The 57,671-nt window shown below is 57.7% G+C and carries 43 protein-coding genes, 3 tRNA genes and 2 pseudogenes (2 of these 48 running past the window's edge); 21 read left to right on the top strand and 27 right to left on the bottom strand.

Annotated elements, in window-relative coordinates:
- Window positions 1–1,961, bottom strand: partial view of an ATP-dependent Clp protease ATP-binding subunit ClpA gene (gene clpA / locus CWI75_RS09685; protein WP_101521291.1) — the 5' portion only. 319 nt of this gene lie to the left of the window's left edge; only the first 1,961 of its 2,280 coding nucleotides appear in the window; it begins with the start codon at window positions 1,959–1,961; the stop codon falls past the left edge of the window.
- Between the two features lie 34 nt (window positions 1,962–1,995).
- On the bottom strand, window positions 1,996–2,325 hold the full coding sequence (gene clpS / locus CWI75_RS09680; protein ID WP_241521159.1) for an ATP-dependent Clp protease adapter ClpS: 330 nt from the start codon (window positions 2,323–2,325) through the stop codon (window positions 1,996–1,998).
- A gap of 538 nt (window positions 2,326–2,863) precedes the next feature.
- Here clpS and CWI75_RS09675 point away from each other — a divergent pair.
- Both CWI75_RS09675 and CWI75_RS09670 read left to right on the top strand, forming a co-directional pair.
- The gene (locus tag CWI75_RS09675) at window positions 2,864–4,102 is read left to right on the top strand and encodes a Fic family protein (protein ID WP_206604689.1); all 1,239 of its coding nucleotides are present in this window, start codon (window positions 2,864–2,866) and stop codon (window positions 4,100–4,102) included.
- 183 nt (window positions 4,103–4,285) lie between these two features.
- Window positions 4,286–4,591 (top strand): hypothetical protein, encoded by a 306-nt coding sequence (locus tag CWI75_RS09670; RefSeq protein WP_101521288.1) that lies wholly within the window; start codon window positions 4,286–4,288, stop codon window positions 4,589–4,591.
- 72 nt (window positions 4,592–4,663) lie between these two features.
- On the opposite strand, the gene CWI75_RS09665 is transcribed toward CWI75_RS09670, so the two are convergent.
- The 6 genes and pseudogenes from CWI75_RS09665 to CWI75_RS19010 all read right to left on the bottom strand — a co-directional run.
- Window positions 4,664–5,506 (bottom strand): efflux RND transporter periplasmic adaptor subunit, encoded by an 843-nt coding sequence (locus CWI75_RS09665; protein WP_162300040.1) that lies wholly within the window; start codon window positions 5,504–5,506, stop codon window positions 4,664–4,666.
- A 4-nt stretch (window positions 5,507–5,510) separates the two neighbouring features.
- The gene (locus tag CWI75_RS09660; protein WP_206604688.1) at window positions 5,511–7,508 is read right to left on the bottom strand and encodes a preprotein translocase subunit SecA; all 1,998 of its coding nucleotides are present in this window, start codon (window positions 7,506–7,508) and stop codon (window positions 5,511–5,513) included.
- A 40-nt stretch (window positions 7,509–7,548) separates the two neighbouring features.
- Window positions 7,549–9,588, bottom strand: coding sequence for a peptidase M50 (locus CWI75_RS09655; protein WP_101521285.1), 2,040 nt, complete (start codon window positions 9,586–9,588; stop codon window positions 7,549–7,551).
- 123 nt (window positions 9,589–9,711) lie between these two features.
- Entirely contained in the window at window positions 9,712–11,511 is a 1,800-nt protein-coding gene (locus CWI75_RS09650; RefSeq protein ID WP_101521284.1) for a GAF domain-containing protein, read from the bottom strand.
- A 192-nt stretch (window positions 11,512–11,703) separates the two neighbouring features.
- Window positions 11,704–21,930, bottom strand: coding sequence for an LEPR-XLL domain-containing protein (locus CWI75_RS09645; RefSeq protein WP_101521283.1), 10,227 nt, complete (start codon window positions 21,928–21,930; stop codon window positions 11,704–11,706).
- A gap of 342 nt (window positions 21,931–22,272) precedes the next feature.
- A pseudogene (locus tag CWI75_RS19010) lies at window positions 22,273–22,380 on the bottom strand (integrase core domain-containing protein); the annotation flags it as partial.
- Window positions 22,381–22,552: 172 nt separating this feature from the next.
- Here CWI75_RS19010 and CWI75_RS09640 point away from each other — a divergent pair.
- Window positions 22,553–23,910, top strand: a pseudogene (locus tag CWI75_RS09640) (IS1182 family transposase).
- 339 nt (window positions 23,911–24,249) lie between these two features.
- Window positions 24,250–24,882 carry a transposase gene (locus CWI75_RS09635; protein ID WP_101521282.1) on the top strand — a complete coding sequence of 211 codons (633 nt, stop codon included), beginning with the start codon at window positions 24,250–24,252 and terminating at the stop codon, window positions 24,880–24,882.
- A 124-nt stretch (window positions 24,883–25,006) separates the two neighbouring features.
- Here the strand turns inward: CWI75_RS09635 and CWI75_RS09630 are convergent.
- Window positions 25,007–25,083, bottom strand: a tRNA-Asp gene (locus CWI75_RS09630).
- Between the two features lie 22 nt (window positions 25,084–25,105).
- Window positions 25,106–25,181 (bottom strand) — tRNA-Val (locus CWI75_RS09625).
- Window positions 25,182–25,351: 170 nt separating this feature from the next.
- Here CWI75_RS09625 and queD point away from each other — a divergent pair.
- Together queD and CWI75_RS09615 are read left to right on the top strand one after the other, a co-directional pair.
- Window positions 25,352–25,711 carry a 6-carboxytetrahydropterin synthase QueD gene (gene queD, locus CWI75_RS09620; RefSeq protein ID WP_101521281.1) on the top strand — a complete coding sequence of 120 codons (360 nt, stop codon included), beginning with the start codon at window positions 25,352–25,354 and terminating at the stop codon, window positions 25,709–25,711.
- Window positions 25,712–26,129: 418 nt separating this feature from the next.
- On the top strand, window positions 26,130–26,783 hold the full coding sequence (locus tag CWI75_RS09615) for a LysE family translocator (protein ID WP_101521280.1): 654 nt from the start codon (window positions 26,130–26,132) through the stop codon (window positions 26,781–26,783).
- Between the two features lie 4 nt (window positions 26,784–26,787).
- Here the strand turns inward: CWI75_RS09615 and CWI75_RS09610 are convergent, their stop codons facing one another.
- On the bottom strand, window positions 26,788–27,114 hold the full coding sequence (locus CWI75_RS09610) for a DUF3301 domain-containing protein (RefSeq protein ID WP_101521279.1): 327 nt from the start codon (window positions 27,112–27,114) through the stop codon (window positions 26,788–26,790).
- A gap of 30 nt (window positions 27,115–27,144) precedes the next feature.
- A complete protein-coding gene (locus CWI75_RS09605; RefSeq protein ID WP_101521278.1) occupies window positions 27,145–27,915 on the bottom strand; it encodes an alpha/beta fold hydrolase in 771 nt (256 codons plus the stop codon).
- A 63-nt stretch (window positions 27,916–27,978) separates the two neighbouring features.
- Between CWI75_RS09605 and CWI75_RS09600 the strand changes: the two genes are divergently transcribed.
- Window positions 27,979–28,767 carry a hypothetical protein gene (locus CWI75_RS09600; protein ID WP_101521277.1) on the top strand — a complete coding sequence of 263 codons (789 nt, stop codon included), beginning with the start codon at window positions 27,979–27,981 and terminating at the stop codon, window positions 28,765–28,767.
- A 53-nt stretch (window positions 28,768–28,820) separates the two neighbouring features.
- On the opposite strand, the gene CWI75_RS09595 is transcribed toward CWI75_RS09600, so the two are convergent.
- Together CWI75_RS09595 and CWI75_RS09590 are read right to left on the bottom strand one after the other, a co-directional pair.
- Window positions 28,821–29,636, bottom strand: a complete 816-nt coding sequence (locus tag CWI75_RS09595) for a crotonase/enoyl-CoA hydratase family protein (RefSeq protein ID WP_241521154.1) — start codon at window positions 29,634–29,636, stop codon at window positions 28,821–28,823.
- A 56-nt stretch (window positions 29,637–29,692) separates the two neighbouring features.
- Window positions 29,693–30,274 carry a nitroreductase family protein gene (locus CWI75_RS09590; protein WP_241521153.1) on the bottom strand — a complete coding sequence of 194 codons (582 nt, stop codon included), beginning with the start codon at window positions 30,272–30,274 and terminating at the stop codon, window positions 29,693–29,695.
- Between the two features lie 322 nt (window positions 30,275–30,596).
- Here CWI75_RS09590 and CWI75_RS09585 point away from each other — a divergent pair, with 322 nt between their 5' ends.
- Window positions 30,597–32,918: a TonB-dependent receptor gene (locus CWI75_RS09585; RefSeq protein ID WP_101521276.1), complete on the top strand. Its 2,322-nt coding sequence runs from the start codon at window positions 30,597–30,599 to the stop codon at window positions 32,916–32,918.
- An 81-nt stretch (window positions 32,919–32,999) separates the two neighbouring features.
- Here the strand turns inward: CWI75_RS09585 and CWI75_RS09580 are convergent, their stop codons facing one another.
- Window positions 33,000–34,862 (bottom strand): beta-ketoacyl synthase, encoded by a 1,863-nt coding sequence (locus CWI75_RS09580; protein WP_101521275.1) that lies wholly within the window; start codon window positions 34,860–34,862, stop codon window positions 33,000–33,002.
- A 145-nt stretch (window positions 34,863–35,007) separates the two neighbouring features.
- On the opposite strand from CWI75_RS09580, the gene CWI75_RS09575 reads away from it, so the two are divergent.
- From CWI75_RS09575 to ribB, 3 genes are all read left to right on the top strand, one after another.
- Window positions 35,008–36,063, top strand: a complete 1,056-nt coding sequence (locus CWI75_RS09575) for a GlxA family transcriptional regulator (RefSeq protein ID WP_101521274.1) — start codon at window positions 35,008–35,010, stop codon at window positions 36,061–36,063.
- Window positions 36,064–36,166: 103 nt separating this feature from the next.
- The gene (locus CWI75_RS09570; protein ID WP_101521273.1) at window positions 36,167–37,348 is read left to right on the top strand and encodes an acetyl-CoA C-acyltransferase; all 1,182 of its coding nucleotides are present in this window, start codon (window positions 36,167–36,169) and stop codon (window positions 37,346–37,348) included.
- Window positions 37,349–37,400: 52 nt separating this feature from the next.
- Window positions 37,401–38,513 carry a 3,4-dihydroxy-2-butanone-4-phosphate synthase gene (gene ribB / locus CWI75_RS09565; RefSeq protein ID WP_101521272.1) on the top strand — a complete coding sequence of 371 codons (1,113 nt, stop codon included), beginning with the start codon at window positions 37,401–37,403 and terminating at the stop codon, window positions 38,511–38,513.
- Window positions 38,514–38,561: 48 nt separating this feature from the next.
- Here the strand turns inward: ribB and CWI75_RS09560 are convergent, their stop codons facing one another.
- From CWI75_RS09560 to CWI75_RS18525, 8 genes are read right to left on the bottom strand one after another with little or no spacing between them, the layout of a single operon-like run.
- Window positions 38,562–39,344: an enoyl-CoA hydratase/isomerase family protein gene (locus tag CWI75_RS09560; protein WP_101521271.1), complete on the bottom strand. Its 783-nt coding sequence runs from the start codon at window positions 39,342–39,344 to the stop codon at window positions 38,562–38,564.
- Between the two features lie 12 nt (window positions 39,345–39,356).
- Window positions 39,357–40,031: a nitroreductase gene (locus CWI75_RS09555; RefSeq protein WP_101521270.1), complete on the bottom strand. Its 675-nt coding sequence runs from the start codon at window positions 40,029–40,031 to the stop codon at window positions 39,357–39,359.
- A gap of 26 nt (window positions 40,032–40,057) precedes the next feature.
- A complete protein-coding gene (locus CWI75_RS09550) occupies window positions 40,058–40,876 on the bottom strand; it encodes a crotonase/enoyl-CoA hydratase family protein (protein ID WP_101521269.1) in 819 nt (272 codons plus the stop codon).
- A gap of 19 nt (window positions 40,877–40,895) precedes the next feature.
- Window positions 40,896–42,524 (bottom strand): acyl-CoA synthetase, encoded by a 1,629-nt coding sequence (locus tag CWI75_RS09545; protein ID WP_101521268.1) that lies wholly within the window; start codon window positions 42,522–42,524, stop codon window positions 40,896–40,898.
- A gap of 34 nt (window positions 42,525–42,558) precedes the next feature.
- Window positions 42,559–43,719 carry a thiolase domain-containing protein gene (locus CWI75_RS09540; RefSeq protein WP_101521267.1) on the bottom strand — a complete coding sequence of 387 codons (1,161 nt, stop codon included), beginning with the start codon at window positions 43,717–43,719 and terminating at the stop codon, window positions 42,559–42,561.
- Window positions 43,719–44,777, bottom strand: coding sequence for a lipid-transfer protein (locus CWI75_RS09535; RefSeq protein ID WP_101521266.1), 1,059 nt, complete (start codon window positions 44,775–44,777; stop codon window positions 43,719–43,721). Before CWI75_RS09535 ends, CWI75_RS09540 begins: the two co-directional genes overlap by 1 nt.
- A gap of 3 nt (window positions 44,778–44,780) precedes the next feature.
- Window positions 44,781–45,296 (bottom strand): Zn-ribbon domain-containing OB-fold protein, encoded by a 516-nt coding sequence (locus CWI75_RS18530; RefSeq protein WP_101521265.1) that lies wholly within the window; start codon window positions 45,294–45,296, stop codon window positions 44,781–44,783.
- A 2-nt stretch (window positions 45,297–45,298) separates the two neighbouring features.
- On the bottom strand, window positions 45,299–45,748 hold the full coding sequence (locus CWI75_RS18525; protein WP_101521264.1) for a Zn-ribbon domain-containing OB-fold protein: 450 nt from the start codon (window positions 45,746–45,748) through the stop codon (window positions 45,299–45,301).
- A 272-nt stretch (window positions 45,749–46,020) separates the two neighbouring features.
- Here CWI75_RS18525 and CWI75_RS09520 point away from each other — a divergent pair, with 272 nt between their 5' ends.
- Window positions 46,021–46,929: a VOC family protein gene (locus CWI75_RS09520; RefSeq protein ID WP_101521263.1), complete on the top strand. Its 909-nt coding sequence runs from the start codon at window positions 46,021–46,023 to the stop codon at window positions 46,927–46,929.
- Window positions 46,930–46,947: 18 nt separating this feature from the next.
- Here CWI75_RS09520 and CWI75_RS09515 read toward each other — a convergent pair whose 3' ends face one another.
- The gene (locus tag CWI75_RS09515) at window positions 46,948–47,814 is read right to left on the bottom strand and encodes a PA4780 family RIO1-like protein kinase (protein ID WP_101521262.1); all 867 of its coding nucleotides are present in this window, start codon (window positions 47,812–47,814) and stop codon (window positions 46,948–46,950) included.
- A 149-nt stretch (window positions 47,815–47,963) separates the two neighbouring features.
- Here CWI75_RS09515 and CWI75_RS09510 point away from each other — a divergent pair, with 149 nt between their 5' ends.
- The 9 genes from CWI75_RS09510 to CWI75_RS09470 are packed head-to-tail and all read left to right on the top strand — an operon-like array spanning window position 47,964 to window position 55,320.
- Window positions 47,964–48,443: a Na+/H+ antiporter subunit E gene (locus CWI75_RS09510; protein WP_101521261.1), complete on the top strand. Its 480-nt coding sequence runs from the start codon at window positions 47,964–47,966 to the stop codon at window positions 48,441–48,443.
- Window positions 48,443–48,754, top strand: coding sequence for an MrpF/PhaF family protein (locus tag CWI75_RS09505; RefSeq protein ID WP_101521260.1), 312 nt, complete (start codon window positions 48,443–48,445; stop codon window positions 48,752–48,754). Before CWI75_RS09510 ends, CWI75_RS09505 begins: the two co-directional genes overlap by 1 nt.
- On the top strand, window positions 48,751–49,101 hold the full coding sequence (gene mnhG / locus CWI75_RS09500; protein WP_101521259.1) for a monovalent cation/H(+) antiporter subunit G: 351 nt from the start codon (window positions 48,751–48,753) through the stop codon (window positions 49,099–49,101). The genes CWI75_RS09505 and mnhG overlap by 4 nt, the downstream gene beginning before the upstream one ends.
- On the top strand, window positions 49,098–50,075 hold the full coding sequence (locus tag CWI75_RS09495; protein WP_206604687.1) for a DUF4040 domain-containing protein: 978 nt from the start codon (window positions 49,098–49,100) through the stop codon (window positions 50,073–50,075). Before mnhG ends, CWI75_RS09495 begins: the two co-directional genes overlap by 4 nt.
- A gap of 6 nt (window positions 50,076–50,081) precedes the next feature.
- The gene (locus CWI75_RS09490) at window positions 50,082–50,441 is read left to right on the top strand and encodes a cation:proton antiporter subunit C (RefSeq protein WP_101521258.1); all 360 of its coding nucleotides are present in this window, start codon (window positions 50,082–50,084) and stop codon (window positions 50,439–50,441) included.
- Window positions 50,441–51,928: a monovalent cation/H+ antiporter subunit D family protein gene (locus tag CWI75_RS09485; RefSeq protein ID WP_241521158.1), complete on the top strand. Its 1,488-nt coding sequence runs from the start codon at window positions 50,441–50,443 to the stop codon at window positions 51,926–51,928. The genes CWI75_RS09490 and CWI75_RS09485 overlap by 1 nt, the downstream gene beginning before the upstream one ends.
- Window positions 51,928–53,394 (top strand): monovalent cation/H+ antiporter subunit D family protein, encoded by a 1,467-nt coding sequence (locus CWI75_RS09480; protein WP_206604686.1) that lies wholly within the window; start codon window positions 51,928–51,930, stop codon window positions 53,392–53,394. Before CWI75_RS09485 ends, CWI75_RS09480 begins: the two co-directional genes overlap by 1 nt.
- Window positions 53,391–53,639, top strand: coding sequence for a hypothetical protein (locus CWI75_RS09475; protein ID WP_101521255.1), 249 nt, complete (start codon window positions 53,391–53,393; stop codon window positions 53,637–53,639). Before CWI75_RS09480 ends, CWI75_RS09475 begins: the two co-directional genes overlap by 4 nt.
- Complete coding sequence (locus tag CWI75_RS09470; protein ID WP_101521254.1) at window positions 53,632–55,320, top strand: Na(+)/H(+) antiporter subunit D; 1,689 nt, start codon at window positions 53,632–53,634, stop codon at window positions 55,318–55,320. The genes CWI75_RS09475 and CWI75_RS09470 overlap by 8 nt, the downstream gene beginning before the upstream one ends.
- Window positions 55,321–55,649: 329 nt before the next feature.
- Here the strand turns inward: CWI75_RS09470 and CWI75_RS09465 are convergent.
- The 3 genes from CWI75_RS09465 to gltX form a co-directional block, all read right to left on the bottom strand.
- A tRNA-Ala gene (locus CWI75_RS09465) sits at window positions 55,650–55,725 on the bottom strand.
- Between the two features lie 79 nt (window positions 55,726–55,804).
- Window positions 55,805–57,208 carry an L-serine ammonia-lyase gene (locus tag CWI75_RS09460; RefSeq protein WP_101521253.1) on the bottom strand — a complete coding sequence of 468 codons (1,404 nt, stop codon included), beginning with the start codon at window positions 57,206–57,208 and terminating at the stop codon, window positions 55,805–55,807.
- Window positions 57,209–57,671, bottom strand: partial view of a glutamate--tRNA ligase gene (gene gltX, locus CWI75_RS09455; protein ID WP_101521252.1) — the final stretch only. 1,043 nt of this gene lie beyond the right edge of the window; the window shows 463 of its 1,506 coding nt (coding positions 1,044–1,506); its start codon lies off the right edge, out of view; it ends in the stop codon at window positions 57,209–57,211.

Here is a 57,671-nt window from a genome sequence, read left to right as displayed (position 1 = left end):
GGCTCGAACTGCACGACGCTGTCCAGACGGTTGCGGAATTCAGGCGTGAACATCTTGTTGATCGCCTCCATGCCGTCGGTGCTGTGATCCTGGGTAGTAAAGCCTATCGTGCGGCGACTGATACTCTCCGCACCGGCGTTGGTTGTCATTACCAGAATCACATTGCGGAAGTCAGCCTTGCGACCATTGTTGTCGGTAAGGGCGCCGTGATCCATGACCTGCAACAAGAGGTTAAATACCTCCGGGTGTGCTTTTTCTATTTCATCCAGCAACACCACGGCATGGGGGTGCTTGGTTACCGCCTCGGTCAGCAGGCCGCCCTGGTCAAAACCCACATAACCCGGAGGCGCACCGATCAGGCGCGACACCGTGTGGCGCTCCATGTACTCGGACATGTCAAAGCGAATCAGTTCCAGGCCGAGAATGCCCGCAAGCTGGCGGGTCACTTCGGTCTTGCCCACACCGGTGGGCCCCGCCAGCAGGAACGAGCCGATAGGCTTGTCCCCGGAGCGAAGGCCCGCTCGCGCCAGCTTGATGGACGTGGCGAGGCTGCTGATAGCGCGGTTCTGCCCGAACACCACCATTTGCAGGTTCTGTTCGAGTTTCTGCAGGGTTTCGCGGTCATCCGAGCTGACGGACTTGGGAGGGATACGGGCGATCTTGGCGATTACCGCCTCAATATCGGCCACCCCAATCACTTTCTTGCGCTTGGAAGGTGACTGCAGCTGCTGGTAGGCACCCGCTTCGTCGATTACGTCAATGGCCTTGTCCGGGAGAAACCGATCGGTGATGTAACGCGCGGACAAGTCGGTTGCCACCCGCAGCGCCTTGTTGGTGTAGCGCAGCTGGTGATGCTCCTCAAACCGCGATTTCAAGCCCTTGAGGATCTTGTAGGCATCGTCCGGCGTGGGTTCCATGACATCGATTTTCTGGAAGCGCCGACTGAGCGCCTTGTCCTTGTCAAAAATACCACGGTATTCCTGGAAGGTCGTGGAACCGATGCAGCGCATCTGGCCCGAGGTCAGCAGGGGCTTGAGCAGGTTGCTGGCATCCATCACGCCACCCGAGGCGGCCCCGGCACCGATAATGGTATGGATCTCGTCGATGAAAAGGATCGCGCCCTCGCGTTTTTTCAGGTTCGCCAGCAGCCCCTTGAATCGTTTCTCGAAGTCGCCCCGGTACTTGGTGCCCGCCAGCAGGGCGCCCAGGTCCAGGGAGTAGACAACACTGTCCTTGAGTATGTCGGGGACACCCCCGTCCACGATCATCTTCGCCAGGCCCTCGGCGATGGCTGTCTTGCCAACGCCGGATTCACCCACCAGCAAAGGGTTGTTCTTGCGCCGACGTGCCAGGATTTGCGCGACGCGCTCGACTTCCGGAATACGGCCGATCAGTGGGTCAATACGCCCCGCAGCGGCTTCCTCGTTGAGGTTGGTAGTGAAATTGTCCAGCGGGTTGCCTTCGCCCTCCTCTGTGGTTTCAGCCTCGGCGGCCTGGCCGGGCTCGATACCCTCGCTGTCATCGGCAACCTTGGAAATACCGTGGGTAATGAAATTAACCACATCGAGGCGGGCAATGCTCTGGCTCTTGAGAAAGTAGACCGCCTGGCTTTCCTGCTCGCTGAAAATAGCCACCAGCACGTTGGCACCGGTCACTTCGCTGCGACCGGATGACTGCACGTGAAAAACGGCGCGCTGCAGCACCCGCTGGAACCCCAGGGTGGGCTGCGTCTCGCGCTGATCGTCATCATCGGGAATGAGCGGCGTGGTGGCGTCGACAAACTCGACCAGGTCGCCTCGCAGCGCTCCAATGTCAGCCGCACAGGCCTTGAGCACGTGAATGGCATCATTGTTGTCCAGTAATGCCAGCAGCAGGTGCTCCACTGTCATGAATTCGTGGCGCTTGGCCCGGGCCTCGCGAAAGGCTTCGTTAAGGGTCAGTTCCAGATCTTTACTCAGCATACGTTACCACTCCTAAGGGAAGACCAGCGTGGCGCTAGTCTTCCGATGCCTCGATTTCGCACAGCAGCGGGTGCTGGTTATCCCGCGCGTACTGATTCACCTGGGCAGCCCTGGTTTCGGCAATATCCCGGGTGTAAACGCCGCACACAGCCTTTCCCTTGGTATGTACGGTTAGCATTACGTGTGTCGCCTGTTCACGGTTCATCTGGAAGAACACTTCCAGTACTTCCACCACGAACTCCATCGGCGTGTAATCATCGTTCAATAGAACGACTTTGAACCGCGGTGCCTTTTTAAGTTCAGGACGCGACTCCTGCAGGGTCGCCCCGCCATCGCTTTCACGGGGCTTATTACCGGCGGACAAGCGCCACTCACTGGCCAGAAAAACGTCACTCACGCAATAATTCTCACTTTCTCTACTGTTTGATCATAATGACTTTACTGTCAGATGATAGTGGATATGGGAGCATTATAAGTCAATTCAAGAGGACAAAACGGCAGGCGCAGCAAAGCAGCCGAATAAAATCAGCTGGCCGAACGTCGTTTGGGGCAGGAAGTGCTGCTGGTGTGGCGGGGCAGACCGGTTGCGCGAGCGGGCGCGCCCCGGTTAGAACCGCGGAAGATAAATTTCGGAGCTAATGCAAAAAGGAACGAAACAAGCCTGTCCCCACGAAGACCTGCGCAAAGGAAAAAGATGCCGTGATGTCTGGCCGCAGGAGGAAGCAGCCGAGAACTGGAGAAAAAGCTGTTAGTGATCAGGGCCTTATCTCCCTCTCGCCTCGCTCAGGCGGATCGTATATACGGCTAAATGAGAATGCTGATGCAAAGGGATGCCTATCCGGACACAGAACCGGACATGAATCCGCTTTGCATTATCGTAACTCTCTGATACTTTTGTATTTATGAGACAAGAAGAAGCGGACAAAAAAGCGGCATCCGGCGAGATAATTGATCGCGGCGAGCCTATTGGCTCAATGGAGCCCGTAAAGCTCTCGGACGGGGCCCGGCAGCGGGGCGAGCTCGCCGACTTGGCGATGGATCTCGCGCAGGCATCCGCCGCCTTTCGGCACAGCCTGCCGGACCAGATCGTCAGATCGCTTGCGGATCTGGTCCGCGCAATGAACTGCTATTACAGCAATCTAATCGAGGGCCACGACACCCACCCGGTAGATATCGAGCGGGCTCTGAAGAATGACTATAGCGAAGATGCGAACAAGCGGAATCTTCAACTCGAAGCCAGGGCACATATCGCCGTCCAGACCTGGATCGACGAAGGCGGACTGGACGGAGGTCTCGCATTCACAGTCGATGGAGCCTGTGAAACACACAGGCGGTTCTGCGAACTGCTTCCGCCCGAACTATTAATCATCACAGATCCCGATACTGGTGAGGAGCTCGACATTGTTCCGGGCAAGATCAGAATCCGAGACGTAAAGGTAGGCCGGCATACGCCGGTAAGCCCGGCGGCTGTGCCGCGCTTTCTGCAACGATTCGAAGAGGTATTCACCGGCCTTGGCAAAGCTGAGATGGTGATTGCCACCGGCGCAATCCATCACCGTTTCGCCTGGATACACCCGTTCCTTGATGGCAACGGCAGGGTCACTCGGCTGATGTCCCACGCGATCCTGCGCGAAACGCTTGATACCGGATCGATCTGGTCAGTTTCGCGCGGCCTTGCGCGCACAGTAAGCGAGTACAAACAGAAACTGTCGAACTGCGACCTTCCGCGCCGGAATGATCTGGATGGACGCGGCACCCTCAGTGAAGAAGCGCTGGCAGATTTCACCAAGTACTTCCTGGAAACCTGCCTGGATCAGGTCAGGTTCATGGAAAAGCTGGTGGCGCCAGGGCGGCTGCGAGAGCGCATTTTACAATGGACGGCGAATGAGACCCAGGCCGGCCGGTTACTGGACAGATCAATAAAAATAATAGAGGCCTTGCTCTATCGGGGCGAACTACCGCGAAGCGAACTACCCGGATTGCTCGGCGTCACCGATCGCCAGGCGCGAAGGGTCGTATCGGCATTGATGGACCGGGGAGTCATCGTGTCCGAGACCACAAAGACTCCGTTACGCCTCGCTTTTCCTGCAACTCTTGCGCATGAATGGATGCCAGGACTGTTTCCAGAGAAGACCGAGTAATTTTCAGCTACAGTGGAAGAATAGGCTCCGCGTTGGCAAACATCTCACCCTCCCTCATATATTTGAGGATCAGTTCAGCGAACGCAGGCTCGTAACGACAACCCTCATCTACAGGGTCGAAATAACAATGGAAAGCGCGCTTCGCGGACAATCCCCTGCGCTCGGATCTGGAGATGCTCACGCATGGCAGATGAAGCGGCCTACCGGCAATGGCGCGAGAGTGCCAAGGCTGTGAACGCGATTGCCGCCGACAACAGCCTGGCGTTGTGGGAAAAAGCCCGCAAGGTCAACCAGGCATATGCGGGGCTCGCGTTGGAAGGACTGCAATCCAAGCACCGCCACAAGGTGTTGGCGGCGTTCGGCAAAGTGAACTCGGTATTTGCCAAGTACACGATCAATAGCTTTGATGACTATAAACAAATGAGTGACGGTGACCTGCGAGAAATCGTCACCGCCGTCCGTGCGTTGGTACCGCCAAAGGCAAAATAGTCAGGCTGGCAACAACGTCCTCGAATGACCGCTTACAATAAAACGCGTTAAAATGAGCGGTTGCCATTGGGGTTAGCGCGCCAATGTGCCCGAAAAATTAACGTCACAACCTAATCCGGCAGGTAGTCGATGCTCTGGGTTCGGAAGTTCAATGCGGACCCCAAAAGTTCCGCTCGCAGCATCAATCACACTATCGACGATGTCTACGCGACCTTCATATTCGCCGCCAGTGAGCTGCGCCGGGAAAATAGTAGCGGAACTATCAACTAACACTTTCCCAAACTCAGAGGCCGGTAAAATCACCTCCACATAAAGAGGGTCGAGGCTGGCAAGACGCATGATCGGCTCGTCTTCATTTACCAGTTCTCCCGGCGAAATCAAGCGCTCTACGACCACCCCCGTTATAGGACTAGTAATGGTGCGCATGGCGAGAATTTGCCGGGCTTCCTGCAATTCCAGCTCAGCCAGTATTTGATTTTCCTGTGCCTCATGCCATTCACTTTCGCTGATTGCCGCCTGGCTCTGCGATTCTTCGAGTTGCTGTTGCGAAATATTATTGTTTTCGTACAGCCCTTCCAGCCGCTTCAACAAGCGCCTCGCGAGTTTCATACTTTCCTCTCTTGAAGTCAGCGCCGCGGTGTTTTCGCTTCTGACCTTCGCAAGATCTACCGTTGCGCGCTGTACCCGCGAGTCAAGCTGCAACAGTACGTCACCCTTATTGACCTCGTCGCCTCGCTCGACCTTGATCTCGTCAGCAATCCCCCGGATCGCACTTCCAAGTTCAACGGATTTACTTGGCTCAATCAGACAGTCATAAGCCACAGAATCCCGTATCTGTGCCGCTGCACTACCTGTCCCCAGAAGTAAAACGGCTATCAGCGCCGCCTGAGAGTTCAAGAATATTCTTTCTTTCATGGCCTTACTCTCCTCTTCCACTGAATGCCAACATGTCGCCAAGATTCTCATCCATAGTCATCATCTCACCGCGAATGCGTCGATGGTGGGCTTCCGCGCGGTATTGAACCAGTCTCCTTAACAGCTCAGACAGCCAGCGCGGTACTGTGCCACGGGCAGAGCCCAGTCGCCTGACGCTGGCCAGCAACGGGCCGCCCAGGAAGTGAGTAAAGACCTCATCTTCCAGAGACACGATGGCCTGAAAAGTCCCCGGGTCGCCCTGACGACCGCTACGACCAAACAACTGCCGATCAATGCGTCGTGCTTCATGGTAGCAGGTCGCGATCACATGCAGGCCTCCATGCTTTGTCGCTATAGCATCGAGCTTGATATCCGTCCCCCTTCCAGCCATGTTCGTGGCAACAGTAATATTACCTGCACGGCCAGCGTCAGCAATGATGCTAGCCTCACCGACATCCTCCCGCGCATTCAGCACAACGTGCGGCAACTGCTGGTCGCTAAGTAAGTTTGCCAGATGCTCGGATTCTGCGACTGTTCGCGTGCCAAGCAATACGGGACGGCCTTGAGCGTACATATCAACGACCACCTCTAGTACCGACTGCCACTTGTCATACTCCCTTATAAAAACCTTATCCTTGAGAGCATGCCGCCGCAGAGGACGGTGACTGGGAATACGTTTCACACCGATGTGATAGGTCGACCAAAGTTCCGCTGTCACTTCCGCAGCGGTGCCAGTCATACCGGACAATCGAAGATAGCGACGAAAAAAGCGCTGATAGCTGATCCGTGCGAGGGTTTCCTGTCGGCCGGTCAAAGCGCACCCTTCCTTTGTTTGAATCATCTGGTGCAAGCCCTGCTCCCAAGCGCGATCTTCCATCACTCGACCCGTGTATTCATCGATAATCAGAACCTTGTCATCGCGGATGAGGTAATGCACATCAATAAAGTAAAGATAACGAGCCACTAAAGCCTGGGTAACCATTTCTCGGGATCGTTTGCTGCCCGACCATATGCCGCCTAAACCGCGAGTGAGTTCTAGCAGACGCCTCGCCCCCAGAGCGGTGAGCTCGACTTGCTTCTCTTTCTTACGTAAAACAAAGTCAGTCTCTGACTGTAGCGCATCCGCGATATCCAGTGCCTGCTGGTAAAGTACAGGCTCACCATCCGACTTACCGGGAGCCGATATAACCAATGGTGTACGCGCCTCATCAATGAGCACGCTGTCCGCCTCATCGATAATGGCGAAGCACAAACCACGCATCAGCAGTCGCTCTGTTCGCGGATACTCGCGGTAAAGTCCCTCGAGCTGTAAATGTAAGGAGCGACTTTCCTGCTCAAGCAGAAGCGAGTCTTTCAAATAATCGAAGGCGACCTGCTTGTTCGTACAATAAGTAATGTCGGCACGGTAGGCTGCTCGACGACTTTCGATATCCATACCTTCGCAAATAACACCCACCGACAACCCCATGGCCGCATACGCCGGCGCAAGGGTTTGTGCATCGCGAGCAACCAGAAAATCATTTACTGTAATGATATGCACCGGAACACCGGCAAAGGCTGCGGTACAAGCCGGCAGGAGGGCTGTGAGGGTCTTCCCCTCACCGGTTTCCATCTCGGCAATCTTGCCCTGCAACATCGCAAAGCCACCACTGATCTGCACGTCATGGTGACGCAAGCCGAGATTGCGGCGGGATGTTTCTCGGACCAGGGAAAAACTCTCAGCCACTGTCGTAAGATCGAAGCCTAGTCCGTAAAGGCGTGGGCGAAGCGCGGCGATACGACCTTTTAATTGATCATCAGATATATCAAGCAAGCCCTCCTCAAGGGCGTTAACCCAGCTCACGAAGGCCGGGGACGTATCAGATCTTCCTCCCAATTGCTGACGTAAAGCACCGGTTAATCGCGCAGCTTGTCTATCTAACCACCCAAATCGCAGGTCGGGCCTTTGCGGATACTGCCCCGTCACGACGCCCGGTCTGAGCATGCTTACCTGCGCTGTCAACGTCGGAAACTCCCGAACATGCTAGTGCTGGAATTAGCACTCATACGCTGAAGCGCGCGAGGAATAGCCGACGCAGGGCGCGATAAAGCTGCTGGGCAACCGGCAAGGAACCATGATCAAAGCGAACGTACATGCGTTGTCCGATAAATTCCGGCTGCGCTGCCAGGGGAAGAGCAACATCCACTTCAAAGACACGCTCCAGAGTGGTCAAGCCATCGTTGCTCCTGGGGTCCACCAAAATCGTGCCGCCTCCGGTAGTACCAAGTGCCGTGCTGGGTAAGCGAGTGGTGCCGCCGGGAACCTGGCGCCGAATTTGACCCTCCCACACCGATGGGTCCCAAGAGCTGGATCTCACGAGAACCGACCGAGTAGATTCAGCGATAAGCGCGACCTCGTCATCTGAAACAACGACCCGTACAGTCAGTAAATCTTCCGGCTCAATGACGTAGGCCAGGCGCTCCCCTTTACGAATAAACTGGCCCACGGCATCCGTTTCGTCAGGGATGATGACGCGTCCTGATCGACTGCTATGCACCAGCAGCGCTTCGACCCGCTCCTTCGCCCGAGCCAGTTCTGCACTTTCACTGGCGAGCTCCTCCCGGATCAAGGCAACCTGCACGCGATCAGTGGCTCGAGCCAACGTCAGTTGACTATTGAGCTCCCGAACACTCCCTTCGAGAACTTTAAGCCGCATCTCAAGAAAGGGGTCGCGCATGCGCAGAAGTGGCTGATCAGGCTCTACGAAATCACCACTGCTCACCAGCAGCTTGGCAACAAAACCATCGGCTCCAGCTCTGATATAGGAGCGCTCGCTTGGCCAGACTACGCCATCGGCCAACGTCCAGAACGGTGCCGGAAGCAGGGTCGTTGTGACTACAATACCTGTTAATACAGCGGCTGCCAGGCCGATGCTTCGACCTCGGTGCCGATGCAGTCGCGAATCGTTAAAAAGAAACAGCACACTTTTGCTAATTGGGACCAGAATCTGTGTAGTGACGGCCCATAAAGCTAGCAGAACACCAATGGCAAAGAACTTTCCACCGACATACAAAATGATTATAAACATAATCAAAAGCCGATAGATAAAAGCGGCGATGCCATAAATAAAGCACCAAACACGTTCGCCCGGGGTGTTTGCCGGAGATGATGCGGATTCCAACCTGAACAGGTAACGTTGCACCAGATAGCTCAGATACTGGGTGGATCGAGTACCCAGATTAGGAATTTCCAAGGCATCTGAAAGGACGTAATAGCCATCGAATTTCAGCAAGGGATTGCCATTAAACAAGAGCGTCGACACTCCGCAAATGAGCATCACGTTGTAAGCAATGCCGTGGATCATACCGTCTTCAATATGCAGCCAGACAGCAAGCGCAAGAGAGCCGATCAGCAGTTCAACTAAAATACCCGCAGCACCAATGAGCATGCGTCGCCCCTTATCCCGCACACCCCAGGCGGCGGTGGCATCCACATAAGGCACCGGGATGAACACCAGCAACATGACCCCGATCTCATGTACTTCTCCACCCGCATGCTTTACCGCATAGCCATGGCCCAACTCGTGAAACGCTTTCACCACCGGATACACGAGCCAAAGAATCAAAAGATTCGTCGGCGTCAACGCGCGATCCACCACGTCCTCAGTAAGGTCGACCCAGTGGATACCCGCAAATACAGCCCCCACCGCAATGACGCTGAAAAAAATAAAAGCGCCCCAACGAGAAAATAGAGGAGCGATAAGTGGATAGGTTCGCTCCAGAAAACGCTCAGGGTCGATGAGCGGCAAGCGCACCGCCAGTGGAGACCAAAGACGCTGTTTAAACTTCATTCGGTCGTGTTTGCTGAAGCGCCGAAACAACTCCTCGCTGTCTGGTATGGCATCGCAGATCAAAGCATCAACAGCGTGCAACTGACCCAAAAGGCGGATCACTTCATCCTGCGTTGGGGCCTCATCACCAGCGTCCGTACTCACCGATTGCCAGAGCTCATCGACAGATCGCTCACCATCCATCAGGCCAATAAAACGGTAGGCGGCCGGGGAAAAACGATGCGACTTGCCGCTCGCCGCATCCTGCAGCACGTACCACACCCGCCCGCGATAAACGTGGCGATGCAGTAAAGCGTGAACACGGAGCCTCGGCTTTAGATCAGCGACCCGATACCACGAAGCGCTATGAAAAGAATCAGCCAAGGGGTTGCCCCATCATGGCCACCAGGACCAGATAAACATGCGCCACCACTCAATAATCTTGTGGGTCCAAATCCAGGCAAGCTTGCGTTCCCCCACCAATACTTTACCCACTCCCTGCATTCCTGGACGGAGGGAGGTGGGTAAGCTAGCGTCCTGAAGACTCGCCTCCACCTCGAAAAAATTACGTCCTTCAGCAGCAGCTGCAATGGGTGTTATGCGATCCACGCGTATCGGGAGAGACCTCCCGGGCACCCCGGTGAGCGCCAGCTCTCCGGGCTGTTGCAGAGCCACAAACCCAATGTCACGCTCATCAACTTCTAACACAATACGGTAGTCATCCAGGGGGGCCAGCTCAAAAACCACTTCGCCCCGCTCAAGGGGCGCGCCCAACGATTGACTCAAGTCACCAGAGACGACAAACCCATCGAACGGGGCTATGACCTGAGTGCGCAGCAACTGCTCTTCGACCAGCGCAACCTGGGCATCGGCCTGCTCGATTTGGGCGTTAAGAATATTCACCCGAGCACGTTCTCTCGCCGCCAGGGCCTCACTGTACTCACGCCGGTGCTGGGACCGCTGGCCCACCCATTTCAGACGTTCCAGGCGTAAGTCCCGGTCGTCCAGAGTGAAAAGCACGTCGCCTTCTTTGACCACATCGCCTGCACGAATATTGGCCTCGGCAACAAACCCTGAAATCGGCACGGCGATCGCACGCTGCACCGCACCTTCGAGCGTTGCATCAGCGGTGACGCGATATTCGCCGGTCATAAACGTGAAGAACAACACCAAAAAGACAATGGAAGTTACGGCGAGCTTTAAGCCTGTATGGTGCGGGCCAATAAGCTGCTGAATGGTTACCCGCGCGCTGTCCAGGGCCTTACTGAACAGGCTCCGATCATCTTTGCGACGCACATCAAGCAGTGGCCCCAACAACAGCGTGGCGTATTCACAAAGGCGAAGTGTCTCGCTATCAAAATAGGCTCGCGCCGGTTGTTCGAAGGTAATCGCACCGATGATCGCCTCTCCGGTAGCAAAGGGAATAGAACAAACCGCCCCCTCGCCACTGCTACGTAAAAGCTCAGCGTGGTAGCGAGTGACCTGCATGGCCCGCTTATCGATCGGCGGATAGACGACAGTTGCCTGCTGATCGATCGCTTCGTCCATGCAAGTGCCTATCCCTCGAATGAGGTTGGCCTTCTCGCCAAAACCTGCACTGTGCGAAAGCGCGACCAATTTCGCATGACCGTTTTGCACAAAACCTATACTGACGCGCTCGCATTTAAGAATTGCCGCCAGCTCAGTCATAACCGCCGTCGCCGCCGTCTGAAAGCGCTTGTGATGAAGCCCGGTAGCGACCAGATTGAGAACGGTGTTAAGGCGATCGGAGCTGGTCCCCATAGCACGTCGTACCATGGCTTCAAGGGCATGCAGGTGCCACGCGAAGCTTCGCCGCACCGCATCCAGGGACTGCACCTGCCCCGGCTCAATATCGATCGCGGCCGCCCCGTGCACATGGCCATCGATCATCAGAGGGAATGCAAGAACACAGCGTAACTGCGCAGCGCCGGCAACTACCACTTCGTGGTGTCGTTCCTGCACGGCGCGCTCTGAGACAGCCTTTTCGACTGCCTCCATCACCACGGGATTTGGATTAGCGGATGCAGGCCACACTGCAGCCGGGGCGAGGGCGCCATCAGCCGAGACGCTAAGCAGCACCACGCCGAAATGGACATCACCATCAACATTTCCACAGCCTTGCGCCAGCCACTGGCTGGCAAAAGCGCTCAACTTGGAACCTGTTGAATCAGTCATTGCAAGAGACAAATAGCGTCATGAGTACCGTTGTCGACCTATAAAATACTTACCAGAAGGTTCCCGTCGACAGCTCAGCGGGGATTGTCTCAGGTGGCGTTTAAAGACGCCTCACTATTCCCTATTTCTCCTGCCATTGTCAAACTGAGGAATCCAAGGCTAAGGGGGGCGTTCGCAGTCACGGGCACCAGATTACCGCTTGCTGTTACCCGGCTGTGGGTCTGCCGGAGCGCCAGACTGGCGACGCCAGGCATCATCTTTCTGCAGAACAATACCAACTTCACCAAACGGCTCGCCATTGCGCGCAGCATTCGTACCAGTATCAGAGGCCCGTGTCGCATCTGCACCATCTGCCTCAGATAGGGCGTACAGATACGCGACTAAGGCGGGGCGCGCATCGCGACTAATCGTTTCCAGGCCGAAGGGCGAGAAGGGCACAACATAACTATTGAACTCGCCTACCCAGTCGATAAGCCGATCAGTCGTGGTATTACCAATGAGCACATCGCGACCGCCGCCGCCGACAGCGATATCCGCGTAGGACTCGGCCGCTGACGGATCATCATCAGGGGTATCGTTGAGAACGCCCAGGCTGTCCTGATCATCGTCTGCATTAAGCAGATCGTCGCCCATGCCACCGTAGAGGTGGTCGCTGTTACCACCGCCGACCAGCCAGTCGTTACCGAGATCGCCGAAGAGGCGGTCTTTTCCATCATCAGCCACCTCAAAGTTGAGGAGGAACCCTTCAATTTTTGTTCTCGGAGCATTCTCATCGTAATCGGCAAACTCACCCGTCTCAGGATCATAGGCCAGCACATCGCCATTATTTATCGGTGCATCGTAGAAGGCTTCCAGCGCCTCGGCACCCGACATAGCGTCATCACCGGCACCACCGTGAAGGAAATCATCGCCAAGGCCGCCGTAGATAATGTCGTTTCCACCCAACTCGAACGGCGTCAGATTGACCGACTTGTTGAGCTCACCGGCAACGTAAATGGTGCTCTCGATATGCTTACCACCACTGATGGTCTGCTCAGCATTCACCCCGATAGCGTATAGGGGCTCGGCCGTGCCGTTACGACTGGTATAAATGCGGCCGTCATCTCCCAGGACACCATCGGTACCCCGGCCACCGGAAATCCAGTCGTTACCCACACCACCGATCAGGTCATCGTTGCCACTGTCACCGAACAGGACGTCATCGCCGGACATTCCAAAAATGGCATCATCACCGGCTTCACCTCGAATGGTATCGCCGGCCCCGATGTCGCTGTCTTCGCCATCGCCCGGGGTGTAGTCGAGTTCCGATACCGCACGGACCACGATTCTGCCATCGGTGTTGTATTGGAATCGCAGGTAGTCACTGGAGTTCGCGCCGTTGATTCCAACAAGCCGGTAGATATCACCGTTGTCACCGACGATCACATCCGCATCGCGACTATTCGAACCGTCGCCCGCATCGTTGCGGTCAGTCGCATCACCATTGCCGCCGTAAATCGTATCGGCACCGTCCGGACGCTTGTCTGTGCTATTGAGGTTATACAACGCAGAGCTACCGCCCACGATATCGTCCTGGCCCAGGCCACCATAAATGGTGTCGTCACCGCCGTTACCCTCGATATAGTCATCGCCGCCAACGTCAGCGCCGTCGATATCTGTTACGAGGGCGACAATTCCTTCCCCGGAGAGACTGCCATCACCGTGAATGACGTCATCGCCGAGCTGACCGAAGAGCACGTCATCGTCGGCACCACCGGCAATGACGTCACTGCCAAATTTGCCAGTGTTGTCGCCGTTGGAATGGTCAAACAACTCGATCTTGCGGGCAACAGCACCATCGGGGTTGGCCCCGATGGTATTACCATCTGCGACCTGCGCATTGCCCTGGTCGTCGTAGATTTCACTGCCGGTCAGGACGGTGAACCTTGGATCTGTCGCGGACGCGCTACGCTCAATCAGACCATTGTCACCCAGCACCACATCGTTGCCCGCACCGGCATCAATGCGATCACCGGTGTCACTGCCGCCGGCGACGTTATGGCCACCGTAAATGTCATCGTCACCGCCGCCACCGTAAATGGTGTCGGCACCTTGCTGCCCCAGAATAATGTTGCCACCCGTATCGGTGTCATTATCTGCCAGGGAACCCCCGTACAGCGTGTCGCCTGCAGCAGAAGCGTCCGCCGCAGAAGAAATATCGGAGGTGTAAATGAACTGAGCTGCTGGGTTGCTGACACCAGCACCGTCCTCGATTCCAATCGCGTTCAGATCAATGTTCGCTGCAGACTCAATGGAAACCTTGCCCTGATCACCGAAGATCAGGTCACTGCCTTCATCACCGTAAACCGTATCGCCTTTGGCGCCACCAAAGAGCAGATCATTGCCCGCGTCACCATGAATGGTGTCGCCAGCACCGGATGCCAGATTGGTTGTCTCAACACTAACCACGGCGCCCGTTGTCTCAATGCGACGTGTACCCTCGACCTGCTTGATCTCACCCTGGTCGCCCAACACTACATCGTTGCCAGAGCCTGCATTGATAATATCCGCAGCGCCTATGGCCGTATCGACGACCTCAAACATCGTTGCTGGATCGGCATCACCCGACTCCTGATCCTGGCGGAATTCAGCCAGATCAATATTGAACTGGGAGTCGCCGTAGATGTGATCTTCGCCTGCCTCACCGTTAATGGTGTCTGAGCCACGACCACCGGCAAGGTGATCATCGCCCTGGCTACCCGTGATGGTGTCATCGCCGTCGCCACCGTAAATCACGACACCAGCAAAGCCATCGTCAGGATCTGCCATCCCGGAGGCATCTATCGTGTCGCCAGCGGCATTGTCAAAGCTGGCGGCACTATCATTCGGGCCCTCACCACCATTGCTATAGCGGCTGCCGTCTTCCGAGGTATCGCCATAAATAACGAGTGGGCCATCGCCACGACCAGTGACCGTGATGGTGTCAGCACCACCTCCGCCGTGGATCGCAGTGATCATCGGCGGGTCAATAGCGTCCTCTTCTGAGATATCGCCCTCGGCGGCTGGTACTCCATCAGCAGTGTCTTCAGGGTCCGAGAACACGTCGCCCTTCGAGGAAGCATCGCCCGTATCAGAAATGGTCAGCGTCTCGTTACCCGTACCCAACAGGACTTCCAGGGACTCGAAGCCATTGAAGGTTATGCCGCCACCGAAGTCCTGATCTGGCTCACCCTGACCGACGACAAAGTTTTGCTCACCGCCCATGCCAAATCCGGTCAGCGCAAGCCCGTTATCAGACAATGCGACGTCGCTGCGGTAAGACAGATCGCCGGATTCATCATCAGCATTGTCAGCGTGGTAGACGGTAACGGTATCCTGATCGCGCCCTTTATTTGTCTGCGAGGCAATCTGAATACTGGGATCATTGAGCTCACCCGGCAATAGCAACGGAGCCTGCAGGGCCCGGGAGGCACCTTCAGGGCCTGCTCCGCCCTCAAGGATCAATGCACCTTTGATGGCACTCAGATCCTGGACCGGCGTGGCAAAGTCACTCTCAGCTACCTCAGCACCTTTGGAGACAATAGGCTGATCGTCGGGGATGTCACCCGCGACATAGAAGTTGTCGTTACCCAGCCCGCCGATGACCGTGGTCGCGACAGCGGCGCTGGTGCTGCGGATATAGAAGTTGTCATCACCCTCAAGACCATCGAGCTCGATGCTCTCCAGGTTTTTATAGGTAACCGCAAGACCGGCACCATAGACCCCCTCGTCAGTTATGGCGAAGTTATCGCCAAACGGAGTTCCCAGGACCACCAGCGTATCGAAGCCAGCGCCACCGTCGATGTCAACCGGCGCGTTCTCCGCATATTTAATGGTGTCGTTACCGTCTCCGGCTAAAACACTGGTCTGGGCCTGAACAAAATCCCCACCCAGTCCGTCAATATTCAGTGTGGCAAACGCACGGACGACGAACTCATCATTGCCATCTTCACCCTCGAGGGTTAACTCACCCTTGTTCTGGTAGACATTGAACACATCGTTATCATCACCACCGCGGATAGTGGTGTCGTAGGACACGCCAACGCTGACAAACGCAACCCCGTCCAATGCCTCCGAGGGAGCTAGCTCATACTGTTCATTGGCGGCGTCTTTAATCGCTTTCGCTGTCGCTTCATCAAGAGTAAAACCATCACCCAACTGAATCTCAGTGGGGTCAAACAGGACTTCACCATCAGAAGTCTGCTGGATCACACCAATGACAATCGCCTGAGTGTCGAATCGATCACCGTCATCTAGACCCGCGCGTCCATCTCTCGGCGTCCCAAACACCTGACCTACCTGGAAGGTGTCATTACCCTGACCACCGTCAATCGTTGTTACGGCGCTATTGTCATCCGACACAACCTTGTCATCGCCGCCGAGGGTGTTGATGAACAGCCCGCCTTTGTCATCTTCGATATCGTTGTCGTCATTGATGTCGGTGTTGTAATTGACTCGCTCCGTTGTATCTCCGTTATTGATCAGGGCTACCACATCTTTACGCATCAGGACCGTATCGGCCTGATCTGTGGTGTTGATAGTGAGGGTGTCAGTGCCACTGCTGCCACCATCCAGCACATTGATCAGCGCTTCGCCAATGCCCGCCAGATTAACCGTGACATCGTCGCTGCCCTGCTGTCCACGTATCGTCAGGACTGCATCAATACCGTTTTCAAAGGTGCGTACAAAACTGCCCGTGCCATTACCAATCCCGTCGTTGCCGATATCCTCCACATTGACCAGAACAGCATCGTTGCCATCTTCACCGTAAACAGTGGTTTCGCCGCTGATAGAGTTAATAGCAATCGTGTCATCGCGCTGAGACACACCGTCACCGGCATAGATATCGGTGCTGCCCGTATGGGTGCTGTCGACAAATAGCGTATCGGCACCAGAACCCAGGCGCACTTCGAGCTCCTCCACGCCGTCATAGCTAACGCCACTCGCCATACCGAGGCCGGTAACCATGGCCGCAGTGAGGTCGGCGCGCTTGCCAGCGGTGCTATCGGCATCATTGACAGTCAGCTCGTCGATAGCGGCATCATCACCGCCATTTACATCCACCAGCCCATCGATACCATCGGTCACCCCGGCGCTGCCAACCACGATAGTGTCAGCACCCTCTTCTGTATTGACGACCGTGGTGCTGCCTGCTGCGGTGGTGTTGATGTTTACCGTATCCGAGCCAGATCCGGAATTGATGGTCGTGGTGATACCTTCAAAAGTCCCGCCTACGGCTACAGTATCGTTGCCTCCCTCAGTGTTGAGGGTGACACGATCATCGTTACCCGAGCCTCCTGCACCGGACAAGCCAACTGTCACGCTGTTGGTGACTTCCACCTGTGTGGTATTCACGGTACGGACCACGCTGGATACATCCCCCGTTTTGGGGTCAACGATCTTTAAATCCAGTGTTTCAGTGTCTAGATTAAAGTCAACCTGATCGGCGCCGGACGTCGTGTTGACAATCAGTTCATCCTGAGCGGCGTCATCTCCGAAGTCTGCATTGATGCGCTTGAGATTATTACCGGTCAGATCATTGACCACGATTCGATCTGGGCTATTTGCGCCAATGATATTGAGATTCTCAAAGGCCCTGGGAGTGAGGATTCCCGCTCCCGCAATTGTTAGATCCACATCACTACCGTTGGCGTTCACTACGACGTCAAGCGGTGTTCCGTCAACACCCACTACCTCGAAGAGGTCAGCAGCCCCACCGCCACCGTCGATCACGGTGTCCACACCATCGCCCGATAGCCAGGTTATGACATCATCACCTTCACCACCGCGTAGCTCATCAGCACCGGCCCCACCCTGAATGCGGTCGGCGTTGTCGCCACCGTCGAGAATATCGATGCCACGGCCGCCGATTAACAGGTCGTTACCCAAGCCACCGTTCGCGGTGACTTTCCCTGCACCATCGTTGCGAAGAACATCGTCACCCTTATTGAAGTTGACCGATAATTCGGTGACCATCAGCTTCGTGTTCTTGCCCTCTTTTTCTATGTAGACGGCATCATTACCGTCCCTCATAGCGCCGACACGCACCTCTGTGACACCCTTGAATTCCTGGGTATAACCAAACATGGTCACCGCCAAGTCCTGCGCGCCATCGCTCTGGGCCGTCAACGCACCGATGCTAACGATTTCGTTGATGTTGTCCTCTTCAAGATTTCGGTCGCCGGCAAGATCACCCACGTTAAGCGTCAATACGCCGTTGGCATCAACCTGCCCCAGGTTGGGCGGATTACCATCACCAAACAGGAACAGTGTACCAACGGTTAAGTCATAATTTGCATCGCGGATGTTGGGGTAATAAACACAAATCTCACCGAGGGGGCTATCCCAGCAATCTTTATCAATAAAAGGCTCTGGATAAGTGACGCTGAAGCTGATCTCGCCGCTATCACTGTCGTAACCGACGCGCAACGGATCGGGACTGAGAGTTACATCTACGACACCGATATCAACATCAATACCAACTCCAACGAAACCATTAATGGAAAGTTTGTCGTCACCGTTGTAACGGATATCTAACCCTGCATCCCCATAAATGTTTAGCCAGCTCGGGCCGACACTTAGCCCTGCATCCAGATCGACGGTGAAGCTGCCGTTACTGGAAAGGTCGATGTAGCCGCCGACGAAGCCGCCCGCAAGATCGAGAAAATCAGCCTCGGTGTAAAAGCTCGCGCTAAACCCAAAGCTGCCATCACTAGAGACGAGAATACTTCCCGCTGCATCGGCAGTAATCACATCGCCAAAGGCTCCAAAAGAGCCTTTGAGGAACAGAACGCCGTATGCCGAGGGAGCCTGCTCACTGGTCCAGTCACTAGGAATATCGGCCAGGTTAGTGAAGCCGCCACTGGGTACACCGGATATCTTGCTCGGGTTTCGTACGTCCTTGAGCTTTGTTTGCGCCTCGGTGACAGACGGCGCGCCTGCTGCAATCGTCTGAGTTACGGCGCCCTCAATCGGCGGCGTAAAGGTGACCTCCTTCAGCGTGGTGTTGAACACCATCAGCGCGCTTCCCTCGAGAGTGGCGAACTCAAACTGCGAGCCCTCAAACGGCACTTTCAGTGAGGTCTTCGAACTGATACTCAGACGTCCCGCGATGCCTGCCAGTCCCGGACCGGCGCCATCGGAATCACCGCGAATGGCAAAAAAACCGCTCGCCGTACCCGTCAACAGGCCATCGAGCAGGGAGACAGAGGCGACCTCCGGATCATCGGACTCAGGATCCCCGAAAATGCCAACGCTATACCCGTCCCTCGCTATCTCAATTCCATAGCCGCCATCGACTTTCAACAGCTCCGCGTCACCAATATCCAGCGAAGCATTACCGACCAGCGCCATGGCAAGAATCTGGTTATCGTCAATGGTGAGTGCTAACAACTCTTCGCCGGTCTTCTCGAAGTTCTCGTCGCGTTTCTCAATAACCACGGTTTGGTCAAGGCCAGTGGTATTGAGCAGCAGGGCACCCTCAATACCGGCGTCAAACTCAATCCCGTAGCCATCAAGAAAATCGAGATTGATATCCAGAACCGCCGCACCGTAAATGGTGGGCAGAGCGCCATCAGAAAGTGTCGCAGTGAAGGCGCCATCAGCGCGGCCAATAGTGCCGACAAAGGTTTCACGCAATTCCGCACCGAAGCTGAATTCAATCTCGACAGCGGTATTCGACACATCAGGCGTGAATACGAGCTCGGCGGCGCCTTCCAGCGTGATCGTGGTGATATCGCCAGGCACCAAAAGGTCGTAGCGGCCGTTAGCTTCGATGGCAAAGGCGTCGTCAACCGCACTGAACGCAATTTTTGCATTCAGCTCGAGGAACTTGTTGCTGTTGGGGTTGGTGGAATCTGACGGCAGGTTCGAGCCGCCATTCAGCTCTGCATTTAGCAGAAATGCGGCTTCACCGTATTCAATACTGTCAAGGCTGGCGAAGAGCTTGGCGGGCAGCAGAAGCGTCTTGTTATAGATGTTGAGCTGACCCTGAAGGAGCAAGTTCAGGTCACTGTCGATCATCACATCAAGGTTGCCTTTGAGCTTGTCGGGCGAAATTCCTGTTTCCGCTGCTTCCTGGGCTTTATCCCTGAATTCGATATCCGCTTTTCCGCCAAGCACGAACTGCCCGGAGAACGATGCCCAACTGACATAATTGGCAACCTGGTTGCCCACCGCCCCTACCAGCTGGTCTCGCCACGCCGCCACATCGGAGGGCGGGGCAATGCCGTTGGCAAGGCCTTCATCGGTTAGATCCTCAGGCTCGCGGATCGTGTGGCGAATCAGCTGTGCTCCCACCTCCGCTATCAGCGTACCGGGGTCGGTATCACCAAGAGAGAAGGTAACGCTTTCAGCCGTGGCTTCGGTAACCACCCACAGGCCATTGAGCACGGCGTTGGTCGCTTTCTGGATTCGGAGCTCGTCACCTGCTTCGAAATCCAGAGCTTGATCGGCCTTGCCATCCTTGTTGTGATCATGGTCATGAGGAATCTGAAGGGTAATAGTGCCCTTACCACCATCCCCATTCTCATCGTACGCGGGGATAGCATTGCCACCGACCGTAAAGTCTACATCTGTCTGGCGACCCTCGATGGTGTTATTGAAAGCAACCCCCAGGCCGGTCACCTTGATCTGATAACCCTGGCCCTGAATCGCAATCGGATCTGTACTGCTGCCTATGAAGGCATCGAGCGGCCCCAACTCGGAGAACGCAAACGCAAATTGGGCGTTCTTGGTGATGTCCTTGCCCGCGGCGTCCTTGCCCATGATTTTGGGGCCCAGGGTGATATTGCCAGAGAGCGCAAACAGCTCTATCGGATTTTCAGGATCGTTCTCGTCAGGCACAGACTCATAGATGACAGCTCCAGAGAAACTGCCGACATTTTCCAACTTCCCGGAGGCGCTGAAAGTGAAACCACTGGATGCAACATCATTGAACAGGGCTTTCGTGAGCGCAGAGGCGTCGGCATCTGTCCCCTCCAGCTCATCAAGCTCAAAGGCCACGTTGACCGAGCCAGAAAACTCTAAATTGAACTGATCTTTGAAAGAGGCTGGCACAACTCCTTTAAGGCCAGTGACAGCTGCCGTGAAAGCCAGGTTATTGTCGTTGGCGTCACCCCGAAAATCATTGAAAGAGAGGGTTACGCCAGTAATATCTACATCCAGCAGCGTTGGAATGCCCAACTTGTCGGAGTTCGACGTAAAGGCGTCTACATCGTCAATGGCCAGCTGAGAGAGATTTGACGTACCCAGCACGACGGTCCCCACGACAGCATAGTCATCGGCATCCTTGTCGGAATCCTCAAGCGCTATGCTCAGGAAGTTTGACAGCAGCTCGCCTTTCGTCGCCTCGACGACAACTTTGCCGGCCCAGGCCGTGCCGTCGAACGCCAGCTCACTGAAGGACAACGTCACCCCATCCAGAACCAGGTCGTGGCCATCGTTTACTGTTTCACCAATGACAATCTCACGCCCAAGATCCGTGGTGAAAGACACTGCCCCGTCAACGGGTGCTACGCCATCCAGTGCACCGAGCACTGCGTCTATCACTGAGTTGAGGGTGATATCACCAACGATATTGGCCAGCTGTGCATTGACCGTATTGTCGAACGTCACAGCAATCTGCCGCTCACCTTCCGCAATCGTCTCGGACATTAACGTGTCAGGAGTGCCATCGTGCGCCTCCCCGAGTAACACGTGGCCAATTTCGTGCATGACCACGGAGAGCAGGTCAATGTTGCCGGCAACTCCGGGGGAAGGCGCGTCGAATTCATCATCCGTCATGTAGTTATCGTCGACGTACCAACCAAAGCCTGCAGCGTTAGCATCGACGGTGATAACGCTGCCCGCCACTTGGGCGACAACGCCCTCAGCGAGCTCTCCGGTTGTAGCAACAGTGATGCTGATGCCAGTAAGGTCGGCGGCGTCAAAGCCCGTACCCAGCTGGGTAAATCGGGTTTTGGCGGCGGCCAAAGCCGCATCGGCCACACTCTGATCAATATCTGCCGGTGCCTCCGCATCGGGCGTCCCTTCTGCAGTCAGGGCATGCACCTCGGTTCCGGGGCTTTCGTCAGTATCAGACCAGGATTCTGGCCAGGAGACTGGAATGTCGCTGCGACCACCCGCCTCTGCACCAGACATAAGAGCCGCCTGGGAAGCCTCGTTCATCTCCTGAATAATGGCCGATAGCGTATCGGTTTCATCGCTTCCGTTGTCCTCTACCCAGCGGGCCAGCTCTCCAAGCACCGGGTCTGCAGACAAGAGCAGCCGCGGCTCCAAGGCTTCGAGGCGAAATGCCTGAGCCATCTGGTTCGGCGCTTTCTCAAACGGAGGACTGTCAGAAAAGGCTTGTCGACGAAGTTCCAGCCATCTTTTGGCACTGTTCAGGGGGAGTCGGTTCATTGCAGATCTTCCGTCTAATTTTTATTTGCGTGAACCCAGACAGGAGTGCAATTCTGGTTTCGCGGTATGTCTTCAAAACCCCGTTACGAAAATAGCTGAAGGAAAGGCCGATAGCCGCAACAAACTTCTAACGCTCTCTGTCAAGCAATTATTATGCCAAAGTATACTTAATCAATAAAAATCAATGTGGTCGTCGTGAATCACTAAACGCCACATAGTTGGAGTGTAAAAAAAACCGACAACGCAACCATGGAAACCCAACAGCTATCCATGGATTAGATAACACTATTTCGAAAAACCCAGTGTAATCCCCCCATTTTTAATCGCCCGTTGAGTAGAGGGTTATACTACCTGTGCCAGCTGGGTTGGTGATTCGCCTCCAATAGCCGTGTTTGGCCGTTCATTATTGTATTGCCAAAGCCACCGAGTGGCTAATAGCTGGGCGTGGGCTCTTCATCATTAACGGGGGACACCGGTATTCATTACACTGATTTTGCGACGATCAATTTAATGGAGAATACCGATGTCCCACGCAGGAAGCACTCTAGCAGTCTGTCGGACTTAACCAAACAGTATCGACATGGGATAATGATGCCACTCTATCAGTGATCGGGGCGCAATGATGGCGAATTTCGTAAACGCGGATCGGGATACCGATTATTTGTTTCCACCCTCCATGCAGGATTGGCTGCCCGAAGATCACCTGGCACGCTTTGTGGTGGAGGTGGTTGATCAGCTCGACCTGTCTGAACTGACACGCCAGTATGCAGGGCGGGGTTCGCAGGCTCATCACCCCGCTGTATTACTCAGCTTGCTGATTTACGGTTACGCGACCGGGGTATTTTCCAGTCGCAAGAGTGAACGCGCCACCTATGACTCGATTGCCTTCCGCTACCTGGCGGCCAACACGCATCCGGATCACGACACCATAGCCGCGTTCCGGCGCCGCTTTTTGCCCCAGCTTGAGAGCCTGTTTGTTCAGGTCCTGCTGCTGGCGCGCGAAATGAAGTTGATGAAGCTGGGGCGGATCGCCCTGGACGGCACCAAGGTGAAGGCGAACGCCAGCAAGCACAAGGCGCTATCTTATGGGCATGCCAGGAAGATCGAAGCGCAGCTGAAGGCGGAAGTCAGCGCCCTCACCGCGCAAGCGGAGGCGGCAGATCAGGCGCCGGTTGTTGAAGGAATGGACGTTCCTGCGGAGATCGCCCGGCGCGAAGCCCGGCTGGAAGCGCTGGCTGAGGCCAAACGGAAAATTGAAGCACGAGCACAGGAACGCTTTGAGCGAGAGCAGGCCGAGTATCAGCAAAAGCAGTCCAAACGGCAGGCTCAGAGGGATGCGGGAAAAAAACCCCGGGGCCGGGAGCCTGAACCACCGCTACCCGGCCCTCAGGATAGAGATCAGGTTAATCTGGCCGATGAAGAGTCACGCATCATGCGGTATCCGGCGGCGGCTTTGAGCAGTGCTACAACGCACAAGCTGGGGTAGATACCGAGACGATGCTGGTGGTTAGTGCACACATCACGCAAGCGACCAATGACAAGCAGGAGATCGTGCCGGCCCTGAGCAAACTATGCGCCTTGCCCAAGGCATTAGGCACCGCTACGCACCTGCTGGCTGACACCGGCTACTTCAGCCAGACGAATGTCCAGGCCTGTATCACGAGCAATATCCAGCCGTCACTGGCGGCAGGGCGGGATCAACATCATCGATCTGTGTTTGACCGATTCGCGCCTGACGCGCCGGCTCCTGATACGGAAGATCCGGTGGCGTTAATGAAACACCAGTTAACGACGCAGTCGGGGCGTACGCTTTACGCGCTGAGAAAACAAACGGTGGAACCCGTGTTTGGCATTATCAAGCATGTCATGGGTTTGCGGCAGTTCTCGCTGCGAGGTGCGGACAACGTCAGGGGCGAGTGGACCTTAGCCACCTTGGCATGGAACGTGAAGCGGATGAATGTGTTGAGACCAGCGCTGTGATGGTCTTTTACCGTTTCCCCGCCCTACAGGAAGCGCCTGGAGCCGTTGTGAAGCCTGATTTGTTCATCCTGAGAGCCAACAGACACCGAAATGCGAACCCGGGCAATTACTGCAACTTTAAACGATGTCTGTCAGGCGCAAGTCCGACAGACTGCTAGGCATATCCGACCTGGAGGTCGAGCGGGTCGACCGCGATCGAGGTCTTGAGGTCGACGCCAGGCCGGCCGCTCTGCCCCCGACGGCGGTGTCACCCAGCGTAAGTTCACGCTGACCCACAACATTAGTCCTGCCACCGTGGAGAGGTGGCATCAGAGCCACTGCCATCTGCGGCCGTCTGAGATGAAGAATAGGCCCTGCCCCAAGGTCCTGGGGATTGATGAGCACTTCTTTACCCGCAGCAAGCGTGGCTATGATGCCACCACCCTGGTGCACCTCAAGCGCAACAAGGTGTTTGATGTAGTGCTCGGGCGCTCCGAGTCCAGTCTGAGGCGCTATTTGAAGGCTTGGCAGGACCACGACCTCGAGGGCCGCAAGAACCGCGGCCTGCTTAGCCTGATGCGCCGTCATCAATGGCGCCTGTGGCACGAGCAGAGCGACAACCTCGGCACGTACCTCAGAGCATTCCCGGTGCTAAACGCCCTGTACGAAGCCAAGCAGCGCCTGAATCGGTTGCTGCTCCTGAAAACCTTGACCAGGAAACGGGCAAAAACAGCGCTACCCAAGTTGATCAAACAGCTTCACGCAAGCTCGCTTCACCGGCTGGCGAAACCCCTCAAATCCTGGCTGGAGCCCGTGACCGCCATGTGGCGATTCTCGAAGAGTAATGGTGTGACCGAGGGCTTCCACAACAAGATGGAAATGATGTCGAGGAGAGCGTGCGGGTTCAGAAACTTTGAAAATTACCGCTTGAGGGTCTTAACCCACTGCGGCTGGACGGTGCGGCGTTCCGCGGGCAGTATCAATCGGGTTTAGTGAAAACCGGCTCATCCCCCGTTAATTGGGTAGAACCAGTAGTTTGGGATAGGGAGTGCTGCGGGTATGGGGCTGAAGGGGCTTCTGTTGCTTTACCCCGTGTGTTGTCACTTGTTGAAAAAGTTGGCGGAGCGGACGGGACTCGAACCCGCGACCCCCGGCGTGACAGGCCGGTATTCTAACCAACTGAACTACCGCTCCAGAACTTTTCCCGGTGTCGATATGGTGGGTGGTGACGGGATCGAACCGCCGACCCTCTGCTTGTAAGGCAGATGCTCTCCCAGCTGAGCTAACCACCCCCTGACCGAGAACGCGCATTATAGAGATAAAAGTGGGGCTGTCAAACGTTCACGCGGAAATTACGGCAAAAAAACCAGGTGCTGAAAATAAAGGCTATTTCGTAGTAAAATCGCGCGCTTCCAGCGCTGGCAGTGCTGGCATCCAACGCCATCACACAGGTTTGCAGCACATGGATATTTATAAAGAATTTCATTTTGAGGCAGCGCATCGTCTCCCCAATGTACCGCCGGGACACAAATGTGCACGCCTGCACGGACATTCCTTCCAGGTTCGGCTCACTGTCTCCGGCGAAGCTCGCGAACCCAGCGGTTGGGTAATGGATTTCGGTGACCTGAAGCGCGCCTTCCAGCCGGTCCTGGATCGTCTCGACCATTACTACCTGAACGATATCCCCGGGCTGGAAAATCCCACCAGTGAGAATATTGCGCGCTGGATCTGGCAGCAGCTGGCTTCAGCGCTCCCGCAACTGGCGCAGGTTGAAATTCGCGAAACCTGCACTTCCGGCTGTATCTATCGGGGACAGGATTGAACGGTTACTGCGGTAACATGAGCAAAATTACTTGACGGATGGGGAAACTCTATCCAGATAGCACTTTTCACAGCTTATGCAAATTATTACCGAGCCACGATCCGCGGGCGATGTTTCCCTTGACGCAGCCGGGTTACTTTAGGTAGCAGGCTCAAAAGGTTATGCACATTAGCAGTGCACGGTACCCTCAATGGTTGCTTAGCCTCACTCCCGCACTTTCAACATGAGGTTTTATTTTTAACTAGTTGTTTTTATTGAATATATTATTATTGTTGGTTTTTTAACCAATCTGTAACATATCCCTCACTTACTGGCCTGAAGGCTCGCTTAAACAATTTACTCACCGACTTATCCACAGATATTGTGGAAAAATGATGAGTCGGGAAAACGGGTTACGTTACTGCAAAAAGGGCTTTTCATGTCATTGAGTTTGTGGTTCTCACTGCTGGGTATTTGCCTGCTTGGCGCCATGTCGCCGGGACCAAGCCTTGTCGTGGTGTTGCGCAATACGCTTGCTGGGGGGCACCGGGCAGGACTTGCCTGCGCCGTGGCCCACGGTTTCGCGGTGGCCTGCTATGCCGCGGTGACCGTCGCCGGCCTGGCCATGCTGATCGCACGCTCGCCCCTGCTGTTTATAGGACTTCAGCTGAGCGGCGCAGTCTATCTCGTCTACCTGGGAGTCAACGGCCTGCGCAATCGGCGTACGGCATCCCCGACCGCCCCTGCAACGCCCACCGGCGGTTCCGTTAACACCACCCCCCGGCAAATGGTGTCGGCGGCCATCAGTGGTTTCCTGGTCGCGTTCCTGAACCCCAAGCTGGCCATTTTCATGCTGGCTCTGTTAAGCCAGTTTCTGCCGGATGAACTCGACCGCTTAACACTGGTTCTCGTGGTTCTTGCCGTGGGCCTTACCGATGCCATCTGGTACGCCCTGGTGGCGGCGCTGATTTCAAGGCCGCCACTGATGCGACGCTTTCAGCGCAGTACAGTAGTGGTTAATACCCTGTTTGGCGCACTATTGAGCGCGCTGGGGGTGGGCATGGTGGTAAACCTGATGATTGGTGCAGGCTGAGCCTTCAGTGCAGGGTGGCTTCCGGCTCGCGCACGATAACCGCCTGCAAACGCTGCCCCAGCATGACCACGAAGCCTTCGTGACGCTGCACGCCGTCATAACTGTAGTCAAACCTGTACTGACGCCAGACCCGCCAGCGGCGTTGTTCATCGCGGCTGAGGGATAGCCGGTTAAGTTGTACCGTTTGATCCAGCAGCTGGAAATCATCGCGCTGTCCGGCTTTGGTCACCGCGGTAACGGCAAGTTCACGCACACGAATGGACGTCATGAACCAGACACAGGCGGCGCCCAGGCCCAATACGACAAGTATTTCCCCGAGGGTAAAGTGCATCCCTAGCCTCGCTGCCGTGTCAGAGAGTATTTATGCATCCAGAAAACGTCCTACTACTGTGTTAAAAAGGCGCGGCTGCTGTGCGTGCAGCCAGTGGCCACTATCGGGAATGACCTCAATTTCAGCGCGCGGGAAGCGCTCCCTGATCGCTTCTTCATGCTGTTCCTGGATGTAATCAGACGCTTCACCTTTTACAAACAGGACCCGTCCGTCAAACGGTTCCTGGGCAGGCACCTCCGCCAGTACGTCGCTGTAATGGTCGCGCAATACCGGAAGATTAAAGCGCCAGTGGCAGGTGCCGTCGCTTGCGCGCTGCAGGCTGGTGAGCAGAAACTGGATGGTGCTCTCCTCCTTGAGAAAGGGGGTCATCAGTTCGGCGGCTTCCTGGCGGCTGTGGCATTGCGCCTCGGCCACCGCGGCCAGGGCGGCGAAAACCGCGTCGTGACCTGGCGGGTAGGCCACCGGGGCAATATCGGCTACTACCAGTGCATCTACGCAGTAGGGAGCATCAAGCGCCAGCTGCATGGCGACCTTGCCACCGAGAGAATGCCCGACAAAATGTGCGGTCTCGAGCCCGCGGTGCGTCATCCAGTGCTGCACAGCGGCGGCCAGATCGCCCAGGGCCATGTCTGGCATCCAGGCGGAGCGACCGTGATTGGGCAAATCTAGACTGTGAACCCGGTAGCGGTCCTGCAGCGAGCGCGACAGCGAACCGAGATTGTTGCCGGAACCGAACAAACCATGCATGAGCACCACGTCGGGGCCATCACCCGCCACCGAATCGAATACTTCAGCCACCATTTTACCTGTCTCCCCAACGAGATTTTGCTACCATGCGCGAACTATAAACCAACTGGAGCCACTATGCGTTACTTCACTATCCCGGGCCGACTCGCCACTCTCGCCGTGATTGCGTTTGGACTGATGGCCTGTAGTAGTACGCCAACTTACAACCCCACGGTTTTTGCCTATGAGCTTGACCAGGAAAAGCTCGCACAGCAAGAAGTCAAGACAGTCATTATCCCCCACGTTAATCTGGGTCCTCCCTCCCGCCTGTATCTGGACAAGGAGGCACCACGAGTTGACAGCATGGTTGCGGCCTACCTCAAGGAACAGGGCTACAAGGTATTGCCCCAGCGTGACTTCATCCAGCAATGGAACACTGCCGTGCGCGCTTTTGGCAACCCGCTGGACCCCACTACCGGTCGGGTGAACATGAGCACCTTCAGCCAGATAATGCAGAGTGTGCGCGATGAGCTGCGCAAAACCACACAGCTGGACGCCTTCGTATTTACCGACCTGGTCGAGTTTGAGGTGCCATTCAGCGGCGGCATGAAACATATTGCGCGCTGGGATGGGGTGAGCCGCAAGCCATCTCTGCAAGGTCCGGGAAGCGGTGTGTCGTCAGACTTTGACTGGTCCCAGGGTGCCTCCGTAGCCTCGCTGCAGATCAGTGTTTACGATATGGAGTTGCAGCGTTTATTCGCCAGTCGCGGCGGCCTGGACGCCACCGACGCCATCGATGCGCGCTCCTCAACGGGCCGCTACATCCGTCGCCGCAACATCCTTGAGAATACCAACTTCGTCAAGGAAGGCATTGCCCTTGCCTTTCACCCCTTCATTGCGATGGAAGATTGGCCGGGCAACCCCTGAGGCCCGGGACGAACCTCAAGCGGGATCCATTATGAAGACTCGCCCTTGCCGGGTCAGTCTTCGTAATGCGCCTGTTGTTTTTCTGCCTGGGCCTGAATGCCTGCCAGCAGATCCGCCTGGCTCATCATGCCGGCATTCCAGGTGGCAATATGGTTGAGCCCGTCCTGCACGCTGTGATCACGGCTATAAACCAGCATTTCCTTACTGCCGCGCACTGCCAGCGGTGATTTTCCGGCAATGTCCCGGGCAATGGCGGTGACTTCGCGCAGCAGGGTTTCACGATCTTCATAGACCCTGTTGATAAAGCCCACCTCACGCGCTTCGGTCGCTTCCATGGTGCGGCCCGTATAGGCCAGTTCACGGGTGATGCCATCGGGGATCAGTTTTGGCAAGCGTTGCAGGGTGCCAACGTCGGCGGTCATGCCAATATCAATTTCGCGAATGGCAAACCAGGCGTCAGCGCTGGCGTAACGCATATCGCAACAGCACACCAGGTCCACCCCGCCGCCGATACAGGTATTGTGGATCGCCGCCAGCACCGGCTTGCGGCATTTTTCAATGGCGCTCAGGTTGTCCTGCATGCGCAGTACATTGCGCCGCAGCGTCTCTGCCTGGCGTGCCGGGTCACTGGAGTTGCCGCCGAGGCCACTGAACATGGTCAGGTCCAGTCCCGCGCAGAAGTGTTTGCCATTACCCGCCAGGATGACAACCCTCACTGTGGGTTCGGCATCGAGCCACTCAAAACAGGCCTGAAGTTCGGGCCACATGGCCTCGCTCATCGAATTGGCTTTGTCGGGCCGGTTGAGCGCGACCGTTGCCACCTGCTCATCAACGGAAACAGCCAGCGTTGTAAATTCCGGGATATTCATTCGGGGTACTCCCATACTCTTGTTGTAGTTGATGTATTGGTCGCTACAGCGGTCGCCTACCAGCTGCTGAGAAAGTCGTCGGGATCAAGCGCGGGCAGGTTCTTGGGATTGCTGTCCCGGGTGCCCAGATACAGGAAGGCAACAACCTCCTCGTGAGTCTCGAGCCCCAGGGCGCCGCGTACGGAGGGGTCGGATGCGGCGTCACCGGTACGCCAGATCCCCGCGTAGCCGAGGCTCTCCGCCGCCAGCAGTATGGCGTGTGCGGCACACCCGGCCGACAAGCGCTGTTCCGCAAAAGGGACTTTGGGGTGTTCGCGCAGGGTGGCCACAACGACCATCAACAACGGTGCCCTCAGGGGCGCGGCGCGAGCTCGCTCGCGCACCGAACTGTCAGCCGTCGGGTCGCGACTGAGCAGGCACCGTTCCAGCACCTCGCCAAAATCCTCCCTGCGCTCACCGCGGATGGAAATGAAGCGCCAGGGGCGCAACCAGGCATGATCAGGCGCGCGCAGTGCGGCGCATACCAGCTCTGCTGTCTGGTCGGCATCCGGTGCTGGATCGGTCAGGCGAGGTGCGGAATTGCGGCTCTGGAGAAATTGCAGAATATCCGGCATGGTATTGAGGAGACCCAGTAGCATTTCAATGGCGCATGATAGCAGTCAGTCCCCCGTGCAGGGAAATCCACGTTTCAACCCACGTATACCACACCGTTATTCGGCGCCGCGGCAACTGCAACTGATGGTAATTTTTACGGTAGTACACTTTGCTCCGGTGTGGCCTGATGTTTAAAGTGTAAACTTAAGCCGGAGCCCATAATAAAAGTTGCCCTGGCTTGACTTGTTGATCCCGAGAAAATGCACCACACTTCCCTACCTGACCCTGAAAGCAGCGCGGCGCGGCGCAAAGGATTAGCGACAGGAACGATCAAGCAGATTTTATTTAAAAATAAGGAGTACGAGCATGATAAGCACAAAAAAATCTCAAACCCTGCAGAAACGCCCCCTGGCGGCGGGCATTGCCGCTCTGCTGGGTTCCGTCATGGCCACTACCATGGTTGCCGGAACACAGGCACAGGAAGTACGTCGTGGCACCTCGGCGCTGCTTGAGGAAGTCGTGGTAACGGCCCGTAAGCGCGAAGAGGGTTCGCAGGATGTACCGCTGGCGATCTCGGCGTTGGGTGCCGACCAGATTGATGCGCTCAAGATCCGCGATCTCACCAACATTGCCGTGCGCCTGCCCAACGTGGCCCTGGACGATGTCGGTACCGCTCGGGGCACCGCCAACTTCTCCATACGCGGCCTCGGGGTCAACAGCTCCATCCCCGGTATTGATCCCACCGTAGGGGTCATTGTCGATGGTGTGTATATCGGTCTCAACAGCGGCATCCTGTTTGATACCTTTGATCTGGAAAGCATCGAAGTACTGCGCGGCCCCCAGGGCACACTTTTTGGTCGCAACGTAACCGGGGGTGCGGTGCTGCTCAATAGCAAAAAGCCAGGGGAGGAGCTGGAAGCCAGCATCCGTGCGGCCATTGACCAGGGTCCCGAAGGCGGGGCCAGCCGTTACATCATGGGCAGCGTTGGCGGTCCGGTAACAGACTGGATGGGCGCCAGGCTAACGGCCTATCACAACGACGATGATGGCTTTATCGAAAACCAGTTTGATGGCGAGGACGTCGGCGCAATCAGGCAGACCATGTTCCGCCCCGTCGTGGTACTGACCCCGACCGATGCGCTTGAAGTGACCCTGCGTTACGAATACAGCGAAGTGAGCGGCGATGGCCCTATTGCACAAAGCCATACCAACGGGTCTGGTGTTCCCGGTACTCCCGCCAATTTTGATCGCGAGAGCTTTGGCGCCTCCATTGACGAACCCGGTTCCCAGGATAATGAAACCAACGCCTTTACCGCACAGGCCGACTGGGATGTAGGCTTCGGCGATGGCACGGTTACCAATATTTTTGGCTGGCGCGATTATAGTGCTACCGGCGTCGGTGATATTGATGCCCAGCCACGGTGGGTTTTCCATGCGCCCTCCTGGCTCGAATACGAGCAGGTGAGCAATGAGTTACGCTACAACGGTTTATTTGCAGATCGGTATAACGTCACTACGGGCGTGTTCTTTTTCGACAGTGAAATAAACTATCACGAACGCCGGGATATGGTTGGTTTCTTGACCGGTGGCGTCAAACCCTTTGCAAGATTTGATGGCGGCGGCAACCTCAATACGGAAACCTGGGGTGTTTTTGCAAGTCTCGACTATGACCTGACCGACAGACTGACCTTAACTGTTGGTGCACGTTATTCGGAAGAAGATAAAGACACCGAAATCGCTTCACTCAGCCGCAATATTTCTACAGATTTTCCGGCTGCGGTACCGCTTCCGTCGGTTACACTTGATGAGGCCTGCAATAACGTCCTGAGAAGCGACTGCAACTTTGATTTCGTGGACGAGGACACCTGGTATAGCTTTTCGCCGAAAGTAGGATTTACCTATACGCTGAACGATGATTCCATGGTCTATGGCCATTACAGCGAGGGCACCCGCTCCGGTGGCTATAACATGCGCAACACCTCCTTCAACCCTGCCGACACCCCCGGGCCCTTCGATCAGGAAACCGCTGAAACCATCGAATTTGGTTACAAGTCATCCTTTGGCGGTCGCGGTATCCTGAACGCGGCTATATTCTATAACCAGGTCGATGACATGCAGCGTGAAATCAACCTGCCGGGCCCGATAGGGGTTATTCAGCTGGTTCGCAACACCGCAGAAGCCACGATTTTTGGTGTCGAGGTGGATGCAACCTATCCCCTTACGGATAACCTGGTCCTTCTCGCGTCTGTTGGTGCCCTGGATGCCAGCTATGACAAGGTACTGGTCGACCTCAACGGTGACGGTGTCATTGATGGCGAAGACAAGGATCTGGACCTGCCACGCGCGGCGGACCTCACCTACACAGTCGGCCTGAATCATGACCTGGAACTGGGTAGCTGGGGTTACATGGCATCGCGAATCAGCTATTCCTATCGCGATGATTCAGCGTACACCGACAATAACCTGGGCGTACTCAACGAGCAGAAGCGGATTGATGGCGGCCTGGATTTTTACAGTAACGACGGCCACTGGGTCTTTTCCCTGTACGGTCGCAACCTGCTGGACGAAGTCCTGCACGGCAACGATACCCAGCTGCCCAATGATATCTTCGGCGTCCCCCTTGGAGGCACCTTCGCACCCTTGTCCAAGGGACGTCGCATCGGTCTGGAGGTGACCTACAACCTGTAGGCCACCTGGCAGCACCCTCTAAAGCAGCCTCCGGGCTGCTTTTTTATGCGCTGCTGTTCGGGGCCTGGTTCTTTGGTTTTCTCATTCCCCGACCGACATGTCCTGATAAGGATTGGCGAGGTCCAGGTCAATATGGTAGTTACCCACCTGCATGGCGCGGTCTCCCACGCTGACATCGGCATCACCGAGTACGCCGTAATCAAAGCGGTAGGTGGGCGCCACCTTGCCGGCGATCATGGCATCGTCATAATCGCGCTGGTTCTCGCGCACGCTTTCATTGGCGCGCTGCCACTGCTGCCAGCCCTGGGCGCCGTACCGGCGCTGCAACATCCGGCCGGTCGCACCGGGACTCAACATAGTGGCTGAGGCATTGTTACCGCCGAACCCCTTGGAATTGATAATTGCGTAATGCTGCTCTTGTGTGTCCTGTTGGGTGTGCTTGAGGGTGAAGGCGAGATTATCGCGACAGACATCGTCGGCCAGCGCATCGATGGTGCTGATGCCGGGAATAAGCCCACCGGACCAGATACCCAGGGTGGCGGTCACCTGGTCACCCGAGGCCGAGCCCAGTGAGTGGCCCAGGTAACACTTCAGTGCCGCTACCGGCCACTGGTCGATACCAAACGCCCTGGCTGTAGCCGACAGTATCTGTGATTCGGTGACCCGGTTTTGCGGTGTACCGGTGCCGTGCGCCTGTACCAGCCCACCCTCCCTCATGGCGCGCTCACCGAGCATCGCCCGGGCCGCGGCCACGGCCTTGGCCATGGTAATGTAGTTGCCGACCCCGGGACCGGAAATGGATTTCTTGTAGCCGTCTGCGTTGACGAAGACATCGGTGGCGGCGCCGTAGACCGTGGCACCGAGTTCCATTGCCAGCGCGTCGTCAAACAACACCACCATCTGCGCGGACTCGGCGATGGTAAAGCCGCAGTTTTCCGCAAAGGGCCGGCAGGCACGGCGGTGATCCGGGCTGGCATCCGCGGCCAGGCCATCCAGTTCCCGCAGGTCCTTGTCCGAGGCCAGCGCCCCCATGGCCCCGTATCCTTCCATGACTTCCGGGTTAACCGGGGCCTCGGAGGAACCGATAAAAGCCACCCGGGCACGACCGCTGCGAATATCCTCGATCCCCAGGCGCAGGTTATACAGGAAGGATGCGCAGGCCCCCAATGTGGCGCCGGTGGCACCAAGGCTACCCAGCACGTAGGCGTTAACGAAGTCAGCCGGCATTTCGGCCAGCCCCAGGGGGCAGAATTTGGAGGTCACCCGCTGGCCGTTATAACGGGCCTTGAGCATGCCACCGGCCCCGGCATTATCCAGCTGCCCCATGGCACTGCCTGCATAGACACTGATCTTGTCCGCCGCTACCCGTTGCTGCAGGGTATCCCAGCTGATGCCAAGGCTGCCCAGGGCGTCGGATGCGGCGTATACCATCATCTGCAGGCCGCGCGGGTGATTTCTGGACTGATACAGGGTGCCCGGATCAAAGCCGGCGGGAAGCTGCCCCGCCGCCTTGACTTCAAACTCACGCAGAGTGGGCAGCAGCAGGTCCAGCTGGCCCTGAACCTGCACAGTAACGTGGCTGGCAGACAGTGGTGTTATTATCCAGTTGTTGGGGATAACCCCTGGAATCTGTTGTCGCCTGAGCGTAAAGGTCAGGCGTTGGTCCTCCCCGGTCGCAGTCAGGCGTTGATTCCAGCCTACCGCATCGGGATCGAAATGGTTGTTCTCTACTCGCCTGATCAACGTATGGTCGAGAATGAAACGCTCGTTGTCGGCGGTGTCGGCAACACCCATGAGCTGGGCGAGGGATGCCAGTGTACGAGCTCGCTCGGGAGTGGTCAGTGCATCGTGAACCATGCGCCGGTAAGCGTGGTGGCCGGATACCCGACCGGCACCGTTAACGCCGCCAAAACCAACGATGACGGGTAACCGCTGCTGGGCCATTTGAATCTCCTGGTAACTGAAGAGGTTTTAGTGGGCTGCAGTGTAAGGGTGCACAACGTAAATATCCTAGGCTGTTTCAGCCACATAATATGCTATTCTGGTCACTCACAATCTTCCTCCTTGCCTGAACGCAGGATCAGAGTGCATGTATACCGTTGCAGCCCTTGTTTATCCGGATGCGCTGGCCTCCAGCCTGACCCTGCCCATGGAGATAATGGGTGCTGCCGGGCAGATGGCGCGTGGCGCCGATCGCAGGGCACCACAAGTGGAGTTCCTGCTGGCGGGCGAGGCCATTGGCGCAGTCACGCTCGCCAGCGGCCTGACCCTTCATACCACCGCACAGCGGGATAAGCTGCCAATGCTGGACCTGCTTCTGTTGCCGGCTATCTGGCGCAACCCTTTGCCGACCCTGGCCGTTTGCAGGAGCTGGCTACCGACCCTGGCAGACATCGCTGCGGCGGGAACCCGAATTTGCAGCGTGGGCACTGCCAGTAGCCTCCTCGCCGAGGCAAATCTACTGCAAGGGCGACCGGCCACCACCCACTGGAACGACTTTGAGCGTTTCCGCAAACGCTACCCCGATGTGGACCTGAAAACCCGGCACCTCATTACTCAAAGTAGCAGTATTTATTGTGTTGGCAGCGTTAATTCCATTGCCGACTTCTGCGTTCACATTGTCGAGGACTGGTATGGCAGCCGTATTGCCCGCGCGGTGGAACACCAGTTTTCACCGGAAATTCGCCAGCCGTTTCGCTCCGCTGCCTGGCAGGACCAGCCCCGGACCAGTCATCACGACGAAACCGTACTTCAGGCACAACTCTGGTTGCAGGCGCATTTGCACCGCCCGGTGACAATCAACCAGCTTGCCGCTGAACTCGGCATCAGCCCACGCACCTTGAACCGGCGTTTTCGCCAGGCTACCGGACTGAGTCCGCTAACCTACCTCAATACCCTGCGCAGCAATAACGCACGGGAGCTACTGCGTCGCAGCAACCTGAGTATCAGTGAAATTGCCTGGCAGCTGGGCCTGCAGGATGTCAGCTATTTTTCGCGGCTGTTTCGTCGTTTTAACGGCGTGACACCGGGAGCCTACCGCGCCGCCGTGCGCGGAAAACTGTTTGCCCCCCAGGTCACGGAGGACTCCCTTGCCGATGCCGGTCAATGGACCGCACCGGCTCCGGGATACCGGAAGCTACCTTGAGTCGACTGTCGGTCTGTGGCTTAATGTGGCCCGCTTTACTCAAGGGCCGGGATTGCGTCCCGCCCGTATCACACGTTTTAGTAATCAGCCGGAAGTGTATTCTATGAGCCAGGAATCTGTCGTTATCGTCAGCGGCGCCCGCACCCCGATGGGCGGCCTCCAGGGCAGTTTGTCTGCCGTAACCGCACCGGAACTGGGCAGCACCGCTATCGCCGCTGCCCTCGAGCGCAGCGGCGTGGCCGCGACCGATATTGATGAAATTTTCATGGGCTGCGTGCTACCCGCTGGGCTCAAGCAGGGTCCGGCACGCCAGGCTGCCCGCGGTGCGGGCATTCCTGATGCAGCCGGCGCTGTCACGCTCAACAAGCTGTGCGGCAGCGGCATGCAAGCGACCATTTTTGGCTACGACAGTATCGTTGCCGGTACCAACCAGGTTGTTGTCACCGGTGGCATGGAGAGCATGACCAACGCGCCGCACCTGCTTCCCGGCGCTCGCGGTGGCGTGCGCAGTGGCCACGCCAAACTGATGGACCACATGTTTATCGATGGCCTGGAAGACGCCGATAGCGGGCGCGCAATGGGCAGTTTTGCCCAGGAAACGGCCGACTCGCGCGGGCTTACCCGGGAACAAATGGACGCCTTTGCCATTGAGTCACTGAATCGCGCAAAAACAGCCATCGATGATGGCTCCCTGGCCGCTGAAATTGCCCCGGTAACGGTGCGAGGCCGCGGTGGCGACACCGTTGTCAGCGATGACGAGCAACCGCACAAGGCCGCCGTTGAAAAAATTCCGAATCTGCGTCCCGCGTTTGCCAAAGAGGGGACGATTACCGCCGCCAACAGCAGCTCGATTTCCGACGGCGCCAGTGCCCTGGTATTGATGTCAGCCAGCGAAGCCGAGCGCCGCAGCCTGCAACCGATGGCCCGGATTGTTGCCCATGCCCGCCATAGCCAGCATCCCTCCGAGTTCACGATTGCGCCGATTGGTGCGATTAACAAACTGTTCGCCAGGACAGGCTGGAGCGTGGCGGATGTTGACCTGTTTGAAATCAACGAAGCCTTCGCCATGGTGACCATGCTCGCAATGCAGGACCTGGGCCTGGACCACGCCAAAGTCAACGTGCATGGCGGTGCCTGTGCCCAGGGCCATCCTATCGGTTCCACCGGGTCGCGCATTATCGTCAGCCTGATGTACGCCCTGCAAAAGCAGGGTAAAAAGCGCGGCGTGGCAGCCCTGTGTATTGGTGGCGGCGAGGCCACTGCGGTTGCAATAGAACTGATCTGATCCACTCTGAACACGACCCGGCGGGGACTCCCCGCCGAATCCTGAGGCGCCCATGGCACTGAGCAGTATCCCTGACATTCTCGACGACATTCGCGCCGGCAAGATGGTTATCCTCATGGATGACGAGGACCGGGAAAATGAAGGCGACCTGATTGTTGCCGCGGAAGCGGTGACACCGGAAATCATCACGTTTTTTGCCAGCGAGGCTTGTGGCCTGATCTGCATGCCGATCACTGAACAGCGGGCGCGGCAATTGCGGTTGCCACTGATGGTGCGCGACAACCGCTCCCAGCACGAAACCAATTTCACCGTGTCCATTGACGCCGCCGAGCGCAAGGGGCCGGGCATCAGCTCAATCCAGCGCGCCCACACGGTGCGGTCCGCGGTGGCCGCGGATGCAAAACCCCGGGATATCACCCAGCCGGGCCATATCTTCCCCCTGGTGGCAAAATCCGGCGGCGTATTACGCCGCGCCGGGCATACCGAAGCGGGGGTTGACCTTGCCCGCATGGCAGGCTTTGAGCCGGCGGCGCTGATCGTCGAGATCATGAATGAGGACGGTACCATGGCGCGGCGTCCACAGCTGGAGGTCTTTGCCGAGCATCACGGCTTGCGCATGGGTACCATCGCTGACCTGATCGAATACCGCTCGCTGCACGAGCAGTCCGTGGAGCTTGCCGACAGCAAACCCGTACTCACCGAATTCGGCGAATTCCAGTTGCACACCTTCAGCGACCTGATTGACGATACCCTGCATTACGCGCTCACCCTGGGTACAGCCGTCGAGGACTCGGCAACCCCGGTACGGGTACAAACCCTGAATGTACTGCGCGATGTATTCAGCACCCTGATTGCCGATGAAACTCCCGGCTGGTCCTGTCGCCGCGCGTTACAATGTATCGCCGCTGAGGGCAGCGGTGCCCTGGTCCTGATCGGACAGCCGTTCAGCGCCCGGCAGGCCCTGGCAGAGGTTATCGAGTTCCCCGCGACCCAGAGTGTGGCTGGCAGCAGTTACGACGGCATCGGTAATTACCGGGTGATCGGCACCGGCGCACAAATCCTGAAGCGCCTGGGAATCGGCAAGATGCGGCTGATGTCGGCGCCGATACGCTTCAACGCCCTCTCCGGCTTTAACCTCGAAGTGACCGAGTTCATCCAGCCCTGAAGCGAAGAGAGCCCGGAGTTTCGCGCAAAATACGCGTATCTCGGGGCCTCAATCAGAAGAGTCCCAGCGAGGGGGGCGTTTTTCGAGGAAGGCAGTGAGAGCTTCGATGTTATCCGCAGATCCAGCCTGACGGGCCATCGCCGCCTCTTCGGCGACAAAGGCGGCATCGATCGCCGCCCTGTGCGGCAACCGCAGGCAGTGCTTTATTTCCCGCAGCGAGCTTACCGGCCACTGGGCAATCTGGCGGGCCCGTTCCATCGCGTAGTCCAGCAAGTCGGCGTCGTCGACAACATGTGCAACAATACCCAACGCCAGTGCCTTCTCCGCATTAATCCACTCAGCCGTGTAAAACAATTCTGCGGCTCGCTGCGCACCTATATTCGCCTGCAACATATAACTGCTCGCCCATTCCGGGGCCAGTCCCAGGCTGGCAAAGGGCAGTCGCAGGCGCAAACTGGCACCTGCGTAAACAACATCGGCGTGGAACAGGACTGTCGCGCCCCCGCCCACGGCGACTCCCCGGGCAGCCACCAGCAGCGGCTTGTCAAATTCCGCCACTGCCCGCGCCGCACTCTCAAACGGATGCGGTTCCTCGCCCGGAGTGCCGCCGAAACTGGACAGGTCGACCCCGGCACTGAAACTGTCGCCGGCCCCGGTAAGCACCACACAGGCCACGCTCTCGTCCTCAGCGGCGGACCTGAACGCTTCGCGAATGGCAATCCACAGCGCATCGTTGATGGCATTTTTCTTTTGCGGACGGTTCAGCGTCAGCACCCGTACCCGCCCGACCTGTTCCTGCAGAAGCGATTCCGGTAATGAAGAAGAGACCATTGCAGTTGTCCGTTAGTGGTGAAATATCACGAAGTCGTCCAGCGCCGCACGCTTGGTAACGCATTGGTTGGCGGGCGCGTCCGGGTCCGGGTGGCCAAAGGAGATGCCGAACAGGAGCTTGTGCTCGGGCTGCACGCCAAGTTCCTCGCGCAGCAAATCAACCTGGAAACTGAGTGCGGTTTGCGGACAGGAACCCAGCCCATGGGCGGACATCGACAGCATCAGGGTCTGGGCAAACATGCCCAGGTCCGCGGCTTCGCGAAGACCGAAGGGTTCCGGTAAAAACAGGAAGGCGACATGCGGTGCGTCAAAGAAGGTGAAGTTGCGCATGAACGCTTCGTGGCGGCGAGCTTTCTCTTCCCGGGGAATATCCATCGCGTCGTATAATGCCTGGGCGGCACCGTACTGCCGCTCCTTGTAAACACCTTCATACTTGCCGTCGTAGGGGAAATCCATACTCATCCGGCCGGCCATAAAGTCCGCAGGGAGCTTCTGCCGAAGGCGCTCCAGCGTCTCTCCGGACACCAGGTGGACCACCCATGGCTGGGTATTACAATTACTCGGCGCTCTCGCCGCGTCCTCGAAAATGGCTCGCAGGGTCTCCGGGGCAACCGGTTCCGGCAAAAAGGCTCTCAGCGAGCGACGTTGCGCAACAACAGCACTGAAGGCTTGTGCGTGATCAGACATGTATTGGTTCCGTGACAAATGGTGGGTTATTCGCCCCTGAACTGTGCGGGACGTTTTTCCTTGAAGGCGCGCATGCCTTCTTTGGCATCGGCCGAGGCGAAGACCGGCCCGGCGAGTGCATCCGAGGCCAGCATGGCGTCGTCTTCCGCCATGCACTCCTGGTGTTCGCGCAGCGAGCGGGTAACCGCAGCCACCGCCAGCGGGGCATTGGCACAGATTTTGGCCGCGTACTCCCGGGCGGCGGCCAGGGTTGCGCCCGGGGCGACCAGTTTATTGACCAGCCCCCAGTCCAGCGCCTGCCGCGCGCTGATATGCTCGCCACACAACAGCATCTCTGCCGCCAGGCAGTAGGGAATCTGCCGGCGCAGGCGCACGGTGGACCCGGCCATAGGATACAACCCCCGGGCGACTTCGGTAACACCAAATACGGCATTATCTGCGGCAACGCGAATATCCGTGCCCTGGAGGATCTCGGTACCGCCGGCCAGGGCATAACCTTCCACGGCCAGGATCAGTGGTTTATTCGGGCGATTGTCACGCAACAGTGCCTGCCAGTGAAGGTTGGGCACGGTGCCCATCAGGGCCATGAATTCTTCGCTGGCGCCCTGGTCTCCATCGGCGCCGGCCTTGAGATCCATGCCTGCACAAAAGGTGTCGCCATTGGCGGTAAGGATGGCGCAGCGCAGGACGGGGTCTTCGTCCAGACGACGCCAGGCCCGGTACATACCCAGCAACATGGCCGGATTGAAGGCATTCTTCGCCTCCGGTCGATTCAGTGTCACCACCAGGACTGCACCGTCTTGCTGCACCAGGCAGCTTGGGGTACTGATTTCGAGTTCCTGCAAGATTATTTACTCCACTTGTCTAGCTGATACGGTGGCTGCCCGATAGCGCTATTTCCAGGGCTTTGGGGTACGCGGGTTTGCCGCTGGGCGCGCGCGGCACCTCGGTAACAATATGCAGTTCCCGCGGCACTTTGTAGCCGGCAATGTGTTTGCGGGCCTCATTTTGCAGCGCGGCAAGGTCCAGTGGCAGGTTATTCCGGGTGGCCACCACTGCGGTCACCTTACTGCCCAGGCGTTCGTCCGGTGTGGCCACCACCAGGCAATCGAACACCGCCGGGTGGTTCTTCAGCGCCTGCTCCACCTCTTCCGGAAAAATCTTTTCGCCGCCACTATTGATGCAGTTGGAGCCGCGGCCAAACACGGTGATGGTGTCGTCTTCCTCCAGCCTTGCTTCATCGCCGGTGAGCAACCAGGTTTTGCCCTCAACAGTAACAAAAGTCTCCGCGGTTTTTACCGGGTCATTGTAATAGCCCACTGGAATGTGGCCACTGCGGGCAAAAATGCCCTTCTCACCGGGACTGACTTCGTAATGGGAGCCGTTTTCCGCTTGGGCGATTACGGACATGAATGGATCGCGGGGCACGTTGCCAAGGCCCTGCCCCGCCTTGCCGCCGCTGTCTGCACCCATGGCACCGGACTCGGATGAACCGAAGCTGTTCCTGAGCATGACATTGGGCAGGTGTTTTCTAAAGGCTTCCTGTTTGCTGGTTGAAAACACCGCGCCACCGGAGCCGACCACAAATACGCTGCCCAGGTTCCAGCGGCCCGGATTATCATCCAGTGCATCCAGTAGTGGCACCGCCATGGCGTCGCCGACTATGGTGATGGAATTGATATGTTCGCGCTCGACGATGTCCCAGACCTCGGCGCCGTCCAGGTGGTGAGAGGGATTGAGTACCAGGGTGTTGCCGGCCAGTAACTGGATACAGGCATACCACCAGCAGGCACCGTGCATTAACGGCGCCAGGGCAATGCCGACGATAACGAAGTCGCCGATCCGGTCGGCAATCTGTTCGGGCTCGGTGATCACGCCGTCGGGATGGAAATAGCCGCCGCCGCCCATCGCCGCATGAAACACGTTTTTATGCGGCCACATAACGCCCTTGGGCAGGCCGGTGGTGCCGCCGGTGTAGAGGATGAACAGGTCATCGTCCGCGCGTTCAGCGAAGTCGCGTTGGGCATTCTGGCCCGCCAGGGCGGTTTCGTAGTCGACGCTACCAATGGTGTCGGTGTCCGCAGCGCTGCCATCATCGACATAGACCAGCGTGGTCAGGCGCCCGGCGCTGGCGTGAACCTCGGCTATATGTGGCGCAAACGCCCGGTGGTGTATACAGGCAACCAGCTCGGCGTTGTTGAAGATATAAGACAGCTCTTCCTCTACGTAACGGTAGTTGATATTGATGGGTACTGCCCTGAGCTTGAAGCAGGCCAGCATGCCCTCGATATACTCGTTGCAGTTATACAGGTAGAGCCCTACATGGTCTCCCGGCCCGATGCCGCGACTGCGCAGGTAATGGGCCATGCGATTGGCACGCTCATCCAGTTTACGGTAGGTGGCCCGCTGGCTGCCACAGACGAGCGCCTCACGATCCGGTACCCGGTCCGCAACCAGTTCAAACAGGTCCGCAATGTTAAAATGCCTGGCCATTTATTATCTCCGTGGCGTGAATAACCGTGTGAGGTCAGGGCTTGTCCGCGCCAACTACCCACATTGCAAAAAATTGCGCACCACCGCCATAGGCATGCCCCATTGCCAGGCGGGCACCTTCCACCTGGTGGTTTCCGGCATCGCCCCGCACCTGCCGCGCGGCCTCGGCAAAACGTATCATACCCGATGCGCCAATCGGGTTTGAACACAGTACACCACCGGAACAGTTCCAGGGAATATCACCTCCTGCATCCAGGGACGTGGCTCCCTCCATGGTCAGCTTCCAGCCCTCGCCCTCCCCGGCAAAACCCAGGTTCTCCAGCCACATCGGCTCATACCAGCTGAAGGGTACATAGATTTCAGCGCAATCGAGATCCTTGCGCGGATGGGTGATGCCGGCCTGGGCATAGACATCCGCTGCGCAGTCGCGGCCAGCCCTTGGACTAACCTCTTCCCTGCCCGCAAACATGGTGGGCTCGGAGCGCATCGCGCCGCCGCGAATCCAGGCCGGCGGCTTGGTGCCGGTGACGCTGTCGGCAGCGGAAATAACCATGGCGCAGGCACCATCCGATGAGGGACAGGCTTCCAGGAAGCGCAGTGGGTCCCAGAGCATCATCGAGTCCTCGACTTCCTGCTCGGTAATATCGGGCAGCTGCAGATGCGCCAGAGGATTGCGCGCACCGTGCAGGCGGTCTTTCACGGCAACCTTGATGCCAACGTTATACGGCGCACCTGAACGACGGATATATTCCCGGATAATCGGCGCGAAATAACCCCCGGCCCCGGCGTTCAGATGCACCGCAAACGGTTGCGGCGTGGACAGCGCCCACATGGCATTGGACTCGGACTGCTTTTCGTAGGTGACGGCAAGCACCCGCTTGAAAGTTCCGCTCTGGACGTGGGAGGCCGCCACCAGCGCTGTGGAGCCACCCACAGAACCGGCGGTGTGCACCCGCATCATCGGTTTGCCGACAGCGCCAAGGGCATCCGCGAGATAGCTTTCCGGCATGACCACACCTTCAAACATGTCCGGCGCCTTGCCGATAATCACCGCGTCAATATCCGCGAATTCAACGCCGGCGTCCACCAGCGCACGGTCTACGGCTTCGCGCAGCAGACCGGCCATGGAGACGTCGCCGCGCCGGGTTTTATAACGGGTCTGGCCAATGCCGACCACTGCAGCCAATTCAGCCATTACACGCCCTCCAGAACAGCAACCAGGTTGTGTTGCAGGCAGGGGCCGCTGGTGGCGTGAGCCACACCGCGACGGGCCTCCCCGGCAACAATGCGGCGGAACACTTCACCCACTCGAGCCAAGCCCGACGCCATCATAAGGTTTCCCGCCAGGACGCCGCCGCTGGGGTTGATGACGGTGTCCCCGCCCAGCCCCAGTGCGCGCTGCAAAAGAATTTCCTGGTGGCTGAAGGGGGCGTGGATTTCGGCGATATCAACCGCGCCACCGGCAACGCCGGCAGCCTCCGCCGCCTGTCGCGTGGAGACCGAATCGGTCAGGTCACGCAGACACGGGTTGTGGTTCTCAATGCGATGATCAATGCCGGTAATGAGGGCGTAGGGTTTACCCCAGGCTTGCGCCTGCTCTACCGTGGCGATCACCATGGCGGCGGCGCCGTCGGATACCGGGCAACAATCCGTACGCCGCAACGGCGCGACGAATGCAGGCTCGGCCAGCAATGCTTCAACGGACACCTCTCCCGCCAACTGAGCCTGCGGGTTCGCCATGGCGTTGCGCCGGGAACGCACCACCACCTCGGCCATCTCGCGTTCGCTGACAAGCCCCCTGTCCAGGAGCATTCGGGCCTGCAGGGCGGCAAGGGATACGATATCCAGCCACAGCGGAGCCAGGTAGTAAGGGTCCAGTCGCTGGGACAAAACAATGGGTAATTCCCCGGGGGACGACTTGGAGAACCCGTAAATGAGCGCGGAATCCGCATGCCCCATACGGATTTTAAGCATGGATTCATACAGCGCCCAGGCGGCATCCATTTCCACGTGGGATTCGCGGATGGGTGGTACCGCGCCGAGGGCATCAACCCCGGCGACGAAGGCAAATGCCGCGCCCTGCAGGTAGTCACAGCTCCCGGAGCAGACAAAATCCACGTCCTGGGCACTGGCCAGACCAAGCTGGTCATACACCGCCTGCAACTGCGGCATAATGAGCTCTACCTCATTGACGGCGCCGGCGTCGGCGACGCAGATGGACTGGCTGAAAGCAACAACGGCTATATCACGCATACGTTAGCTCCTCCACCCGCTGATCGGAATATGGCCAATCTGGTCCACGGGTACATCGGGCTCATCCAGCGGTTTGAAATAAAGAATGTTATCCATTGCATAATCCCACTCCTCGCTGGGTTTCCATACCGCCTGCACCCGCTGGCCGATATGAATCTCTTCGTTAACACATTCACTGAGCAGGTGTATGAAGGCGATATTGGCGCCGTCCAGTACCAGATTGGCGACCACATAGGGAGGCTCGATAATGTTGCCCGGAATCGGGATGGAAACGATGGTGAACGACTGCACGGTGGCTTTGTTACCCAGCGTCACCTCCTCTTCGGTGGCAACTCCGCAGGCGGGACAGGAGCCTCGTGGCGGGATATAGACATTACTGCAGCGGGGACAGCGCTGGCCTGTGAGCACCCCCTCCTTGAGCCGCGTCAGGAAGCGTGTTGGCGCCTTGCCCGCGGTGAATCGGTAATGCAGGTAGACCGGGGATTTTATGCCGGTAACCGGCTCTTTCTGCTCAGCCACGGTTACGCCTCCTCTAGCAGGGTAAAACAGCGAATATCGGTGATAAAACCGATGGTCTCGGCGGCCCAGCTGACTTTTACCCGGGCTCCGGTTGCCAGAGCATCTTCGCCGGGAGCTTCCAGGCAGTGGATCATCGCCACATCGGCGCCATCGAGCTGTACCATGGCCCACGCAAAGGGTTTGGCCAGCGGATGTGCTGCCCGTGGTTCATTGACCCAGCACCAGCTCACCAGGGTGCCCTCCTCGCCCACTTCGACAAACTCGTCCAGCGCTGCGGCGGTCACCGGATCGTACTCAACCGGTGGCACCAGGACACGGCCGTCACTGCCGCGGTTGCCGATAATGCGCCGGTCCCGCAGGCCGGTCAAAAACCGCCCCACCACCGGGCCGGTAGATCGGGTATACGTAAAACCGAGCTCGAAAGTCTGGCTCAGGTGTTCGGTCGCTTGCATAAGACACCGCTCCGTGCGCGTTCAAGGTTGAGGGCATGAGTATTGAACAGTGCAGGGGCCAGCTCAATGACGCAATAGAACAAAGCCAGTGACATTTCTGATCACCTTTGGCATCCGCCGGATTGGGTTTTACTGTTTATACCAGCACTGTGCTTGCTTGCGTTTACGCTGTCGGCTGCGAACAAAGCACCGTAAGATGAGTGCACCCCAAGCCAACAGCCATTACAAACGCGGCTGGGCTGCCAGTATTTTACAATTACGGAGACCACATCATGTCCATTGCAACCATCGGCTATCTCAGGATTGCCAGTACCGACATTCCAGCCTGGATGAGCTTTGGCACCGATATTCTTGGCCTGATGGACGCCAAGCGCGAAGACTCGCTGGGGGCGCGCTTCCTGCGCATGGACGACCATCCGTTTCGCTTTATGCTCGAGCCGGGGGCCGAAGACGGCCTGCTGGCCTGCGGCCTGGAGTGTCGCAGCAAAACCGACTGGCTGGCCCTGTGCGAACGTCTGCGCGAGGCAGGCTACACACTTGAGGAAGGTGACAGTGACGCTGCGGCGCGACGCTGTGTGACCGGATTCGTCAGCCTGCAGGACCCTTGCGGCAACAACCTGGAATTGTTCTATGGTCGTCGTCTCGATTACACGCCGCTGATCTCGCCTGCGGGTGTGCGGCGCTTTATCACCGGGGATGAATACGGTGGCGACCTGGGCTTTGGCCACGCGGTGTTACCCGCACCCGATAGCGATGCAGCGGCCGCTTTCTATATCGATTTGCTGGGTATGGGAGTCAGTGATTTGCTGTACCCACCCATGCCCGAGGGAGCACCCGAGACCAGTATCCTGTTCCTGCATGCGGATAACCCGCGCCAGCACTCACTGGCTCTCTACAACCACCCTTACCCCGGTGGTGTAGTGCACGTGATGGTCGAGGTGGAGACGCTGGATGAAGTGGGCCGGGCACTGGACCGCGCCCGGGCTGCCGGCCACACGATCCTGGCCAGCATGGGCCGCCACGTGAACGACAACATGTGCTCTTTCTATGTTCTGGCACCCGGTGGTATCGCCATTGAATATGGCTATGACGGCTTGCTGGTGGACTGGTCTACCTACACACCCACTGTGAGCACCGTTGGCGACCTCTGGGGCCATGAATACCAGTTTCCCGGCAGCTGAAGCCTGCGCCCGGGCCCACTAGTCTGCGTCCGGGCCCAGTTCGGCTTCGCGCATGCGTTCCTGGCGCTCCTGCTCTTCCTCCAGGGCGGCCTTGATTTCGAGCATGACGGAATCCACGTCCGCGGGGGTATCGTCCTGTTCAATCTGGCCGGTAAGAACACGCTCGGGGCTTAGCTCCCCCTCCTCATACAGCTCCCAGATTTCTTCACCGTAGTGGCTGTCGAGCAGCTCCGGGGCAAACAGGCCATAGTATTCGGTAACCTTGCGCACATCGCGCAACAGCATGGCCCGGGCGTTGTTATTGGCGGCAGCGTCCACCGCCTGGGGCAGGTCGATAATCACCGGCCCCTGCGGGTCCACCAGCACGTTAAACTCCGACAAATCGCCGTGCACCAGACCGGCGCACAGCATCCGTACGACGTAGTTCACCAGCACGGCGTGGTCTTCCAGCGCCTGCTCCGCGGACATGGTGACATCGCCCAGACGCGGCGCCACATCGCCTTCTTCATCGGTGATGAGTTCCATCAGCAGAACGCCGTCAAAACAGCCGTAGGGCTGGGGTACCCGCACATCCGCCGCCGCCAGCCGGTACAGCGCATCAACCTCGGCATTCTGCCAGACCTCTTCCTGCTGCTTGCGACCATAGCTGGAGCCGCGCTCCATCGCCCGGGCGCGGCGACTGTTACGCACCTTGCGCCCCTCGGTGTAGGTGGCCGCTTTTTTGAAACTGCGTTTGTACGCTTCCTTGTAGATTTTTGCACAGCGTATATCGCGCCCGCAGCGCACGACAAAAATATCCGCCTCCTTGCCGCTCATGAGGGGATACAAGACATCGTCGATCAGGCCGTCCTCAACCAGGGGTTGCAGGCGAGACGGTACTTTCATAAAGGGAAACCCGGGTAGTAAAACATGCCCCAGTCTACCATAAAACCGCCGGCACCCCATCCGGCATACGCTGTATTGGTCGACACCGGTGGCATAGACTCACGACGTTAAGGTATCATTCCGGCTTTTTCGCCCGGAGCAAAACTTCTATGCGCCTATTGAGGCTGCTGCTTGTTATCGTTGCCCTGTTCACGGTGTGGTTGCTGTGGGGCGGACTTTACAAGACCCCTGTGCTGCAACTGGGTATTCTTTCCTGCGCCCTGGTGGCCTGGCTGATGCTGCGTATGGCAGAACCGGACCAGCAGAAATACAACTGGCGGCTGGCGTACCGGCTACCGCATTACTGGCTGTGGTTGCTGGGGCAAATGGTGGTTTCCAATATACAGGTACTGCGCCTGGTGCTGGGCCCCCGCTCCGCGCTGTCTCCCGTACTCGTTGAAGTGGATGCGCAGGCGTCGAATAAATTCGCACTCGCCCTCCTCGGCAATTCCATTACGCTGACACCGGGTACCCTGACAATCGATATTGATGATAACAAAATCACCGCTCACTGCCTGACTGCAGCGGCCGCCCAATCACTGCAGGCCGGGGCCATGTCCCGGCGCGTTGCCCGCGTGGACCCGGACTGATGCTGCTTATTGCCGCTATCGCCATCCTGGTCACCATGGCCCTGGCCCTGGCCCGCGCCCTGCTCGGTCCCAGCGTCTACGACCGCGTACTGGCAGTGAACATGTTCGGCACCAAAACGGTGTTGCTGATAGCAGTAATGGCCTTTGCCATGGGGCGAACCGATTTCCTGGACCTGGCGCTGGCCTATGCCCTGATCAACTTTATCGGTGTACTCGCGGTGCTCTGGTTCAGTCACCAGCATCACCTTCGCAACCAGAGTCACAGTGGCACAGAGTCGGGTGATGAGCACAGCGGAGACCGTCAACCATGAATGGCGCAGTGGAGATCGTGTCCGGAGCGCTGGTTGTCCTGGGCAGCCTGTTTGTGCTGGCGGGCGGAATCGGGGCACTGAGAATGCCCGACTTTTATACCCGCATTCATGGCGCCAGTCTCACCGACTCTCTTGGGCCGGTACTCGTGCTGGGTGGGCTGATGCTCCAGGCCGGCCTCTCGCTGGTGACAATCAAACTGGCAGCCGTACTGCTGTTCTTGATGGTGACCTCACCCACGGCCAGTTATGCCCTTGCCAATGCGGCGCTGCTCGCGGGATTGCGTCCCGCAGAAATGGATGCCACGACCCGGGCCGGTGTCATAAACCAGGAGGAGGATTCCGCGTGACAACCCTGCTGATCGGCGTTTTCCTGCTGTTGCTGCTGGTAATAACCGCAGTCGCTATCGTGCGCTCCACAGACCTCTTTTCCGGTGTCATGCTCAGCGGTATTTTCAGCCTGTTGATGGCGTTGAATTTTTTCCTGCTGGATGCCGCCGATGTGGCGTTGACGGAAGCGGCAGTGGGCGCCGGTGTGGCCACCGTGTTGTTGCTGGCGGGACTCAAGCTCACACCCTCTACCGAAGCCAGGGCGCGCCCGGTGCGGCCGATTGCCATTATTGTGGTGGCGATAATCGCGTTGCTGATGATTTACGCTTCTTTTGGCCAGCCCTCCCTGGGCGACCCGACGGCGCCGGCCCAAACGCATGTGGCGCCATGGTATATCGAAAATACACCCGAGCTGGTGGACATCCCCAATATCGTTACCGCGGTACTCGCCAGTTACCGTGGCTATGACACCCTTGGCGAAGTCTTTGTAGTGCTCACTGCGGGCATCGGGGTGATGTTCCTGCTGGGCGGCGGCCGCGGCAAACCTTTTTCCCGGCTGCATACCGACCCGCCGCAGGGGCTAAGCCATTATCTTATCCCCAAAGTGATTGCCAGGATGCTGGCGCCCTTTATCCTGCTATTTGCCCTCTTTATACAGTTTCATGGTGAATACAGTCCCGGCGGCGGTTTTCAGGCAGGCGCCATTTTTGTGGCCGGGATGATCCTGTACGCCCTGGTCCGTGGTGAAGATAAAGCGCTGGCCGTGATCCCACCGCACGTGTTGCTGTGGATGAGCGCTGGTGGCGCACTGTTGTACGGTAGCGTCGGCCTGCTGGGCATTGCCATGGGCGGCCAGTTTCTGGAGTACTCGGTGCTGGCTGACAATCCTGTTACCGGGCAGCATATCGGTATTATTGTTATCGAACTCGGGGTGGGACTCACCGTCACCGGGGTTTTGTTATCCATTTTTCACGCGTTCGCCGCCAGAGACTGAGTTGCCATGAAATTCCTGGGTCTTTTCAATTATTGGGTATTCGCGATCCTGTTGGTGATCGGTCTGTACGCGCTCATCACCAAACACAACCTGGTCAAGAAAATCATGGCACTGGCTATTTTCCAGTCGGCCGTATTCCTGTTTTTCATCACCATGAGCAAGATTGAAGGCGGTACCGCACCCATTGTGCAGGCGGGTGTGAGCGGGCAGGTTTTCTCCAATCCGCTGCCCCAGGTACTTATCCTCACCGCGATTGTGGTTGGCATTTCCACGACCGCACTCGGGCTGGCTATTGTTGTGCGTCTCTATGAAGAGTACGGCACCATTGAGGACGACGAGATCCTGGCACTGGATCGTAAAGCGTGATGCTCGCTGACCATCTTCCGGCCCTGCAGGTTGCCCTGCCGCTGCTGACGGCGCCCCTCGTCATTCTGCTGCGCACCGGTTTCCTGGCCTGGCTGGTGGCGTTGCTGGCCAGCCTGTGTTCCCTGGGCCTGGCCATGCTGCTCACTGCAACGGTGCTGGAGACCGGCACCCAACACTATGCCGTCGGCGGCTGGCTGCCACCGATGGGCATCGGCCTCACCGTGGACGGCTTGAGTGCCCTGGTATTACTGTTGATTACCGGTGCTTCTTCCCTGGCGCTGGCCGGCGGGCGCCTGTCCCTGCGCAAGGATATCGATAATCGTCGCGCGCCCATGTTCTATGGCGCCTGGCTGATTTCCATGGCCGGATTGTGCGGCATTGCCGTAGCCGGCGACGCCTTCAATGTCTTTGTCTTCATGGAAATCTCCGCACTCGCGACCTACGTGCTGATTGCCGGGGGGCGCGATCGCCGGGCGCTGTCTGCGGTATTCAAATACCTGATTATCGGCACCATCGGCGCCACGTTTTACCTGATCGGCGTCGGCTTCCTGTACATGATGACCGGTACCCTGAACTTTGCCGATATCGCGCTGCGCCTGGATGAGGTGACAGAGACCCGCCCCATCGTCATTGCAGCGGGGTTCATCACCATCGGGCTGGCACTCAAGGCGGCGATATTCCCCCTTCATGTCTGGCTGCCCCGCGCCTATACCTACGCCCCCAATGCGGCAACCGTATTCATCGCAGCCTGCTCTACCAAGGTGGTGATCTACGTTCTGTTACGCTTCAATTTCGAAGTGTTTCACGGCAACCTGCCCGGGCATACCGACCTGTTCGGGGTTTTCATTATTCCGCTGGCGCTGGCGGGTATTGTGCTGGCTTCGGCGATTGCCATATTCCAGACCAACCTGAAGACCATGCTGGCCTTTTCCTCCGTCGCCCAGATCGGCTACATCGCCTTGGCCGCCGGTCTTACCTCCGAGGCCGGGTTGATGGCAGCGTTGCTGCACATGTTCAATCATGCCCTGGCCAAGGGCACGTTGTTCCTGTGTGTAGTGGCGTTTGTATTAACCAGTGGCAGTGCCTCAATGGACAGCCTCAGGGGTATCGGTAAACGCATGCCCTGGACGATGGCAGCCTTCCTGGTGGCGGGGCTGAGCCTGGTCGGTGTGCCCGGTACCGCAGGTTTCATCAGCAAGTGGTACCTGGTCGTTGCGGTAATTGGCTGGGATGGCTGGGGCGCGGCGCTCGTTGCGGCCATTGTCATCAGTTCACTGATGGCGGTTGTCTACTTGTGGCGATTCGTGGAACTGGCTTATTACAGTGAGCCTCCCGGCGGCGAGGTTGTACCGATGGAGGTCAGCCGGCCCCTGCGTTGCCTGATCTGGTTTGCGGCGCTGGCGAACATCTACTTTGGCCTGTTCCCGCAGTTGCCCCTGGCCCTGGCCCGCAGTGGCACTGAAACACTGCTTGGAGGCCTGTTTTGATGCCTGAATATACCCTGCCTTTAATGTTGCTGTTACCTCTGCTGGGCGCAATAGTCATCGCCTTTAGCGGACGCTGGCCCAACATTCGGGAGGCGGTGAGCCTGGTGACCGCGGTGTCCCTGGCCATCCTCGTGTTTTCCTGGTTTCCCGCCATCAGTGATGGCGCACGGCCCCAGATCACCCTGTCGGAACCTTTGCCGGGTTTGTCGCTGGCCCTGTCGCTGGAGCCACTGGGGATGATGTTTGCCTGCATCGCGTCGTTCCTGTGGATCATCAACACGATTTATTCCATCGGCTATATGCGAGGCAATAGGGAAAAAAACCAGACCCGTTTTTATGTCTGTTTTGCACTGGCCATCGCCGCCGCCATGGGCATTGCCCTCGCCGACAACCTGTTCACCCTGTTTCTGTTTTATGAAATTCTCACCCTCTCTACTTACCCGCTGGTGGCCCACAAGGGCGATGCCAAAACCATCGCCTCCGCACGGATCTACCTGGGGGTGCTGTTGGCCACTTCCATTGGCTTGCTGCTGCCGGCCATCATCTGGACCTATGTGATTGCCGGGACCACCGATTTCACCGTGGGCGGCATTATTGAAGGCAAACTGGAAGGTGCCGCCGTCGGCCTGCTGCTGGGCCTGTTTGTGTTCGGCATCGGCAAGGCCGCGGTGATGCCGATGCATCGCTGGCTGCCGGCGGCCATGGTGGCACCAACACCCGTCAGCGCCCTGTTGCACGCGGTGGCCGTGGTCAAGGCCGGTGTGTTCAGTGTTACCAAGATCATCATTTACATCTTTGGCGTGGATTTCCTGTTCAGCCAGCCCAGCGCACAGTGGCTGCAGTACATGGCGGCGTTCACCATTATCACGGCGAGTGTGGTGGCACTCTACCAGACCAATCTCAAGCGCATGCTGGCCTACTCCACCATCGCGCAGTTGTCCTATGTGATCATGGCCACGGTGATTCTCAAGCCACTGGCCGAGATTGGCGCCGCAGTGCATATTGCGGCCCATGCCTTTGGTAAAATCACCCTGTTCTTCGCGGCCGGGGCTATCTACACCGCCTCCCACAAGACAGAGCTGTGGCAGCTGGCGGGAATAGGCCGGCGCATGCCCATTACCATGGCGGCGTTCACCATCGGCGCGCTGAGCATGATCGGGGTGCCCCCTACCGCGGGTTTCGTGTCCAAGTGGTTTATTCTGGCGGGGGCTTTCCAGGCCGAAAACTACCTGGCCATTTTTACCATTATTGCCAGCACCGCCCTCAATGCCATGTACTTTTTGCCGATTATCTATTTCGCCTGGCTCAGTCCTCCGGCAACAGGCGTCGACATGGATCATGGCGAGGCACCCGGAGCCATTCTGCTTGCCCTGAGCGTGACCGCGGGTCTCACTATCCTGTTCTTTTTCTTCAACCAGCCACTGCTGGACCTTGAAGGCCAACTTGTGGAGAGCCTGCCGCTATGACCACACCGGATAACCACTGGCTGACTCGCCCGGCAACCATCCGCCGGTTATGGTGGATTGGCAGCATCTTACTGGCCTTGACCGTAGCCCTGCAGTGGCTTATCCCCATCAAGGGCCACTTCGGCGTCGATGGCTGGTTTGGTTTTGGTGCCGCATTTGGTTTTTTCAGCTGCGTGTTAATGGTCTTCGCCGCCAAACTGCTCGGCAAGCTGCTCAAACGGCCGGAAGATTACTACGATGTTTGAGATGTTGCCCCCCGCCCTGGCCCTGATTGCCGGCGCCCTTCTTACCTTCCTGATCAGCTCGAAGGGCCTGCGCGCTGCGGTGGTAATCACCGCGCCATTGATCTGCCTGTACATGATCTGGCAGATACCCGACGGGGTGGTCCTGCGCGGCGCCTTCCTTGGGTATCCACTGGAGCTGGTTGAGGGCAGCCCGGTACGGCGCCTGTTTGCGACGATTTTTGCCATTATGGCGGCCACCGGGGCGGTGTTTGCGTTTAACACCGCACGACGCACGGAGCTGGTCGCCGCACAATTCTATGCGGCGGGCGCCATTGGCGTGTGTTTTGCGGGTGACCTGCTGACTCTTTTTGTGTACTGGGAATTGATGGCGCTGTTTTCTACTGTTGTCGTGTGGTGCGGAGGCACCGAAGCGGCCCGGGCAGCCGGTATCCGTTACGCCATCATGCACCTGCTGGGTGGCGTCGTGCTCAAGGTGGGTATTGAGGGCCTCATGGTCAACACCGGCTCACTGGATATTCGTCCCCTGCTGGCCACCGACTTCAGTACCTGGATGATTCTGATCGGCATCCTGATTAACGCCGCTGCGCCCCCGGTATCTGCCTGGTTGTCAGACGCCTACCCTACCGCCAGCCCCAGTGGTTCGGTGTTTTTATCCGCCTTCACTACCAAGACCGCTATCCTGGCGCTGATTCTGCTGTTTCCGGGTGAACCGGTGCTGATCGGCGTGGGCCTGTTCATGGTGTTCTACGGGATTATCTACGCCCTTCTTGAAAACGACATCCGCCGTATCCTGGCATTTTCCATTGTCAACCAAGTGGGCTTCATGGTGGTGGCGGTTGGCATCGGTACCGAGATGGCGATTAACGGGGCGGCGGCACACGCTTTCGCCCACATCATTTACAAAGCGCTGTTGTTCATGAGTGCGGGCGTAGTAGTGATGCGCACCGGCAAAACCCTGTGCACCGACGTGGGTGGCCTGTTCCGGACCATGCCGGTAACCATGGTGTGCGGGGTGATCGGTGCCCTCGCCATCTCCAGCTTTCCGCTGACCTCCGGTTTCACGACCAAAACCATGATTTCACAAGCGGCCATGGACGAGAGCCTGGTGGCGGTTTATTTCCTGCTGGCGGCGGCCTCTGCCGGGGTATTCCTGCACGCCGGTATCAAGTTTCCGTGGTTTGTTTTCTTCCAGAAGGATTCCGGTCTGCGGCCCAAGGACGCGCCCTGGAATATGACCATCGCCATGGTGTTCTTTGCCGGCCTGTGTATTCTCCTCGGCATATTTCCGGAACTGCTTTACCCGCTGCTCCCCTATGCAGTGGACTACGTACCCTACAAGATGGGCAAGGTACTGATGTACTTGCAGCTGTTGCTGTTCTCGGGACTGGCCTTCTTCCTGCTGTTGCCGTGGATGCAACGCACACGCACCATCTCCCTGGACGTCGACTGGCTGTGGCGGCGCGGGTTGCCCGCCCTGGCCCGTATCAGCGCAAGGCTAAGCCGGCCGCTGATAAGCGCCGGGCAACAGCGGCTTCAATCCCTGGTGGGCAGCGCCGGTAACTCCATACGCAACACCATGGGATCCCATGGCCCCCTGGGCCGCTCCTGGGAAATTGGCACCACGGCGCTGTGGATAGCGCTACTGCTGATGATGTATGTGGTGTTCTACTACCTGATGTAGAGCGTAGAATCGCCGACCGCCGAACCAAAAAAAACCCCTGACCTTGCGGCAGGGGTTTATCTTTTTGGTGGAGCTATGCGGGATCGAGGGTCCGGCCTTCCGGCGGGGCGGCCATCCGTCGCAGACCGTCTGCGCAGGAAGGCCTGCCCGTTGGACCGCGGTTCCCAAAAAAAACCCCGAACCTTTCGGTTCAGGGTTTCTTGAGTGGTGGAGCTATGCGGGATCGAACGGGCAGGCCACCCTGCGCGGACCGTCTGCGCAGGAAGGCCTGCCCGTTGTACCGCGGTATTAAAAAAAAACCCCGAACTTTTCAGTTCAGGGTTCTTGGATGGTGGAGCTATGCGGGATCGAACCGCAGACCTCAACACTGCCAGTGTTGCGCTCTCCCAGCTGAGCTATAGCCCCGTAATTCTCTGAGGACGCGAATTCTAGTGAGGGTGCATCCGGCTGTCAAGCCTATCTTGGGCAGGTACGGAATTCGGCACTAGCAATCGACAAAATTGACCGGCACTTCCAATACATTCACCGCCAGACCACCGCGCGAGGTCTCCTTGTATTTGTCCTGCATGTCGCGACCGGTATCGCGCATGGTCTTGATCACCTGGTCCAGGGAGACATAGTGTTCACCGCTGCCACGAAGGGCCATGCGGGCGGCACTGATGGCCTTGATCGCCCCCATGGCATTGCGTTCGATACAGGGCACCTGCACTAAACCGCCCACAGGGTCACAGGTGAGCCCCAGGTTGTGTTCCATGCCGATCTCTGCGGCGTTCTCCACTTGCTCCGGAGTGCCGCCCAGGGCGTCTGCAAGCGCTCCTGCGGCCATGGAGCAGGCAGAGCCGACCTCGCCCTGGCAACCCACCTCGGCGCCGGAAATCGAGGCGTTGATCTTGTACAGGATACCGATGGCTGCGGCGGTGAGCAGATAGCGGGTAACATCGCACTCGCTGGCCCCCTCGCAGTGCTTGAGGTAGTACTTCAGTACCGCAGGGATAATGCCGGCTGCACCGTTGGTGGGCGCGGTTACAATACGCCCGCCCATGGCATTTTCCTCATTCACCGCCAGGGCATACAGAGTGACCCAGTCCAGGGTGTTCAGCGAGGGATCCCGGAGGCCACCGGTATGGCTTTCAAGTTGCCGGTACAGGGCCGCAGCGCGGCGCCTGACCTTGAGGCCGCCGGGCATCACGCCATCGCCGCGACAGCCGCGTTCAATGCAGGCATCCATCTCTCGCCACAGGGCCAGTAGCCCGGCGTGAATTTCGGCCTCACTGCGCCAGACTTTCTCATTCTCGAGCATCAGCCCACTGATCGACAGCCCGCTGTTCTTGCACTGTTGTAATAATTCCCCGGCGGTAGTGAACGGATAGGGTTGCTCCGTGGGATCATCGACTACGGGGTCACCGCCCTCCGCCGCCGTCTCATCCACCACAAAGCCCCCACCGACCGAGTAATACACTCTCTCCAGCATGGGCTCGCCAGATGCGTCGAAGCCCGTAAAACGCATACCATTGGAGTGCCAGGGTAATGTCTCTTCGCGGTGCATGACCAGGTCATTGCGATAGCTGAAGTCGATCGGGTACTCGCCCAGTATGTGTAACCGGGCGCCTTCGCGAATGCCCCTTACCCGATCAGCAATCTCCTCAACCACTACCGTTTCCGGCGTCTCGCCCTCAAGGCCGAGGATCACCGCCTTGGGAGAGCCATGCCCCGCCCCGGTTGCGCCCAGCGAGCCATAGAGCTCGGCAGTAATCCGCGAGCAGCGTGCGAGTAACCCGGACACCTGCAGTTCAACGGCAAATCGCCGGGCCGCGTTCATCGGCCCTACGGTGTGAGAACTGGAGGGACCAATGCCGACTTTAAACAGATCGAACGCGCTGATTGCCATTTACTCGCGCGCCGTTCCGCCAGGTGCCAGTTGCTGATACTCTTTTTCCAGCCGTTTGGCCGCTTTTTTGGATACCCCGCCAAGCACGTCAATGGCATGACGGATACGCATGCGGCTCATGTCCGGCCCGATCATCGCCATGGAATCCACCACCGAAAACGAGGCGCTGGAACCGGCTATGGCGACAAACAAAGGTGCCAGAAAATCCTTGATCTTGTAACCCCGGGCATTTGCCAGGTCTTTGAGGGCCTCCCAAACGGCATCACGATCCCATTCGCGGATTGCTTCCAGCCGCCACAAGGCAAACTGCATATTGGCAATCAGGTCCTCGGGCTCGCCTTTCACCTCGGCGAACGACGCCGGGGTGATCGGTAGCGTCCCCGATACCAGGAACGCCGCCAGGGGCGCAAAGTCACTGAGGGTTTCCAGCCGTTGCTGAGCGTGGGGCAGCACCTGCATCAGG

This window comes from Kineobactrum sediminis, from assembly GCF_002868715.1.
Lineage (GTDB): Bacteria > Pseudomonadota > Gammaproteobacteria > Pseudomonadales > Halieaceae > Kineobactrum > Kineobactrum sediminis.
The sequence above is the reverse complement of the archived record's forward strand: the minus strand, read 5'-3'. Positions and strand labels throughout refer to the sequence as shown.

Bases quoted from the DNA above. Each gene is read 5' to 3' on its own strand.
- CWI75_RS09675 (WP_206604689.1), top strand. From the start codon at position 2,864: ATGAGACAAGAAGAAGCGGACAAAAAAGCGGCATCCGGCGAGATAATT.
- CWI75_RS09670 (WP_101521288.1), top strand. From the start codon at position 4,286: ATGGCAGATGAAGCGGCCTACCGGCAATGGCGCGAGAGTGCCAAGGCT.
- CWI75_RS09665 (WP_162300040.1), bottom strand. From the start codon at position 5,506: ATGAAAGAAAGAATATTCTTGAACTCTCAGGCGGCGCTGATAGCCGTT.
- CWI75_RS09650 (WP_101521284.1), bottom strand. From the start codon at position 11,511: ATGACTGATTCAACAGGTTCCAAGTTGAGCGCTTTTGCCAGCCAGTGG.
- CWI75_RS09645 (WP_101521283.1), bottom strand. From the start codon at position 21,930: ATGAACCGACTCCCCCTGAACAGTGCCAAAAGATGGCTGGAACTTCGT.
- CWI75_RS09635 (WP_101521282.1), top strand. From the start codon at position 24,250: ATGAAGAATAGGCCCTGCCCCAAGGTCCTGGGGATTGATGAGCACTTC.
- queD (WP_101521281.1), top strand. From the start codon at position 25,352: ATGGATATTTATAAAGAATTTCATTTTGAGGCAGCGCATCGTCTCCCC.
- CWI75_RS09615 (WP_101521280.1), top strand. From the start codon at position 26,130: ATGTCATTGAGTTTGTGGTTCTCACTGCTGGGTATTTGCCTGCTTGGC.
- CWI75_RS09610 (WP_101521279.1), bottom strand. From the start codon at position 27,114: ATGCACTTTACCCTCGGGGAAATACTTGTCGTATTGGGCCTGGGCGCC.
- CWI75_RS09605 (WP_101521278.1), bottom strand. From the start codon at position 27,915: ATGGTGGCTGAAGTATTCGATTCGGTGGCGGGTGATGGCCCCGACGTG.
- CWI75_RS09600 (WP_101521277.1), top strand. From the start codon at position 27,979: ATGCGTTACTTCACTATCCCGGGCCGACTCGCCACTCTCGCCGTGATT.
- CWI75_RS09595 (WP_241521154.1), bottom strand. From the start codon at position 29,636: ATGAATATCCCGGAATTTACAACGCTGGCTGTTTCCGTTGATGAGCAG.
- CWI75_RS09590 (WP_241521153.1), bottom strand. From the start codon at position 30,274: ATGCTACTGGGTCTCCTCAATACCATGCCGGATATTCTGCAATTTCTC.
- CWI75_RS09585 (WP_101521276.1), top strand. From the start codon at position 30,597: ATGATAAGCACAAAAAAATCTCAAACCCTGCAGAAACGCCCCCTGGCG.
- CWI75_RS09580 (WP_101521275.1), bottom strand. From the start codon at position 34,862: ATGGCCCAGCAGCGGTTACCCGTCATCGTTGGTTTTGGCGGCGTTAAC.
- CWI75_RS09575 (WP_101521274.1), top strand. From the start codon at position 35,008: ATGTATACCGTTGCAGCCCTTGTTTATCCGGATGCGCTGGCCTCCAGC.
- CWI75_RS09570 (WP_101521273.1), top strand. From the start codon at position 36,167: ATGAGCCAGGAATCTGTCGTTATCGTCAGCGGCGCCCGCACCCCGATG.
- ribB (WP_101521272.1), top strand. From the start codon at position 37,401: ATGGCACTGAGCAGTATCCCTGACATTCTCGACGACATTCGCGCCGGC.
- CWI75_RS09560 (WP_101521271.1), bottom strand. From the start codon at position 39,344: ATGGTCTCTTCTTCATTACCGGAATCGCTTCTGCAGGAACAGGTCGGG.
- CWI75_RS09555 (WP_101521270.1), bottom strand. From the start codon at position 40,031: ATGTCTGATCACGCACAAGCCTTCAGTGCTGTTGTTGCGCAACGTCGC.
- CWI75_RS09545 (WP_101521268.1), bottom strand. From the start codon at position 42,524: ATGGCCAGGCATTTTAACATTGCGGACCTGTTTGAACTGGTTGCGGAC.
- CWI75_RS09540 (WP_101521267.1), bottom strand. From the start codon at position 43,719: ATGGCTGAATTGGCTGCAGTGGTCGGCATTGGCCAGACCCGTTATAAA.
- CWI75_RS09535 (WP_101521266.1), bottom strand. From the start codon at position 44,777: ATGCGTGATATAGCCGTTGTTGCTTTCAGCCAGTCCATCTGCGTCGCC.
- CWI75_RS18525 (WP_101521264.1), bottom strand. From the start codon at position 45,748: ATGCAAGCGACCGAACACCTGAGCCAGACTTTCGAGCTCGGTTTTACG.
- CWI75_RS09520 (WP_101521263.1), top strand. From the start codon at position 46,021: ATGTCCATTGCAACCATCGGCTATCTCAGGATTGCCAGTACCGACATT.
- CWI75_RS09515 (WP_101521262.1), bottom strand. From the start codon at position 47,814: ATGAAAGTACCGTCTCGCCTGCAACCCCTGGTTGAGGACGGCCTGATC.
- CWI75_RS09510 (WP_101521261.1), top strand. From the start codon at position 47,964: ATGCGCCTATTGAGGCTGCTGCTTGTTATCGTTGCCCTGTTCACGGTG.
- CWI75_RS09505 (WP_101521260.1), top strand. From the start codon at position 48,443: ATGCTGCTTATTGCCGCTATCGCCATCCTGGTCACCATGGCCCTGGCC.
- mnhG (WP_101521259.1), top strand. From the start codon at position 48,751: ATGAATGGCGCAGTGGAGATCGTGTCCGGAGCGCTGGTTGTCCTGGGC.
- CWI75_RS09490 (WP_101521258.1), top strand. From the start codon at position 50,082: ATGAAATTCCTGGGTCTTTTCAATTATTGGGTATTCGCGATCCTGTTG.
- CWI75_RS09485 (WP_241521158.1), top strand. From the start codon at position 50,441: ATGCTCGCTGACCATCTTCCGGCCCTGCAGGTTGCCCTGCCGCTGCTG.
- CWI75_RS09480 (WP_206604686.1), top strand. From the start codon at position 51,928: ATGCCTGAATATACCCTGCCTTTAATGTTGCTGTTACCTCTGCTGGGC.
- CWI75_RS09475 (WP_101521255.1), top strand. From the start codon at position 53,391: ATGACCACACCGGATAACCACTGGCTGACTCGCCCGGCAACCATCCGC.
- CWI75_RS09470 (WP_101521254.1), top strand. From the start codon at position 53,632: ATGTTTGAGATGTTGCCCCCCGCCCTGGCCCTGATTGCCGGCGCCCTT.
- CWI75_RS09460 (WP_101521253.1), bottom strand. From the start codon at position 57,208: ATGGCAATCAGCGCGTTCGATCTGTTTAAAGTCGGCATTGGTCCCTCC.